Below are 55,749 nucleotides of genomic sequence, written 5' to 3' on the forward strand. Positions count from 1 at the left end.
TTGTTCCATTTCTCATTATGTTACGTGAAGGGCTTGAAGCTGCCCTTATCGTGAGCCTCATCGCCAGTTATCTGAAGCGAACCCAGCGCGGACGCTGGATTGGCGTCATGTGGGTCGGGGTATTCCTTGCTGCAGCACTCTGTCTGGGCCTCGGTATCCTCATCAACGAAACCACCGGGGAGTTCCCGCAGAAAGAGCAGGAGCTGTTTGAGGGGATAGTCGCCGTAATTGCGGTGGTGATCCTCACCTGGATGGTGTTCTGGATGCGTAAAGTCTCCCGTAACGTGAAGGTGCAGCTGGAGCAGGCGGTGGATAACGCCCTGCAAAAGGGGAACAACCACGGCTGGGCGCTCATTATGATGGTCTTTTTCGCCGTCGCGCGTGAAGGCCTTGAGTCTGTTTTCTTCCTGCTGGCGGCGTTTCAGCAGGATGTGGGGATCTGGCCGCCGCTGGGAGCCGTGCTGGGTCTCGCCACGGCCGTGGTGCTCGGTTTCCTGATCTACTGGGGCGGTATCCGCCTGAACCTGGGCGCGTTCTTCAAGTGGACCAGCCTGTTTATTCTGCTGGTGGCTGCGGGGCTGGCGGCGGGGGCGATACGCGCCTTCCACGAGGCGGGCCTGTGGAACCATTTCCAGGACGTGGCGTTTGACCTTAGCAACGTGCTCTCCACCCATTCTCTGACCGGCACCCTGCTCGAAGGTATCTTCGGCTATCAGGAAACGCCGAGCGTCAGCGAAGTGGCGATGTACTTTATCTATCTGGTTCCGGCGCTGGTGCTGTTCGCAATGCCGCCGCGTACCGGCAAGCAGGCGTCGCGCGTGACGCCGTAATCTTTGATTTAGTTACAACATACTTATAAAGGGAAGAGTCATGGCAATTCAGTTCCGTCGTAGTGCGTTATGCGCAGGCATTGCCGCGCTGTTCGCTTCTGCATTCTCCGCCTGGGGCGCGGATGTTCCTCAGGTTAAAGTCACCGTCAATGACAAGCAGTGTGAGCCGATGACCCTCACGGTCAACAGCGGCAAAACCCAGTTTATCATCCAGAACCATAGCCAGAAGGCGCTGGAGTGGGAGATCCTCAAAGGCGTAATGGTGGTGGAAGAGCGCGAAAACATCGCCCCTGGCTTCAGCCAGAAGATGACCGCCAACCTGCAGCCGGGGGAGTACGAGATGACCTGCGGCCTGCTGACTAATCCGAAAGGCAAGCTGATCGTCAAGGGCAACGCCACGAAGGATGCCGCGAAGGGCGAAGCGCTGCTGAGCCTGGGCGAGGCCATCACCGCCTATAAAGCCTACGTCACTAAAGAGACTGCAGATCTGGTCGCGGGCACCAAAGCCTTTACCGATGCGGTGAAAGCGGGCGATATCGAAAAGGCGAAATCCCTGTATGCGCCAACCCGTCAGCACTACGAGCGTATTGAGCCAATTGCGGAGCTGTTCTCCGATCTTGATGGCAGCATTGATGCCCGTGAAGACGATTACGAGCAAAAAGCGGCCGATCCGAAATTCACCGGTTTCCACCGTCTTGAGAAAGCCCTGTTTGGCGACAACTCTACCAAAGGGATGGAGAAATACGCCGAGCAGCTGAACGGCGACGTGCTGGAGCTGCAAAAGCGCATCAGCGAGCTGGCCTTCCCGCCGTCAAAAGTGGTGGGCGGCGCGGCCGGTCTGATTGAAGAAGTGGCCGCGAGCAAAATCAGCGGCGAAGAAGATCGCTACAGCCATACCGATCTGTGGGACTTCCAGGCCAACGTAGACGGCGCGCAGAAAATTGTTAACCTTCTGCGCCCTCAGCTGCAGAAAGAGAACAGCGAACTGCTGGCCAAAGTGGATGCCAACTTCAAAAAAGTCGATACCATTCTGGCGAAGTACCGTACCAAAGACGGGTTTGAAACCTACGACAAGCTGACCGATGCCGACCGTAACGCGCTGAAAGGCCCGATTACCGCCCTGGCGGAAGATCTCTCTCTGCTGCGCGGCGTACTGGGTCTGGACTAAGCACGATGAACAAGCATGACGAATACGACGTGGCAGAACCTTCACGTCGTCGATTGTTAAAAGGGGTGGGGGCGCTGGGGGGCGCTCTTGCTCTGGCCGGTGGCTGTCCGGTAGCGCATGCGGCGAAACCGCAAAGCGCGCCCGGCACGCTGTCACCCAATGCCCGCATGGAGACGCAGCCGTTTTATGGCGAACATCAGTCGGGCATCCTGACGCCGCAGCAGGCGTCCATGATGCTGGTGGCCTTTGATTCACTGGCGAGCGATAAAGCCGATCTTGAACGCCTGTTCCGCCTGCTGACAACGCGCATCGCGTTTCTCACTGCCGGCGGACCGGCGCCCGATACGCCGAACCCGCGTCTGCCGCCAATGGACTCCGGTATTCTGGGGCCGTTTATCGCCCCGGATAACCTGACCATTACCGTTTCGCTCGGTGAAACGCTGTTTGATGCGCGCTACGGGCTGGCAAAACAGAAGCCGAAATCGCTGCAGAAAATGACGCGTTTCCCGAATGACTCCCTGGACGCGGCGCTGTGTCATGGCGACCTGCTCCTGCAGATTTGTGCCAATACCCAGGACACGGTGATCCACGCCCTGCGCGATATTATCAAGCACACGCCGGATCTGCTGAGCGTGCGCTGGAAGCGGGAAGGGTTTATCTCTGACCACGCCGCCCGCAGCAAAGGCAAAGAGACGCCGGTTAACCTGCTGGGCTTTAAGGATGGCACGGCCAACCCGGACAGCAGCGATGCGGCGTTGATGAAAGACGTGGTATGGGTGACGGCAGATCAGGGCGAACCGGCGTGGGCGGTGGGCGGCAGCTATCAGGCGGTGCGCATTATCCAGTTCCACGTGGAGTTCTGGGACCGCACGCCGCTCAAGGAGCAGCAGACGATCTTTGGTCGCGATAAGCAAAGCGGCGCGCCGCTTGGCATGAAGAACGAGCATGATGTGCCTGACTACGCGAGCGATCCGAATGGCGACGTCATCGCGCTCGACAGCCATATCCGCCTTGCTAACCCGCGCACTAAAGAGACGCAATCCAGCCTGATGATGCGTCGTGGCTACAGCTATTCGCTCGGCGTGACCAACGCCGGCCAGCTCGATATGGGGCTGCTGTTCGTTTGCTATCAGCACGATCTGGAAAAAGGCTTCCTGACCGTGCAGAAGCGGCTCAACGGCGAAGCGCTGGAAGAGTACATTAAGCCCATCGGCGGCGGCTATTTCTTTGCCCTGCCGGGAGTGCGCGACAGCAACGCGTATCTCGCTCAGGGTCTTATTGAAGCCTGATAATTGTCCCCGCAACCGTTCGCGGGGACATTATTTTTTCATATGACTATCTTGTTGTTATATTTCTGTAATATTCATATATGAGACTGATTCCGCTGCAGGAGCAGTCTTAAAAGTTGCGCTCAGGTAAAATAAATGTTGCATTTATGATAACTCCTGATGTACTTAAGATAAGACAGCGGTAGTTCCCGGCAGTGATGCTGAATCACTATGGAGATCGCGAATGGTTGCGTCCTGTACTGGACAAGGTAAACATAAAAACCGCAGCACCCGGCGCGGAGGCTCTGACTCCGGCAGCGATTTTCTCACCACTAAATTTTCCCCCATCCCTCAAGAATCTGATTCGACCGACGTGCAGAACGGTGCGCGTAGCTGTTCCGTATCGTTATCCGATAAAGCAAGCAATGGCTTACAAGGAAGCCAACCCTCTGATGTTCGTGCGCATAATCGTGCCGAAGCTGGCGCGTGTGATGAATACCAACAACTCAAGGTGCTATCCATGGGAAGACAAAAAGCAGTGATCAAAGCTCGTCGCGAAGCAAAACGTGTGCTGAGACGGGATTCACGTAGCCATAAACAGCGTGAAGAAGAATCGGTCACCTCGCTTGTGCAGATGAGTGGCGTAGAAGCAATTGGCATGGCCCGAGACAGCCGTGATAATTCTCCAATTGTTGCGCGCAATGAGGCTCAGGCGCACTACCTGAATGCTATCGAGAGTAAACAGCTCATCTTTGCAACCGGTGAAGCCGGATGCGGGAAAACCTGGATCAGTGCAGCCAAAGCGGCGGAAGCGCTGATCCATAAGGACGTGGAGAGAATTATTGTTACCCGTCCTGTACTGCAGGCTGATGAAGATCTCGGCTTCCTGCCCGGGGATATTTCGGAGAAGTTTGCTCCGTACTTCAGGCCCGTCTATGACGTGCTGGTGAAGCGACTGGGTGCATCCTTTATGCAGTACTGCCTGCGACCAGAGATTGGCAAGGTGGAAATCGCGCCGTTCGCCTATATGCGCGGACGTACATTTGAAAATGCGGTCGTCATTCTTGACGAGGCTCAGAACGTGACCGCTGCGCAAATGAAGATGTTTTTAACGCGCCTCGGGGAGAACGTGACGGTTATCGTTAACGGCGATATTACCCAGTGTGACCTGCCATCCGGCGTGAAATCCGGGCTGAGCGACGCCATGTCACGTTTTGAGGAAGATGAGATGATTGGGGTGGTACGCTTCACTAAAGAGGACTGTGTGCGTTCAGCGCTCTGTCAGCGCACGCTGCAAGTCTATTCCGACTAAAGATAAAGCATTATCGTTTTGCCTCTTTCCTGTAATGTCTTCCCGGCGTAATGCCGGGAAGCGTCGTTTATACTCCGCAGAAATTCCCCTTATTTAAGCACTGTATTGCTGGAAGAATAATTTCGATTATTAAGTGGGTGGGCGTTTTTATTCTTTTTTGCAGAAGTGTGATATGAAGTGATAATACCCACAAAATACCTGTGAATATAATGAGTGCGCTAATTGTTAGTTAAAAATTAAACGTGAATGTTGTCACAGAACATGATTACGAAGTAAAAATTAAGTTGGTGTCTTCAGGTGAGTTATCTATGTTTCGTACTTGTTCGAACAAAATTCTAAGAAGAAACACAACAGGGGAGCCTTTTCCCTGAAACATCACGCTGAGGGTCATACATGAACGAACTGGTCGGTGCTATTAATGGTGTAATCTGGAGCCCTGCGTTAATATTCTTATGTCTGGGTGTCGGCCTCTATTTCTCGCTGCGTAGTCGCTTCCTGCAATTACGCCATATCAAACATATGATTACCCTGATGTTCCAGGGGCGTCCTACCGATGCAGGCGTATCGTCATTTCAGGCGCTGACGATGACGCTGGCAGGCCGCGTGGGGACAGGGAATATCGCCGGCGTGGCCACGGCAATTACCTTTGGCGGGCCGGGCGCGCTTTTCTGGATGTGGATAGTCGCTTTTTTAGGTGCCAGCTCCGCATTTGTCGAATCCACCCTGGGACAAGTTTATAAAGAAAAAATTAACGGCGAATATCGCGGTGGTCCTGCCTTTTATATTGAAAAAGGTTTAGGCGTGAAGTGGTACGCATGGTTATTTGCTATTGTGACAATTTTCGCCTGCGGATTATTACTTCCGGGCGTGCAGGCAAACTCGATTGGGGCGAGCCTGGATATTGCGTTTGGCCTGAGTCCGAACGTTACGGCGGCATTACTTGCGGTACTGTTAAGTTTTATTATATTCGGTGGTGTGAAAAGGATCGCCAGCTTTAGCAGTATGGTCGTTCCATTTATGGCGCTGGGGTATATTATTGTCGCCTGCGTGATTATCGCCATTAATATTAACCAGCTTCCTTCGGTTATTCTGCTGATCTGGAAAAGTGCGTTCGGCCTTGAAGCAGGTTTCGGTGCCATCCTGGGTCAGGCCATCATGTGGGGCGTTAAGCGCGGCGTCTATTCCAACGAGGCCGCGCAGGGGACAGGGCCGCATGCATCATCTGCGGCGGCAGTAAGCCATCCGGTGAAGCAGGGGCTGGTTCAGGCATTCTCGGTCTACATTGACACGCTGTTTGTCTGCTCCGCGACCGGGTTTATGCTGCTGATCACCGGGCTGTATAACGTCCAGGGCGTCGACGGCGCAGCGCTTTATACCGGGATTACAGGCGTTGCCGCGGGTCCTGGCTATGTGCAGACGGCGATGGAAAGTATGATGCCAGGCTTTGGTAATTACTTTGTTGCCATTGCGTTGTTCTTCTTTGCCTTCACAACGATTATTGCCTACTACTATATTGCCGAAACCAATATCGCCTTCATTAACCGTAAAATTCACCGTCCATGGCTGACATTTCTGCTCAAGTTATGCCTGATGGCCTCCACGGTATATGGCACGGTTCGCACCGCGGATCTGGCATGGGGGCTGGGGGATATTGGGGTAGGGCTGATGGCGTGGCTCAACATTATTGCCATTGTTCTGTTGCATAAAAAAGCATTTGCCAGCCTTAAGGATTATGAAATCCAGAATGCGCAGGGGCTGGATCCACAGTTTGACCCGGTTCGCCTGGGGATTAAAAATGCGGATTACTGGCTTGATGGGCGTAAGGATGAGGATGGTGCTCAGCCTGAGCAGGTTTCATCGCTTGAAAGAAAGCAGCCGGCAGGGAAGTTGAATAGCTGAGGAATCGAATAAAAAAGCCCGGGCATTAGTTCGGGCTTTTTTATATAGCTGAGGCGGCTCAGTCCGCACCGGGGGGGATTGACTCGCTTCGCTCGCCCTACGGGCAGCCTGTTCGCTGCGCTCTCAGTCTGTCCAACTGGCTGCCGCCAGTTGTCGAACCCCGTTCGGGGGTTCTCATCCCCCCTTTTCGGAGAATATAAAAGAAAAAAGCCCGTACTTTCGTACGAGCTCTCATCTTAAATATGGCGGTGAGGGGGGGATTCGAACCCCGTTCGGGGGTTCTCATCCCCCCTTTTCGGAGAATATAAAAGAAAAAAGCCCGTACTTTCGTACGAGCTCTCATCTTAAATATGGCGGTGAGGGGGGGATTCGAACCCCCGATACGTTGCCGTATACACACTTTCCAGGCGTGCTCCTTCAGCCACTCGGACACCTCACCATATTGTTTTGCTGCCTGACCGCTTGGGGAGGCAACGGGGCGCTACTATAGGGAGTTGCGCTAACACGGTCAAGCAGATTTTCAGCTTTAGTGCCTGTTCGGTTAAGCATTAATCAGCTCCACGATTTTTACGTCGTGGCACAGGGGACTAACGCTGTGAATCGAGCACTTCGCTGTTTATAACCACTTCCTGGGCTTTGCCGTAGCTTTCGATCAGCAGCCGGTAAGCCGGGAAGATGTGGGTGTACACCTCAGCCCACTGAGCCGCGTCCTCACGGTTCCAGGTTCTCTGGATCTCGGAGGCCACCGCCGCCGTATCCATGGGCTGGGGCCAACGCAGGCGTTGTTCAAAAACGCTCCCGGCGTTTTTGTGCGGGCAGCCTGTTCGCTGCGCTCTCAGTCTGTCCAACTGGCTGTCGCCAGTTGTCGAACCCCGGTCGGGGGTTTTCATCCCCCGCAGGCGTGCAACATGCGAAAAAAAAGCCCGCATTTTCATGCGAGCTCTTCTTTAAATATGGCGGTGAGGGGGGGATTCGAACCCCCGATACGTTGCCGTATACACACTTTCCAGGCGTGCTCCTTCAGCCACTCGGACACCTCACCATATTGTCATCCCGTTGTTGCCGGGACGGGCGCTAATGTAAGGAAAAGCCGAACTGCCGTCAACTCACTTTTTCAGTAATTTAGCGCGTTTAGACAAACTTCAGGCAACATGATTCTTAAATGTGCTGAAAGCGTCTTTTTTATCAGCAACACAGTTGCGCTATAAATTTGTTATGCTGACCGTCCAGTGGAAAAACAAACTAAATCAGCGCAATAAAAGGCAGGAATGACTATGGATATACTTTTCTATCACCCCACGTTTGATACGGCATACTGGATCAAGGCGCTTTCGGCGGCGTTACCCGGCGCACGCGTTCGCGAGTGGAAGCGTGGCGATAATGAACATGCTGACTATGCGCTGGTCTGGCATCCTCCGGTAGAAATGCTCCAGGGCCGCAAGCTGAAGGCCGTTTTTGCCCTGGGAGCCGGCGTGGATTCCATTCTGAGCAAACTGAAGGCACACCCTGAAATGCTGCCGGAAGAGATCCCACTCTTCCGCCTGGAAGATACCGGAATGGGGCAGCAGATGCAGGAGTATGCCGTGAGCCAGGTACTGCACTGGTTCCGCCGCTTCGATGACTATCAGGCCTTTAAACAGCGAGCCCACTGGGAGCCGCTGCCGGAGTACCATCGCGAAGACTTTACCATCGGCATCCTCGGTGCGGGCGTGCTGGGCTCAAAAGTGGCCGAAGCGCTTGCCCCGTGGGGATTCCCGCTGCGCTGCTGGAGCCGCAGCCGCAAGAATTATCCGGGCGTAGAGAGCTTTGCCGGAACGGATGAGCTTCCGGCCTTTCTGAAAGGCACGCGTGTGCTCATAAACCTGCTGCCAAACACGGCGGAAACGGTGGGGATCATCAATGCAGCCCTGCTCAATCAGCTCCTCGACCAGAGCTACCTGATGAACCTCGCGCGTGGGGTACATGTCGTGGAAGGCGATCTGCTGAAGGTGCTGGACAGCGGAAAGCTCAAAGGCGCCATGCTGGATGTCTATAGCCGTGAGCCGCTGCCCGCGGAAAGCCCGCTGTGGGCGCATCCGCGCGTCGCGATGACGCCGCACGTGGCTGCCGTGACGCGTCCGGCAGAAGCGGTGGCGTATATATCCCATACCATCAGCGAAATTGAAAAGGGTAACGCGGTCACCGGACAGGTCGACAGACAGCGCGGTTACTAAGAGAAACCCGGCGTTCGCCGGGTTTTTGCTAATATTCGCCGCTGATAACTGCTATCCTTTGGAAAAACCGCAGAGGAGAGAGAGATGTATCCTGTTGACCTGCATATGCACACCGTCGCCAGTACCCACGCGTATAGCAACCTCCATGATTATATCGCCCAGGCGAAGCTTAAGAACATCAAGCTGTTCGCGATCACCGATCATGGCCCGGACATGGCGGATGCGCCGCACTACTGGCATTTTGTGAATATGCGGATCTGGCCACGTCTGGTGGACGGCATTGGGATACTGCGCGGCATTGAAGCGAATATTAAAAATACCGACGGTGAGATCGACTGCACCGGCCCGATGCTGACGTCTCTGGACCTTATCCTCGCCGGTTTCCATGAGCCGGTTTTCCCTCCCCAGGATAAAGAGACCAACACCGCGGCGATGATTGCCACCATTGCCAGCGGCAATGTGCATATCATCAGCCATCCCGGTAACCCAAAGTATCCAATTGATATTCAGGCTGTCGCGCAGGCGGCAGCGAAGCACCGCGTGGCGCTGGAGATTAATAACTCCTCCTTTGTGCACTCGCGTAAGGGCAGTGAAGCCAACTGTCGCGAAGTGGCTGCCGCCGTGCGTGACGCAGGTGGCATGGTGGCGCTGGGCTCAGATTCTCATACCGCGTTTACGCTGGGTGATTTCAGCGAGTGCCTGAAAGTGCTGAATGATGTTAACTTCCCGGAAGCGCAAATCCTGAACGTGACCCCACGCCGCATGCTCGATTTCCTCGAGTCGCGCGGCATGGAGCCGATTGCCGAATTTGACGATCTTTAATTGTGTAATGGAATCATAAAAATGAACGAGTTTTCCATCCTCTGCCGCGTGCTGGGTACGCTCTATTATCGCCAGCCGCAAGACCCGCTGTTGGTTCCGCTCTTTACGTTAATTCGTGAAGGCAAACTGGCGCAGAACTGGCCGCTGGAACAGGATGATTTACTGGAACGTCTGCAAAAAAGCTGCGACATGCAGCAGATTGCGACGGACTACAATGCGCTGTTCGTCGGCGATGAGTGCCGCGTTTCGCCATACCGTTCAGCCTGGCAGGAAGGGGCAACGGAAGCGGAGGTCCGCGCGTTCCTCTCCACGCGCGGTATGCCGCTGAGCGATACGCCGGCCGATCATATCGGTACGCTGCTGCTGGCGGCATCCTGGATCGAAGATAACGCTGGTGATGATGAGAACGAAGCCATCGAAACCCTGTTCGAAACCTACCTGCTGCCGTGGGTTGGGACATTCCTGGGTAAAGTCGAAGCGCATGCCACCTCGCCGTTCTGGAGAACGCTGGCGCCGCTGACCCGCGACGCTATCGCGGCAATGTGGGACGAGCTGGAAGAAGAGAATGAAGAGTGATTTAGATCACATAAATTCTGCAACTCAACATTCTAACTTGCACGTAATGTGCTTCTGATCTCATTTCTATGGTGCGCATCTGCTAAGATGCGCGCCATGAACATATTACTTTGTATCGCACTAACGACAGGTATTCTCTCCGGGCTCTGGGGATGGGTGGCCGTGTCTCTTGGACTGCTCAGTTGGGCCGGGTTCCTCGGCTGCACCGCCTATTTCGCCTGTCCGCAGGGGGGCGTCAAAGGGCTCTTTATCTCTGGCTGCACGCTGATGAGCGGTGTTATCTGGGCGCTGGTGATCGTTAAAGGCAGCGCGCTGGCGCCGCATCTGGAGCTGCTGGGATACGTCATGACGGGTGTCGTTGCCTTTTTAATGTGCATCCAGGCTAAGCATCTGCTGCTTTCATTTGTGCCGGGGACCTTTATGGGGGCGTGCGCGACCTTTGCAGGGCAGGGTGACTGGAAGCTGGTGGTTCCCTCCCTGGCGCTGGGGTTGCTGTTTGGCTATGCCATGAAAAACAGCGGTCTGTGGCTGGCGTCGCGGCGGGAAAAAGCGCAAAACATCACGGCGGTGAGCGAATAAAAAAAGACGAGATATTCATCTCGCCTTTTTTATGCGCTTCCTGTCAGGATTCCGGAGGGACTGACATATCGCGGTATTTCACCAGGATCGGGTTCTGCACGTCTGCTTTGTTTTGCAGATCCCACAGCCCGCGGTCGATACCGTCGTTGATTAAGAAGATCACGCCGGTTTCAATGGCTGACATCAGGCACATCATGACCGGCTCGTTAGAGGTGTAGCCAATTTCACCCTCCAGCAAACGCTGGTAATCGATGAAGCGGAATACCCCAGCCTGGACTTCATAAGACAGAATGGTTTTGCTGGTGTTCACCGAAGAGAGCACTTCGCCTGTACTGACGTTAACCACACGCAGGTTAACGGCGATTTGGTCAAGCTGATACTGGGTATCGGCACCGATACCGAAGTAACGTGCTCCCGCACCACCCGATTTAACGTTACTTTCGTAGCCAATAATCGATCCTTCAATCATCACGTTCGCTGCCGCCAGAGATTGCAGAGGCATGCGGTTATTGTCCGCGACGGTGCCATTTTCCTGGGCGGCACGAATGATTTTGCGTTCATTCAACAGGTTCTGGAGCCCCTGGCGTTCCAGAGGAATAAACCAGTGCGAATCCTTGAGCGCGGTAACCAGCATGGCGGTGGCACTTTGCGGCACGGCCGTGGAGAAGTTACTTGCCGGGTAAGGTTTAAATTGCCCGGTTTCATCCTGAATGTTGTATACGGAGACAAATATTTTCCCCGTAGGTGAAGGTAAATGTGTTAAATCACGATAACTCTGGGCCCGAGGCATTAATGTAGGTTTTGCAGCTTCTTTAGGTGGAGCAGTTAAACAACCGCTCAATAAGCACACTGCAACAAATATCAGGAAGCGCTGCATGATCGTTGTCCTTATTTAGCTATTGTTTAAAAGTCAGTTGAATTACTTTGTAGACCAGAAACCTGAATGGTGGAGATTCTTCCGGTTTTACGATCGGTCACGTTCAACTGAAGCTGTCCGTCGGTATTGGCGATATCAACGATAAAGTCGTTGGTCACCATCCGGCCGGGTTTACCGGTATTAATGTTGGTCAGTAACCCACCTAAAATCTGCGACTGAATAGCCTGAGTGAAGTTGTCCAGTGCGGACGGGGTATCAACGCTAAAATCCTTTAAGCTGGGATCCTTATAGGAGTTTTGCGCCTGAGCTTCATTCAGCAGGAACGCGCCATTGTTAGGGTTACCGCCAAAGTTAGGGTTACGGAACTGAAACGTCATGTTTCCGGCCCAGCTTATGGGTGTTATCAGCATTATCGAAACAACTGCATATGCAATACGCATGACAGCCTCCGCATATCGGTTCGCTAGAACTCGTCTTTTGCTAAATCGCTGGTGCTTAATAGGGCTTTATCTATTTGCAGGCGATTAATAGCGTCTTCTGATTGTGCCAGTGCTAAGGCTACGTTTTTATCGAAGTCTATTTTTGTGGGGAATAAAAACGTTTGATAAATAACGTACTGATTAGCCGTTATTGTTATCCAACTTCCCCATCGTGCACTGGGCCGCTCGTTGATTGTTATATTTCCGGTATAAGTACTGTCCCATTTATCACTAAAGGCTCGGTAAAAACTGTGCCCGACCGATGAGACAGTGTGGTCTGTTAACAATCCGGGAACTTCGACCTCGACGGCCTTCAGATTCCCGGCAGCGAGCAGGAAACTCGCTGCGGCGATCCAACTCAACGTGCGCTTCATGTGATTAACGCCTGAGGTTATCGTTTGCCCACGAAACAGCCTGAGTTCGGTTTTTCACAGCTATCTTCTTGAAAAGATTATAAAGGTGCGTCTTTACCGTATTTTCGCTGATAAATAACGAACGGGCGATTTCAATATTTGAAGCACCAATGCGTAACTTGTTCAGGATCTCTTTCTCACGGTGCGTGAGCAGTGCGGACTCTGAACTGTTATAGCGATAATTTCCGGAGTGCGTGATGAGATAGCTGGCAAGCTTTTGCGAAAAATAACACTCTCCGCGCAATATACCTTGCAGGCCCTCTACTACCCGGTCTTCTTCTTCCGTGACGTAGAATACGCCATTGATATGCGGCCAGCTTTCAATATCTCTGAAAGGATATTCATCAGGCGTATTCAACAATAGCACGCGGATATTATTGTTTTTCCTGCTTAAAATATCTTGCCAGTAATGGATAAGCTTTTTATCAGCTTCCATCATATCGAAAAGAATGATGCTGCCAAGTGCAATATCATCAAAAGAACGTTGAATATTATGCAATTTCCCGTTCAGTGATAAAGATTGCTTTAAATGTTGTAATAAAGCTGTCGCTTGCAAAGAAGGTTTTGTGATCAACAGTAATGTATGACCATGTAAACTATGGACTTCATTATACATGATGAAACCCCACTTTTTTTAGGCACCTGGCAGCTGTCCTCCTGTTTATAAGAGGACACCAGAAGTACTGACAGATGTTGCACTGCTGTGTGTAGAATCAGACCATAACCCCCACAGGGAGGAAAATATAAAACCAATTTCTTACATCTAATTTCAATCTAGCTTTTACGAAGTTTAAAGCAAGTGTTAAACGTGTAACATAATGTAAAAATCAATATTAATTTGTGAAAAACGCTTATTGTTAATGGTAATAATTGATGAAAAAGTTGTACATATAAATAGACGTGCACAGATTTTAAAAATCATACAAATATTTTTATGTAATTGATTTTTAATCTTATTTGTTATTTTTACGTCGCACTAATTAAGTATGAGTTTCAGATTATTTCTAAGCCAGTGAATGGGCTGCTGCCTGGCTTAAGAAAACAGGCGTCGTGTCACGCACTGAGAAAAATGATCTCCAGCCGTTACGTTTAAACAACGCGGGATGACGCCTGGACAGCCTTCATCCCGTTGTACAACCCGATCGCAAGACCTGCTTAATAAAAAATATAAGCTGACCTAATTAAAGTGATTTTTGATGTAAATTACGACTTTGTGATGAGCCGATAAATAAAAATAAGTCGCGCGGGTGAGATATTTAAAATGTTTCAGCGGACATACTCTTCACCGTAACGACGCGTTAACACAATACGAGTCGTTTTAACAAGTAGCATTGGTAAAGGTTTATGGCGTGATTAAATAGCCAGGTCCAGGGTGACAACATGAAAAACACATCGTTAATTATGATGTTTACATTACTGGGTGCGCCTGGATTTGTGACCGCAGCGAATTCAGATTTGGCAAATGCTGAATATAACTTTGCGGTTAACGAATTAAGTCTTTCATCACTCAATCAGGCAGCCATTATTGGTCAGCGGGGCGTTTTCAATAACGCTGAGGTTAGCCAGGACGGTTCAAGACTCTTAGCCATTGTATCTCAGGATGGGGCGGGTAACAGAGCGAGAGTTGATCAATCAGGGAGTTACAATTTAGCCTGGGTCGATCAAAGCGGTAACGGGAATGATGCAGGTATTACGCAAGATGGATACGGTAATAGCGCGAAAATTATCCAGAAAGGGTCGGGTAATAGAGCAAATATTACGCAGTACGGTACGCAGAAAACCGCAGTTGTAGTGCAGAAACAGTCGCAAATGGCGATTAACGTTATTCAACATTAGCGCTTTCGCGACGACTTTAATCAATCCGATGGGGGTTTACCATGAAATTTATCAAAGTGGCAGCACTTGCAGCAATCGTAGTTTCTGGTAGTGCTATGGCGGGTTCTATCAATCAGGGTGGATGGGGTCATGGCCATGGTCACGGTGGATACAGTGGCCCAAATTCAACGCTGAATATTTATCAGAACGGTGGCGGTAACTCCGCGGTTGCACTGCAGACTGACGCCAGAAATTCCGTTCTGAATATTAGCCAGACCGGTGGCTTTAACGGTGCTGACGTAGGTCAGGGTTCCGATGACAGTAAAATCAACCTGACCCAGAAAGGTTTTGGCAACAGTGCAACACTTGATCAGTGGAACAGTAAAAAATCTGTTATGAACGTTAGTCAGTCCGGCGGCTTTAACGGTGCCCTCGTAGACCAGACTGCGTCTAACTCTACTGTCAACGTTACCCAAATCGGCTTTGGTAACCACGCGACAGCTCATCAGTACTGATACTGAAATCTGTGCTACAAAAAAACAGGGCTGATGCCCTGTTTTTTTTCGGGAGTTCATCATGAATACCTTAATTCTACTCGCCGCGCTTTCCAGCCAGATAACCTTCAAAACGTCGCAGCAGGAAAATATGACCACCATTATCCCGCAGGTCACTCTGGCGCAGCCGTGTGATTGTCAGGTTCAGATTGTTTCTCTGCGAGAAGGGCAAGGGGGACAAAGTTCGTCCAGGCAGCAAAACACACTTTTTATACCCGCTAATCAGACGATTGATTTGATGCGCCTGAGTTTAAATATAAGCGCGGGAGACACGGTAAAAATCGTTGTCACCGTTTCAGATGGAAAATCGCTTCATTTATCAAAACAATGGTCGCCAGCGGGAAGTTCGATCTAAATATTCATGAAATCAATGTATTGCGAATATGGCGGGTCTTCGCCGTTGAGCTATGCTGATATCACGGACCAGGTCGTTATGTTCCGTAACGTGAAACTTCGTTTGTCATTATAAATGAAGCGCGTTTACCCCTCATGGACGATTTTCATTGAGGAGTACCTATAATGAACAACTATTTTGCTCGACTCGTGGCAGGTCTGGGTCTGGTCGTTTCGGCTTTAAGTATCCCGGCTTATTCGGCCACGGTTGTTGACGGTGGCGTCATTCATTTTCGCGGTGCCATTGTTGCCGACCCCTGTGAAGTCGCCCCCCAGAAGCAACAGATTGCAATGTCATGTCCAGATAATAACCGTATGCAAACGCGTATGATCAGCTATAAAGAGGCGCTTAACGGGAAAGTGAGCGATTCAAACCTGGCAACGCTCAATATGAAATACCTTAATCCTGAAAAAACGCTCGCGGTTGTCGAAATCCAGTATCGCTAGTGCGCGTTCTCGCGCCCTGCGGTGAAAGAGGATTTTTTCTGATAGTTTTTTCTCCCGGTCTCCTCTGCGATACACTTAAGAAAATGGCGGGTTGCAGAGGGGCTTTATGAAACCGCAAATTGAAATTATTCATGGCGATATTACGACAGTGCACGTCGACGTCATCGTCAATGCGGCCAATCCATCCCTGATGGGGGGAGGCGGCGTGGATGGGGCTATCCATCGGGCTGCCGGACCGCAGCTGCTGGAAGCCTGTAAAACCGTGCGCCAACAGCAGGGCGAATGTCCTCCCGGTCACGCGGTGATTACGCTGGCGGGCAATCTGCCTGCGAGAGCGGTAATTCACGCCGTAGGGCCGGTCTGGCATGGCGGGGATCGGCACGAAGCGAGTATTCTGGAAGAAGCTTACCGGAACTGTCTGCGACTGGCCGCCGACAACGGTTATAAAACGATGGCGTTTCCGGCCATCAGCACCGGCGTGTATGGTTACCCTAAGGCCGCTGCCGCAACGATCGCCGTAGAAACGGTTTACCGCTATTTGTCGCTAAAACCGCTGCCAGAGAAGGTAATTTTTGTCTGTTTCGACGACGATACCACGCATCTTTATCAGCGGCTTCTGACTCAGCGCAGACAAGAGCTGGAGAGCTGAAGCAAACGCGGCGCATCGGGTGCGCCGCGTGATTTATGAGGCTTTTGCCTGCGGTTTTCCTGAAAAGAGGAAGCGCAGGAGCGGGATCCGCAGATGGATTTCGTAGAGTACGATTGCCACCCCTACAACAAACACCAGCCCGGTAAAGAAGCCCAGCGTGTTGGAAGCGATGTGCGGTGTGATGTAAGCCCCGAAGAAAAGCGTCAACGGGTGATGCACCAGATAGATAAACAGTGATGCATTAACGAAGTAGGTCACGCGACTGGATTTAAAGTTCAGCAAGCGGTGGCCCAGCGCGAATACCACGTTCACCATCCACAGGCCCAGCAGCATAGTGATCACGCTTTCCGTTTCATACATCCAGGCGTCGCCGCTGCCGTAGCGCTGATTCAGCAGATAGGCCGCGAACGCGAGGCTTGCCCCCAGCGCGCACCACGGTGACGGGGTGACAAACAGTGATTTAAGCTTCGGATAAATAAAGGCCAGCGCGCCGATTAAAAAGAACGGAATGTAGAACAGGGACTGCATCACTACAAAATTAAATAACCCGTCGCTCAAAATCGGCGGATAGACGATGAGCAGCGTCCGTCGCACGGCGGCATAGGCAATCCCCAACAGCAAGAAGAGCACTGACAGTTTGCCCATCGTAACGTTGGCGAAGAAGGTGTCGGCTTTTGTACTCAGATGATGGCGCAGTCGGCTGAAAATCAACAGGCTCACCGTTGTGAGCACCACCAGCACCAGCAGGAACCACAGGTGAGACACCAGCTCCCAGACCAGCGTATTGTACTTTTCATACAGCGTAAGGTTCGGCCAGTTCTCCGCCTTGCCCTTCACGTACTGCAACATAATGAACTGAGGCAGCGTCAGCAGAGGAATGGCGGTCAGCATGGGGATCCCCACGCGCTCTACGCGAACTTTCCACCAGCGCTTGAGCGGGTATCGCAGAAATAACATGTAAGAAAAATAGCCGGATATGACGAAGAACACCTGCATACGGAAGGCGTGAATAAAGTCATTAAACAGCGTCAGCCACCAGGAGGGCATCTGGCTATTCACATGCCAGGTGTGGCTGGAGTAAATCAATGAAATGTGAAAGGGGATCCCCAATAGCATCAGCCAGGCCCTGATCGAGTCGAGGAAATATTCACGTTCTGTTAGTGTTGTGCTCATATAACGTTGTGCATTCTCAGACTTTTCGTCTTATCCCTAAGACTCATAATGGTTACATTCGAAGCCAACCCTACACCAAGACCGACACCCTGTCTCCAGGATAAGCACGCAAAGTGAATAGCGGGTTCTTTCATTTGCTTATTCCATGAGCCAGCAGCTGAACAAAGCAGTGATAATGTTGTCGGATTGCCTGAGTTTCCATTAAAATGGATCGGATCGATATAAGCACACAAAGGGGGAAGTGCTTACTTATTATGAAACATAAACCACAGATGATGAAAATGCGTTGGTTGGGTGCTGCAGTGGTGTTATCACTGTATACCTCATCGGCACTGGCCTTTAACATCGACGATGTCGCAAAACAGGCAAAATCGATGGCAGGCAAGAGCTACGAAGCGCCGAAAAGTAACTTGCCCTCCGTTTTCCGCGACATGAAGTATGCGGACTATCAGCAGATCCAGTTCAATCACGACAAAGCGTACTGGAGCAATATTAAAACCCCGTTCAAGCTTGAATTTTATCATCAGGGTATGTACTTCGACACGCCTGTTGCCATCAATGAAGTGACGGCAACCGCGGTACGTAAGATCAAGTACAGCCCGGATTACTTCAATTTTGGCAATGTGCAACACGACAAAGATACGGTGAAAGACCTGGGCTTCGCAGGCTTTAAGGTGCTTTACCCGATCAACAGCAAAGATAAAAACGACGAAATCGTCAGCATGCTTGGAGCCAGCTATTTCCGCGTTATCGGCGCGGGGCAGGTGTACGGGCTTTCTGCGCGTGGTCTGGCAATTGATACCGCGCTGCCATCAGGTGAAGAGTTCCCACGTTTCCGTGAGTTCTGGATTGAACGTCCAAAACCAACGGATAAGCGTCTGACCATTTATGCGCTGCTGGATTCCCCGCGTGCAACCGGTGCCTATCGCTTTGTGATTATGCCGGGTCGTGACACGGTGGTTGACGTGCAGTCCAAGGTTTACCTGCGTGATAAAGTGGGCAAGCTGGGCGTTGCGCCGTTGACCAGTATGTTCCTGTTTGGGCCGAACCAGCCGTCACCGGCAACCAATTTCCGTCCGGAACTGCACGACTCCAACGGTCTGTCTATTCATGCCGGCAACGGTGAGTGGATCTGGCGTCCGCTGAATAACCCGAAACATCTGGCAGTAAGCAGCTTTGCAATGGAAAACCCGCAAGGTTTTGGCCTGCTGCAGCGTGGTCGTCAGTTCTCCCGCTTTGAAGATTTGGACGATCGCTATGACCAGCGTCCAAGCGCCTGGGTCACGCCAAACGGTGACTGGGGTAAAGGCAAGGTCGAGCTGGTAGAAATTCCAACCAACGACGAAACCAACGATAACATCGTCGCTTACTGGACGCCGGATCAGCTGCCGGAAGCCGGTAAAGAGATGAACTTCAAGTACACCATTACCTTCAGCCGCGACGAAGATAAGCTGCATGCGCCGGATAACGCGTATGTGATGCAGACTCGCCGCTCAACGGGTGATGTGAAGCAGTCTAATCTTATCCGTCAGCCTGACGGTACCGTGGCGTTTGTCGTGGACTTCACAGGCCAGGATATGAAGAAACTGTCGCCGGACACCGCCGTAGCCGCTCAGGCCAGCATCGGTGATAACGGTGAAATCGTTGAGAATACCGTGCGTTACAACCCGGTAACCAAAGGCTGGCGTCTGACCCTGCGCGTGAAAGTGAAAGATCCGAAACAGACCACTGAAATGCGTGCTGCGCTGGTCAGTAACGATCAGCCGCTGAGTGAAACCTGGAGCTATCAGCTACCTGCCAATGAATAATACATCTGAATATATTGATGCCATGCCGCTGACGGATATCGAAAAAGCGGCACTGCCAAAGAGCGACATCCGCGCGGTTCACACCGCGCTGGATGGTGAACATCATACGTTTTCCCGTGATGATGATACGCCGCTCGGGTCAGTCAAGGCACGTCTGGAGCAGGCCTGGCCGGACTCGCTGGCGGAAGGGCAGTTGATTAAAGACGATGAAGGACGCGCTCAGCTTCAGGCGATGCCGAAGGCTACGCGTTCCTCTATGTTCCCCGATCCATGGCGCACCAACCCGGTGGGTCGCTTCTGGGATCGCCTGCGCGGGCGTGATGTGACGCCGCGCTATCTGTCACGCCTGACAAAAGAAGAGCAGGCGTCCGAACAGAAATGGCGTACCGTGGGGACAATCCGTCGCTATATCCTGCTGCTTCTGACGCTGGCGCAGACGGTCGTCGCGACCTGGTACATGAAAACTATCCTGCCTTACCAGGGCTGGGCGTTTATCAATCCGACGGACATGATGGGCCAGGATCTCTGGGTCTCCTTCATGCAGCTGCTGCCGTATATCCTGCAGAGCGGCATTCTCCTGCTGTTCGCGGTCCTCTTCTGCTGGGTCTCGGCCGGTTTCTGGACCGCGCTGATGGGCTTCCTGCAATTGCTCATGGGGCGTGACAAATACAGCATTTCAGCGTCAACGGTTGGGGATGAACCCCTCAATCCTGAGCACCGTACCGCGCTGATTATGCCTATCTGTAACGAAGACGTTGACCGCGTATTCGCGGGCCTGCGTGCGACCTGGGAGTCCGTGAAGGCGACCGGCAACGCGGAGCATTTCGACGTTTACATCCTGAGCGACAGCTACAACCCGGATATCTGCGTGGCGGAACAAAAAGCGTGGATGGAGCTGATTGCAGAAGTGCAGGGCGAAGGCCAGATCTTCTACCGCCGCCGCCGTCGTCGCGTGAAGCGTAAAAGCGGTAACATCGATGACTTCTGCCGTCGCTGGGGTAACCAGTACAGCTACATGGTGGTGCTGGACGCTGACTCCGTGATGAGCGGTGACTGCCTGAGCGGTCTGGTGCGTCTGATGGAGGCCAACCCGAACGCGGGTATCATTCAGTCTTCGCCGAAAGCGTCCGGTATGGACACGCTGTATGCGCGCTGCCAGCAGTTCGCCACCCGTGTTTACGGGCCGCTGTTTACGGCGGGTCTGCACTTCTGGCAGCTGGGTGAGTCGCACTACTGGGGCCACAACGCCATTATTCGCGTGAAGCCGTTCATCGAACACTGTGCGCTGGCGCCGCTGCCGGGTGAGGGGTCGTTTGCCGGTTCTATCCTGTCGCATGACTTCGTGGAAGCGGCGCTGATGCGTCGTGCTGGCTGGGGCGTCTGGATTGCCTACGACCTGCCGGGATCGTACGAAGAGCTGCCGCCGAACCTGCTGGACGAGCTCAAGCGTGACCGCCGCTGGTGTCACGGTAACCTGATGAACTTCCGCCTGTTCCTTGTTAAAGGGATGCACCCGGTACACCGCGCGGTGTTCCTGACGGGCGTGATGTCTTATCTTTCCGCGCCGCTGTGGTTTATGTTCCTCGCGCTCTCCACTGCGCTGCAGGTCGTCCATGCCCTGACGGAGCCGCAATACTTCCTGCAACCGCGCCAGCTGTTCCCGGTGTGGCCGCAGTGGCGTCCGGAGCTGGCGATTGCGCTGTTTGCCTCCACCATGGTGCTGCTGTTCCTGCCTAAGCTGCTCAGCATCATCCTGATCTGGTGCAAAGGCTCGAAAGAGTACGGCGGTTTCTTCCGCGTGACCCTTTCACTGCTGCTGGAAGTGCTGTTCTCCGTCCTGCTGGCGCCGGTACGTATGCTGTTCCACACCGTGTTTGTGGTCAGTGCGTTCCTGGGCTGGGAAGTGGTCTGGAACTCACCGCAGCGTGATGACGACTCCACGCCGTGGGGTGAAGCCTTTATGCGCCACGGTTCTCAGCTGCTGCTGGGTCTGGTATGGGCGGCCGGGATGGCGTGGCTGGATCTGCGCTTCCTGTTCTGGCTGGCGCCGATTGTCTTCTCGCTGATCCTGTCGCCGTTTGTGTCCGTGATTTCCAGCCGTTCAACGGTGGGGCTGCGAACCAAACGCTGGAAACTGTTCCTGATCCCGGAAGAGTATTCCCCGCCGCAGGTGCTGGTGGATACCGATCGTTACCTGGAACAGAACCGCATTCGCTCGCTGGATGACGGCTTCATGCACGCCGTGTTTAACCCGTCATTCAACGCCCTGGCGACGGCAATGGCGACCGCGCGTCACCGCGCCAGCCAGGTGCTGGAGATTGCCCGCGATCGTCACGTTGAGCAGGCGCTTAACGAGACCCCAGAAAAACTCAACCGCGACCGTCGTCTGGTGCTGTTGAGCGACCCGGTGACAATGGCGCGTCTTCACTACCGCGTGTGGTCCGCTCCGGAGAAATACTCTTCGTGGGTGAACTACTATAAGGACGTGAAGCTGAATCCGCTTGCGCTGAAGTCGAAGTAAGCCTTCTCCGTAATAAACAAAATACCGGCTGTGAGGCCGGTATTTTTTTAGAGGTTAGAGATGAGAATCATCATCATCATCATGATGGCATGCCTGCTCAGCGGCTGCGGCAGTATCATCAGTCGCACCATTCCAGGGCAAGGCCACGGAAATCAGTATTACCCGGGCGTGAAATGGGATCTTCGTGATTCCGCGTGGCGCTACCTGACCGTGCTCGATCTGCCGTTTTCGCTGATTTTCGACACGCTGTTGCTGCCGATCGATGCCAGCCACGGCCCTTACGAATAGCGTAAATTAACGCTCGTCCCACTCGTCGGCTGCGGTTTGACCTTCTTCCGTATCCAGCGGCGGCTCGAGCTGAAACTCACCCTCATCCCACTCGTGCAGGGTGTTCTCTTCCAGCCATTCCTGCCGAAGTTCGATTTCGTCATAGTCGCCATCAAAGACGGCCTGCGCACCTTCACCACTTAATATCGGCAAACATTCCCCTTCTTCACCTTCATCGGCAAAGAATTCGGCCTGCCACATAATATCCCCATCCTGCAGAACGTATTTTTGGATATTAAGCTGTTGCACGTCAGCATCTTCTTCTTCAACGCCGGGATTGTCGGCGAGGAACTCTTCACGAGCGGCATCAATAGCTTCTTCCAGCGTGGCGTACATGGTCATTGGTGTCTCCCTGTTTTCCAGAAGGTTTCAGGGAAAGAATAGCTGAATATAAGATTCTGCAAGTATGAATGCGAAAATAAGCTGTCAGGCGTTCGTCTTATTCCGTCACGGGCCGCAGCGCGCGGGATAAACTGAACCATGAATAGATGGCATTGAACAACACGACGCCCGCCGTCACGATAAAGACGGCGCGAAAACCGAAGCTGGCGGAAATCCCGGCCCCGAGCAGCGGTCCGGTGACGTTACCGATATCGCGGAATGACTGGTTATAGCTAAAAATACGCCCGGCAATCTGGTTCGTGGAGTTGTAAACCAGCAGGGTCTGTACGGCGGGCAGCAACGCGCCGTCGGCGGCACCCAGCAAAAAGCGAAGTAAGCCCAGCTGCCACGGAGACTGCACCATCGACATCGGGATAAGCAGCAGGACGGAGATCGCCAGCGCGCAGATCAGGATTTTCTCGGGACCCACCCGGTCCCCCAGTTTTCCCAGTCTCGGGGCGCTCAACAGCGCCGCCACGCCGGGTACGGAGGCAATCAGCCCGCTGATGAACGCAATACTGCTGACGTTACCTGCCAGGTCGCGAACGTACAGCGTCAGAATAGGGGCAATCGACCCGGTAGCCACCTGGATAATCATTGTCGTCACGAACAGGCTCAGCACCAGTCTGGGATTTTTAAGCGAGGTTAGCACCTCCCTGGCGTGGAGCATCTCTTTTTTGGCGACAGGCGTGAAGTTTTCCCGGATACAGAGCAGGGTGACGATAAAGCACAGGAACAACACGCTGGCGGTGATAAAGAACACCGGGCGTAGGCCGTAGTTATCCGCCAGTAATCCCCCGGCCAGCGGTCCCAGCAGAGCACCGCTCACGCCGCCGGTAGAGAGCGTCCCGAGCGCCCAGCCGCTCTTATGGCGGGGAATTTGCGTGGCAATCAGCGCATTCGCGTTGGGAATAAATCCCCCCAACAAGCCCAGCAGCGCACGCAGGATCAGAAACTGCCAGACGTTCTGCGCCACGCCCATCAGCGCCATGATAATGGCCATCCCCAGCGCCGAACGCAGCAGCATGATTTTACGTCCCTTGCGGTCGGCAAGGCCGCCCCAGAAGGGCGAGGCCATCGCGGAAAAGAGAAACGTGATGCTGAATACCAGGCCGGACCACATATTGAGCGCGCTGTGGCCCGTCACGCCAAGCTGTTCGACGTAGAGCGGCAGGAAGGGCATGACCAGGCTAAACGCAGCGCCAGTGAGAAAACAGCCAAGCCACGCAACCGTGAGGTTACGCTTCCAGTTTATGGGGGCATCTGAGGGTGACATAACTATCCGCATAATGAGGTGCAGAGCACCTGAAGCATAAAGTAATAAGCCTGCTAATTATGCGCCTGGGTTATGATTGCCGCAATGACGAGGAGCTTTTAAAGCTAAAACGGCATGCGGCCTGAGGACCGCATGAGGATTAATAGCGGGACGGCGTGCCTTGTGGCCGCGTTTTAAAACGGCGGTGCAGCCACATATACTGCTCGGGCGCCAGCATGATGCACTTCTCCACAACGCTGTTCATCCAGCGCGCGGTGGTTTCCGCATCGTCAAGCGGTGGCGCAAGCTCCGGTTCCAGCATCATTAGCTCGTAGCCTGAACCATCCTGCTTACGGCGAGGGACGAAAGGCACGATGGCGGCTTTAGACATCCGCGCCAGCATCCAGGTACCGGTCGTTGTGGCGGCCTCTTCAACGGCGAAGAAGGGAACAAATACGCTGGCCTGCGGGCCATAGTCGTGGTCGGGGGCGTACCAGACCACTTCACCGGATTTCAGCGCGCGGATCATCCCCTTCAGATCCTTACGGTCGATCATGCTTTTGTTGGAACGCATGCGGCCGTTGGTCTGGATTAAATCAATGACCGGGTTATCGTTAGGACGATAAACGCCAATGCCAGGCGCCTGCATGCCGAACATGCGCGCCCCGATTTCCAGCGTCAGAAAATGGACGCCGATCAGCAGAACGCCCGTCTGATTGGCCTGAAGCGTATGCACCGGCTCCATGCCGGTCCCCGTCACCTCGCTCCAGCGGGCCATGCGTTTGTCCGGCCAGAACCACGCCATGCCGGTCTCCATGAGCCCCATCCCGACGGATTCGAAATTCTTCGAGACCATATCGTGACGCTCTGACTCGCTCATCTGCGGAAAACACAGCTCAAGATTACGGTACGCGATTCTGGCGCGACGCTTCATAAACAGCTGTGCGAAACGGCCCAGAAATTTACCCAACCGAAAAATAACAGGGTAGGGAAGCTGTACCAGAAGCCATAAAAAGCCGATGCCAAGCCAGGTCAACCAATAGCGGGGATGCAAAAGGGCGGCAGTAAATTTTGGTAACTGGGTCATGTCTTTCCTGTGTTCAAACGTCCTGTTTTGCTAGTGTCTCATTTTTTGAGACATAGCCAAAATATCTGCTTTCGAAGCGTACACGAATACAGCAATTGTTAAGCCTGATTAATCAGGGTGTGTGAAATGTAGCGTAAATTGTGGGGATGTAAATTGGTTTTGTTTGCTATATGATGCCGACCGATTTTTCATTCTCTCTAACGATTCCAGGACTGTACACCATGCCAGTGTTACACAACCGCGTGTCGAATGAGATGTTGAAAGCGCGTATGTTGGCTGAAACCGAACCGCGCACAACCATCTCTTTCTATAAATACTTCACGATCGACGATCCGCAGGCGACCCGCGATGCGCTTTATCAGGCGTTCACGGCGCTGAACGTCTTCGGACGCGTCTACCTTGCCCGTGAAGGCATCAACGCGCAGATTAGCGTACCGGAAAGTAAAGTCAGCTCTTTCCGTGACGTACTTTATCAATTTGACCCTGCCCTTAACGGCTTACGCCTGAACATTGCCCTGGATGACGACGGGAAATCCTTCTGGGTGCTGCGCATGAAGGTGCGTGAACGCATCGTGGCGGACGGTATCGACGATCCTGCGTTTAACGCGGCGGATGTCGGTGAATATCTCAAGGCTGCGGAAGTGAATGCGATGCTGGACGATCCGGATGCCGTGTTCATTGATATGCGTAACCACTATGAATACGAAGTGGGGCATTTTGAGAACGCGATGGAAATCCCGGCCGATACCTTCCGCGAGCAGCTGCCCAAAGCGGTTGAGATGATGCAGGAACATAAAGATAAAAAGATCGTTATGTACTGCACCGGCGGTATCCGCTGTGAGAAAGCCAGCGCGTGGATGAAGCACAACGGCTTTAATAAGGTCTGGCATATTGAAGGCGGCATTATCGAGTACGCCCGCCGCGCCCGTGAGCAGGGTTTACCGGTACGCTTTATCGGGAAAAACTTTGTCTTTGACGAGCGTATGGGTGAGCGTATCTCGGAAGACGTTATTGCCCAGTGCCACCAGTGCGGCGCACCGTGTGATACCCACACCAACTGCAAAAACGACGGGTGTCATCTGCTGTTCATTCAGTGCCCGGCCTGTGCCGAGAAGTTTAACGGCTGCTGTAGCGAACTGTGCAGCGAAGAGAGCATCCTGCCGGAAGAAGAGCAGCGTCGCCGTCGCGCAGGACGTGAAAACGGCAACAAGATTTTTAATAAATCACGCGGTCGTCTGAATACCAAACTGGGTATCCCTGACCCGGAATGATAATAACGCCCGGCACGGCGAAAGCCTGCCGGGCGAATCTATTATGATTTCTGCTGTATACCTTCAACGGATATAATCAGCTCAACGTCCTGAGACGCCGGGCCTAAATCCGTTGTGATATTAAAATCTTTCAGGTGAATTTTACCCGCCGCTTCAAAACCTGCGCGTTTACCGCCCCACGGATCGTCACCCTGACCCAGTAATTTAGCATCAAGCGTGACCGGTTTGATTACGCCATTAAGCGTCAGATTGCCGGTAATATTTAGCTTATCACCGTCTTTCTTCACCTCAGTTGAAGTGAAGGTCGCCTGCGGGAATTTCGCGACGTTGAGGAACTCCCCACTGCGCAGGTGTTTATCGCGCTCTGCGTGGTTCGTGTCGACGCTGTTCGTATTAATCGTCACATTGACTTTATCGGCCGCGGGATTTTTTTCGTCAAAGGTGAACGAGCCGTCAAAATCCTTAAAGGTGCCGTACAGCCAGCTGTATCCCAGGTGCTGAATACGGAAATTGACGAAAGCGTGCTGACCTTCTTTATCAATTTTATAATCAGCCGCCACGGCGGAACCGGCGGTGAATAACAGAGAACCCAGGGCGATACCCAGCAGGTGTTTTTTCATTTTATGCTCCAGAGTCAACTGACGAGCGGCCAAGCATGCGCTTTAGCGTATCGTCTTTATCAATAAAATGGTGTTTGAGGGCGGCAAGCCCGTGCAGCACGGACAGGATCACCACGCTCCAGGCAAGCCAGAGGTGAATGACCCCCGCCGTGTCGGCCTGGGCCCCGGCATCGCTAAATGTTGCCGGAACCTCGAACAGGCCAAAGACGTTAATCGGCTTACCGTCAGCCGTCGAAATGAGATAGCCGCTAATCAGGATGCCAAACAGCAGTGCATAGAGGGCAATATGCGCGGCGACTGCACTGACGCGGGTAAATTTGCTGTGGGTCTTTGGCGCGGCGGGCGGCGGGGAAATATGTCGCCAGATCACGCGGAAGACCAGCCCCAACATCAGGAGAACGCCAATGCTTTTATGTAACTCCGGTGCCTGGTGATACCAGCCGTCATAATAGCTGAGCGTGACCATCCAGAGGCCAAGGCCAAACATACCGTAGACGGCAAGAGCAAATATCCAGTGCAAACCTATGGATATTATTCCGTAGCGCCGGGAGGAGTTACGCAGTTGCATCAGAATGTCCATTTTCAAATTAACCGAAGGGTAAAAATGAACGGGAAGATGTGATATTGCAACTGAAAAAATTGTCTATTGATTTTTATTTTATTTATTTCAGCGCTTTTGAACAGGATTGATAAAGGTAATTCAATGTCTTCGTGCAAGATGGAATTGAGAGTTTCAGTAAAGCTAAATAAATGTCAATTATTGTCAATCGGGGCTTTCAGTAAAATACAATGTAAACAAAATCAATAATGGCCAGCAGCGCCCACAGTAAGATATAGAGCATAAAATGCTCGCGAATATTATTCATCAGAAAGCTAACGATCCTGCGCATAATGACCCGTAATGCAGTGTGAGTGAAATGGGCTCCGGTACCTCCGGAGCCCGTGGCGGATTATCCGTTAAAACGCGAGAGGGAGAAGGGCGTCAGATCAAACTGCGGCGTGATGCCCTGGGCAAACTGCGCGGCGATTTCACCTAGCACGGAAGCAAATTTAAAGCCGTGGCCGCTTAGCCCGGTGATCAGCAGAACGTTGTCATGCCCCGGCAGCGTATCAATGATAAAGTCTTCATCCGGCGTGTTGTCGTAGGTACAGGCCGCGCCATACAGCAAGCCGCCAACGCCTGGAAGAATATTGCGCAGAAACGAGAAGGCTTCTGAACCATCCTGTGGCCAGGCACCGAAGGGTTTACGCTCTTCAGGGGAGGAGATAACCTGGCCCCCGTTGTGTTTACCGATTTTCAGCGCGTCTTTCTCGGAAGGGAAACCGTAGAACTGATCGCCATTCGGCAATTCGCCGGTGAAGGCCGGGAATTTATTCTGCGCGCTGTAGCGCCCATCCGACTGGAACCAGGAGAAGACCTTACGTACCGGCTGGATTGGCAGTTCCGGCAGCAGGCGAGTAACCCAGGTTCCTGCGCTGACGAGCAGGCGGGACGCTGAATAGTCACCGTCAAGGGTCGTTACCGTGACGCCATTCATGTCATGGGTGATAGCCTCTACCGGACAGTTAAACAGCTGCGCACAGCCAGCTTTCGCGGCAAGATCGATCCAGGTTTTGATCGCCGTTTCACAATGCAGCACGCCAGAGTGGGCTTCAAAGAGGCCGATGTAATCATCCGGGACGGTAATTTCAGGCCAGCGCGCGGTAATGCCCGTCGCGTCCAGCTTCTCGACATCAAGATTATAGGCTTTTGCGCTGCGCTCGACGCTGGCGAGAAAATCAGAATGGGCAGGGCCAAGGTTGATGACGCCGGTACGCTCAAAAATACGCTCTTCGGTCTGCTTCGCCAGCTCGTCCCACAGCGTCTGGGCGCGAAGCACCAGCGGTACATAGCGCTCGCCTTCTCCATACGCATGACGCATGAGGCGGGTATCGCCATGATGGCTACCCTCCGCATGAGGAGGGAGATGGGCATCGATCATCAGGACCTTCAGACCTGCCTGCGTTGCGTAATAACCGGCAGCGGAACCCACGGAGCCGCTACCAATAATGATTAAGTCGTATCTCATATGCATCTCGTAAACTGATGTTTTGTTAGCAGAGTAATTAACAACGCGGGGTTAGACAAGGGAGAAATAAATAAGGCACCGCGAGGGTGCCTGTAGAGAGAAAAGTGGGCATAAGCTTAGTGCCGTTTATACTCATTTTCCTGATAGTCGCCAGATTCTATTTTTGCAATACCTGCCTCTAAAATAGAAATAAACTGACGGGCGACGTCTGTTGTTAGCCACAGCGTCTGTCCAACTTCCGCTTCTTCACGGTTGAGTTGATTCGGGGTCTGGTAGTGCAAACGCAGCATCAGCGCATCGTAGCTATCTACGGTACTGATATCCCAGCCAACCAGTGGATGGGTCTGGATCACTTCACTATTCTTTTCCATTATAACCCCCTTAATGCGTGTTAGAAGACAACGGCTTTGAGGTTCAATGCATGTTTTTCTGAAAGCAACTTCAGTATACCAAGTAATAAGGGTTCCAACGGGAAAAATAAACAGGTGGCAACACATTTTTCTGCTTTTTAGGATTGTTCGAACAATAAAACACCATCTCGTTCACGATTTTTAAAGAAGATGCCGAATTAATTTGAACTTGCAGGATTTTTAGACAAAAAAAAGCCGGGGCGACCCGGCAAAAAAACACAATGAGGGAGCAGTGTTAATCTGTGATAAACCAGTCGTCTGCGCTTTCCCACGTTTCCTGCAGGATTTCGCTGATGCGATCTTTATCTTCTTTCGCAGCACCAATGACGGAGAGGTTGTTCGCCGCGGCGTAACGCACCGTTACGGCACCCGCGTTGTCGGGAAAGGTGTTGTTAATACGGCGGGATAATTCGCCTGCCAGTGCATCAAGCGCGCCGGCAGGCAGAACGGTTGTTTTGGCTATGGTGACTTCAATACGCATAAATGCCCCCTGTGTAATATACTGTTTATTTATACAGGTATATTATCGGTTTGACAACAAGGGGCATTGATTTTTTAACGTTTTACCGTCCAGTTAACGGTTTCACCCGCCAGGAACGGGATCAGCGTGTCATCCGTCAGCGCAATGGACTCCTCAACGTGGCTCGCTTTACGCTCCAGTTCGATGAAAGTGTCGTTGACCGGCAGGCCGTAGAAGCGCGGGCCGTTAAGGGAGCAGAAGGCTTCAAAATGTTCGAGCGCGTTCATCTCTTCAAAGACGGTCGCGTAGCTGGCCAGTGCCGTTGGGGCGTTGAAGCAGCCTGCACAGCCGCAGCTTGCCTCTTTGCGGTGGCGGGCGTGAGGTGCGGAATCGGTGCCAAGGAACGCGCGGGTGAATCCGCTGGCGACCAGCTCGCGCAGCGCCTGCTGGTGGATGTTGCGCTTGAGAATCGGCAGACAGTACAGGTGAGGACGCACCCCACCCACCAGCATGTGGTTACGGTTAAACATCAGGTGCTGCGGCGTAATGGTAGCGGCGATGAGATCGTTGCCGTCGCGCACGTACTCTGCCGCGTCTTTGGTGGTGATATGCTCAAAGACCACTTTAAGCGCGGGCAGGCGCTGGCGCAGAGGCTCCATTACGGTCTCGATAAAGCGGGCTTCACGGTCGAAGATGTCAATCTCGGCATGCGTGACTTCACCATGGACCAGCAGCGGCATGCCCAGTTTCTGCATGCGTTCCAGAACCGGCATGATGGCATCAATGCTGGTAACGCCGTGGCTGGAGTTGGTGGTAGCATTCGCCGGGTAGAGTTTCGCCGCCGTAAATACGCCTTCGTTAAACCCGCGCTCCACTTCGTTCGGGTCCAGCGAGTCGGTAAGATAGCAGGTCATCAACGGGGTAAAATCGTGTCCCGCAGGAACGGCATCCAGGATGCGCTGGCGATAGGCCTTCGCGGCATCGACGGTGGTGACTGGTGGAACCAGGTTAGGCATGACAATCGCGCGGCCATAAATTTCGCTGGTATAAGGCACGACGGTTTTCAGCATATCGCCATCGCGCAGATGGATATGCCAGTCGTCAGGGCGGCGGATTTTAAGAACCTGGGGTTGTGCAGTCATGGAAGCTCCGGCTTGTCAGGAATCAGTCATAAGGATGGCTGTTTTTGCCGGACACAAATCATAAGCGGAAACGTTTTCGTTTGCACACTTTTCCGTAAAAAAAAGGGCGCCGCAGCGCCCTTCAGGTTAATCGGTGAAAGGAATGATAATTTCTCCCGGTTTCACCTCTATGCCTTTTGCGTATTTTTTCGCCAGAGCTTCACCCTTGCTTTTGTCTTCGCTTAAGACGTACGCGGGCTGCTGGTTAAAGTAATTACGCAGCGACTGGTTGAGATAGGGCATCAGGGTTTGCAGAACCGGCGCCATCTTGTCCGGCGACACCTGCGCATCGACGACTTCCATCTCCTGCAGGAAAATTGCCCCTTTCTCTTTGTTGAAAACAGGGAGCGCCTTCAGCTTGAGCTTGATGTTGGCCTTCTGATTGCCAAAGAGGGATGACATATCGAGATCCGCATCACCGGCCAGGGTGACTTTGTTTGGCTCTTCACGTCCAATCTGGCTGGTCAGGTTTGTGAGCACGATATGGGCGTCCGCCAGCCCCGGTACGCCAATGTCTTTCGAGAAATTGTTATGTTTTTCCAGCGCCTGATTAATTTCCTGTTCACTGACGGTATATTGCGTGAGCTGGTTACAGCCAACCAGCAGACCGCTGACAACTAATGCCGCGGCTAAGACAATTTTCTTCATAGTGTTCCTCAACGAAAAATCGGCGCTTCTGTCCTGTTGCGCCAGTATGTCAGCGTGAATGGGCAGAAACCAGCAGAAAAAACTGAGAAGTGGGGCGGGAGGAGCTCCCGCCCGAGGGAAAGGCTACGCGCCTGGCTCGAGCATGCCGCTCGCGCTGCGTTTCGGGCTGAACTGCCACCACAGGGCAAGGAGCGTCATAAAGCCCACCGCGCCGAGCATCATCCACGGAAGTTCGGGCTGGTTAAACGCTTTGCCGGCATCAAACAACCAGCCGCCACCGGCGTAACCTAATGCGCCGCCAAGCGCCAGCCCCAGCCGGCTGAAACCCATATAGCTGCCGCGCGCACGCGCATCCGCAAGCGAGGCGCTCAGCGTTTCACGGGCAGGCTCGGCGATGATCGACCCTATATAGAACGTGCAAATCAGCGTAAACAGCTGCTGGAGAGAGTTCACCAGGCCGATCGGCATCATGCTCAGCGTCATCAGGAACAGCCCGGCCATCAGGCGATGCTCCAGACGAAAACGCCGCTCGCTCCAGCGGGCAATCGGATAAAGCAGCGTTAACGACAGGCAGGCTTCGATGGCGTACATCCATTTAACGGCTGCAGGGGTCCCCGCGATGTCGTTAACCATGATCGGCAGCATCAGCATGACCTGTACAGCCAGCATGTAATATCCCGTCAGGGTCAACACATAGGTGACAAAACGTTTGTCGCGCAGGACGCGGCCAAGCCCTTCCCGGACCGGCGCTTTGACCGTCGACAGTTTCCAGGCGGGCAGGAACAGGCCATTAAACAGCGCGCACAGAATAAAGAGCACCGCACCGGCGGCGCAGACCAGACGGAAGTCATACTGCAGCAGCCAGCTTCCCAGCAGGGCGCCGACAACCGCCCCGGCACTGTCCTGCATCATCAGAATCGAGAAGAAACGGCCGCGGTGCTGAGGGCGAATAAGCTTCACCACCAGCGCGGTGCGTGGCGGATCGAACAGCGTGCCCCCGATACCGGAGAGGAAACAGGAGAACCAGAGCAGCCAGGGCTCCTGGGCGACCGCCATCGTGGCAAAGCCTGCCGCGCGCAGCAGCATGCCGGTAACGATCATCGGTTTAGCACCAAAGCGGTCGGCAATGGCCCCGCCAAAGACGCCCAGCCCCTGCTGGACAAACTGGCGTAACCCCAGCGCAATACCGACCACTAATGCCGCCCAGCCCATTTGATCGACGAAGCGAATCGAGATGAGAGGGAACACGACAAAAAAGCCCAGCACGACCAGCATGTTATCGACGAGCAGGAAATATTTACCCAGGCTCCTGGCCTGTGATACGCGGGACATTTTCCCTCCAGGGAAAATAAGAAGGTGAGCACGCTAACATTCTGAGGTGTCGCAGCGTTTTTTCCCACCCCCGGAGGTGACAATATTTTTTTATCAAAAGGGTGCTTTGATAGAGAGTTCTCATCGAAAAATGTGAAAAGAGGTGAAAATGGTATGTCACTGTTTTCACAGACGGCAAAGGCACAGGTATAGTAAAGCTAATGGGTAAGCAGAAGTGACGGGAAGGAGTGGTATCGATGTTTGGCTATCGCAGTAATGTGCCAAAAGTGCGTCTGACAACGGACCGGCTGGTCGTTCGTCTGGTGCATGAGCGTGATGCCTGGCGTCTGGCGGATTATTACGCCGAGAATCGCCAGTTTTTAAAACCCTGGGAACCCGTTCGGGATGAGAGCCATTGTTACCCTTCCGGCTGGCAGGCGCGCCTCAGCATGATTACGGAATTTCATAAGCAGGGCAGCGCGTTTTATTTCGCGCTGCTGGATCCTGAAGAAAAAGAGATTATCGGGATCGCCAATTTTTCAAACGTGGTGCGTGGGTCTTTTCACGCCTGCTACCTTGGCTACTCCATCGGCCAGAAATGGCAGGGGCAGGGGCTGATGTACGAGGCGTTAACGGTGGCGATCCGCTATATGCAACGCACGCAGCATATCCATCGCATCATGGCGAACTATATGCCGCACAATCAGCGCAGCGGCAATTTGCTGGCGCGCTTAGGGTTCGAGAAAGAGGGTTACGCCAAAGACTATCTGCTGATAGACGGAGAGTGGCGCGACCACGTTCTGACGGCGTTAACCACCCGGGACTGGACCGCAGGTCGTTAAGGAGAAAAGATGAAGTATCAGCTAAACGGTACCGAAGCGCGCGTAATTGGGTGCTTACTCGAAAAACAGGTCACCACGCCGGAGCAGTATCCGCTCTCCGTTAACGCCGTAACCATGGCCTGCAACCAGAAGACCAACCGCGAGCCGGTGATGAACCTCAGCGAGCATGAGGTTCAGGACGTGCTGGATGCGCTGGTAAAACGCCACTATCTGCGCACCGTCAGCGGCTTCGGCAACCGCGTGACCAAATACGAACAGCGCTTTTGTAACTCCGAATTTGGCGACCTGAAGCTGAGCAGTGCGGAAGTGGCGGTCATCACTACGCTGTTGCTGCGCGGAGCGCAGACGCCGGGAGAACTGCGCACGCGCGCTTCCCGTATGCATGAGTTCAACGATATGCAGGAAGTTGAGCAGACCCTGGAAGGGCTGGCCTCACGCGAAGACGGCCCATACGTGGTGCGTCTGGCGCGCGAGCCGGGCAAACGTGAAAGCCGCTATATGCACCTGTTCAGCGGCGACGTCGATGTCGCAACCGTGGAGAGCGACGCGGGATCCTCAGCAAGCAATGACACTCTTGCCGCGCGCGTAGAGGCGCTGGAAGAAGAGGTCGCCGGGCTGAAACAGCGTCTGGACGCATTGCTGGCACATCTGGGAGACTGACGGTGAAAAAATTACGCGTAGGCGTGGTGGGGCTCGGCGGCATCGCGCAAAAAGCCTGGCTGCCTGTATTAGGTGCGGCGACGGACTGGACCCTGCAAGGGGCATGGTCACCCACCCGAGAAAAGGCAGAACGTATCTGCGAAACCTGGCGCATTCCGTATGCCGCCTCACTGCAGGATCTGGCCCGCGAGTGTGATGCGGTTTTTGTGCATACCTCAACGGCAACCCACTATCAGGTGGTGAGCGAACTGCTCAATGCGGGGGTTCACGTCTGCGTGGATAAGCCGCTGGCGGAAAATGTTCAGGATGCCGAACGGCTGATTGAGCTGGCGGCGCGCAAAAAACTGACGCTGATGGTGGGCTTCAACCGCCGCTTCGCACCGCTTTACCAGCAGCTGAAGGCACAGTCGGGCACGCTTGCCTCGCTGCGGATGGATAAGCACCGCACCGACAGCATTGGGCCAAACGATCTGCGCTTCACCCTTCTGGATGATTATCTGCACGTTGTGGATACGGCGCTGTGGCTGAGCAACGGCGAAGCGCTGCTGAAAAGCGGTACCCTGTTAACGAATGACCAGGGGGAGATGGTCTACGCGGAGCACCACTTTGCCGTTGAGCATCTTCAGATTACCACCAGCATGCACCGTCGGGCGGGAAGTCAGCGTGAATCCGTGCAGGCGGTGACCGACGGCGCGCTGTACGACATTACGGACATGCGCGAGTGGCGGGAAGAGAAGGGCAACGGCGTGGTGACGCTGCCGGCGCCAGGCTGGCAGAGCACACTCGAGCAGCGCGGTTTCGCAGGATGCGCCCGTCACTTTATCACCTGCGTGCAAAATCAGACGGTTCCTGAAACGTCCGGCGAGCAGGCCATTATGGCGCAGCGCATTGTGGAAAGGCTCTGGCGCGAGGCCATGAGCGAATAACTCGCTGTAACATCTGCGGATAGTAATTCGTTGAAATCCGGGTAGACTAAGCGCCGCTTGTAGGCTTTGCCGGGTGGCGCTTACGCTTGCCCGTCCTGGAAATCCGTATGGTTCTGGAAATTCACGTTAATGAACTTATTAAAATCGCTGGCGGCCGTCAGCTCGATGACCATGTTTTCCCGCGTGCTGGGTTTTGCGCGCGACGCCATTGTGGCAAGGGTATTTGGTGCAGGGATGGCCACGGACGCCTTTTTCGTCGCGTTCAAATTGCCGAACCTGCTGCGTCGTATTTTTGCTGAAGGGGCGTTTTCCCAGGCATTCGTGCCCATTCTGGCGGAATATAAAAGCAAGCAGGGTGAAGACGCGACGCGCGTCTTTGTTTCTTATGTCTCCGGGCTGCTGACGCTGGCTTTGGCGGTGGTGACCGTCCTCGGGATGCTGGCCGCGCCCTGGGTGATTATGGTGACCGCGCCCGGTTTTGCCGATACGGCCGACAAGTTTGCCCTGACCTCGCAGCTGCTGCGCATTACTTTCCCCTATATTCTGCTGATCTCGCTGGCCTCGCTGGTGGGGGCGATCCTCAACACCTGGAACCGCTTCTCTGTACCGGCGTTTGCGCCGACGTTTCTTAACGTCAGCATGATCGGCTTTGCCCTGTTCGCCGCGCCGCACTTCAATCCGCCGGTGCTGGCGCTGGCCTGGGCGGTTACCGTCGGCGGCGTGCTGCAGCTGGCGTATCAGCTGCCGCATCTGAAAAAAATCGGCATGCTGGTGCTGCCGCGCATCAACCTCAAAGATGCCGGGGCGATGCGCGTGATCAGGCAGATGGGGCCCGCCATTCTCGGCGTCTCCGTCAGCCAGATCTCGCTTATCATCAACACCATTTTTGCCTCTTTCCTCGTCTCCGGCTCGGTTTCCTGGATGTACTACGCCGACCGCCTGATGGAGTTCCCGTCCGGGGTGCTGGGCGTGGCGCTGGGGACCATCCTGCTGCCGTCGCTGTCGAAAAGCTTTGCCAGCGGCAATCACGATGAGTATTGCCGCCTGATGGACTGGGGGTTACGTCTCTGCTTCCTGCTGGCCCTGCCAAGCGCGGTGGCGCTGGGTATTCTGGCCAAACCGCTGACGGTGTCGCTCTTCCAGTACGGGAAATTCACCGCCTTTGATGCCGCCATGACCCAGCGCGCGCTGATTGCCTACTCGGTCGGATTGATGGGGCTGATCGTCGTCAAGGTGCTGGCGCCCGGGTTCTATTCGCGTCAGGACATCAAAACGCCGGTGAAAATTGCCATTGTGACGCTGATTATGACCCAGCTGATGAACCTGGCGTTTATTGGTCCGCTGAAGCATGCTGGCCTGTCGCTGTCTATTGGTCTGGCGGCCTGTCTGAATGCCGGGCTGTTGTACTGGCAGCTGCGCAAGCAGGATATCTTTACGCCGCAGCCGGGGTGGGGAAGTTTCCTGGTACGTCTGATCGTTGCGGTACTGGTGATGTCTGCCGCGCTGCTCGGCATGATGTACGTGATGCCGGAGTGGTCCCTCGGCACCATGCCTTATCGTCTGATGCGGCTGATGGCCGTGGTAGGCGTCGGGGTGGTGGCTTATTTTGCCACGCTCGCGGTGCTGGGGTTCAAAGTGAAAGAGTTTGCCCGCCGTACGGCATAAACGCCAAAAGGGGAGTTCACCTTATGGTGCTCCCCGCTGCATGATTTGTCGCCCAGGCGTCAAATCGAAATCTTTTTAACTCCCGCAATACGCGCAGTCGCTGTTTGACCATCCGCACCGTACAGTCCGGTTTCTTTATGCGGTTTCAATACCTCAAGCGCCTGCTGGTTACGCTCAATCTGACCTTCCAGTAGCCAGCCGTTGTGCTGGTTAAGGTCGCGCAGGTGCTGGGTTTTTTCGGTAATGGTTTGCCAGCGCTCAATAATATCGTCATTGGCGCTACGCTTAGGATCCTGCTCAGCGCGGCGCTGCTGCTCCAGATAATCCAGCGTCGCCAGTAGCGAACTCTTATCTTCAGTAATACGCTGCAGCGCGCTGCCGTTGATGTGACCGGAAGAGAGATGCTGCTGTTCAGCGTCCATTACCGTTTTCAGGTCGTTAAGAACAACCGTCATTTGATCCAGTATTTCTGACAGTCGACTCATACGGTTAGTTACTCTGTAAGAAACTCTGTGCTTCCTGAATCAGGGCGTCAGCGATTTTGCTGGTGTCCATTTTCAGCTCACCGTTACGAATAGCCGTTTTCAGCGCTTCAACACGTTCCATATTGATATCGTTGCTGCCTGGCTGCATCAGTTTTGCCTGCGCGTCGCTCAGGGTCACGCTGGTGCTGTTGGACGTTGACGGTTTTTCCAGACGCGTTTTCTGCGCAGGAGCGTCATTCGTTTCGCGAGGTTGTACAGTGCTTACCGGCTTCAGGGCTGATGTACGATCAATGCTCATAGTGTTGTCCTCATCGAGGGTTCGCGGCGTTTGCGCCTGACATCATCATTAGTGAAATATTTATCGGCACGCGCCGCGAAATCTTTAAAAAGATTACAGGTTAATCAGAATATTCCCATCAGCATCGACGGTTCCGCTCACCACCTGGCCTGAGGACATTCTGACGCGGGCGTTTTGCGCCACCGCGGCATTGTTTAACGCTTTCCCTTCACTGTTGATGCTAAAGCCATCTCCGTTGGCCACCACCATCACCTGTTGGCCCGCTTTTACCCGCCACGACTGACGCAGCATTGAGAGCTGTATCGGCTGGCCGGGGGCGACATCACGCAGGCTGACGGCGTCCTGTGCCTGGTTTAATTCCAGCATGGTGCGTGGAGGCAGCTGATCCAGACGGCCGCGTTTTAACGTCACGCTGTTCGTCTGCAGCACGCTGCCGCGCGCAATGGGCACGGCGGCGACAACATAATTGCCCATCGCCTGAACTGCAACCTGTAAATAGCGTTTTTCGTTGGCGCAGCGGGCCAGCACGTTCACGTTCCCCCACAGCCGGGTGGTTCCCGTCACGCTGAATGACGGTTGGTCACAGGTCGGGTACAGATTCGGTGGGGTACGTAGGGTAACGGTAACGTCATCGCTAAAGCCCGCCAGCTTTTCAGCAAAAAAAGCCGTCAGCCGCTCCTGTAAGCCTTCAGCCTGCACCAGAGGGCTAAACAGCAAGAAAGTTGCCATCAGGGCACGTTTTAACGTTTGCATCGCAAGTTCCACCGTTTCCAGAGTTGAATGAATTCTACCTGCAGTGGTTTTGCATCAACGCAATAAATAGCGACGCATTTTGCGCTTATTCCGTCGATAGGGGAGACCGGGTGAGATTTAAGCTGTGAACTGAAATTTTGCCATCAGCGGAGGAGACATGCTCGATAAACTCGACGCCGCGTTACGTTTTCAGCAGGAAGCGCTCAATTTACGCGCCCAGCGGCAGGAGATTTTAGCCGCCAACATCGCTAACGCCGATACCCCAGGGTTTCAGGCGCGCGATATTGATTTTTCCAGTGAGCTCAAAAAGGTGATGGAGCGTGGACGTGCCGAAGGAACGGGTGTTGCACTTGCCATGACATCCTCTCGCCATATTCCTGCTCAGGCGATGACCGCGCCAGCGACCGATTTACTTTACCGTATTCCCGATCAGCCCTCACTCGACGGTAACACCGTGGATATGGACCGGGAGCGTACCCAGTTTGCCGATAACAGCCTGAAATACCAGACGGGCCTGACCGTACTCGGCGGACAAATCAAAGGCATGATGAACGTCCTGCAGGGGGGGAACTGATAGATGGCCTTGTTGAATATTTTTGATATTGCCGGTTCGGCGTTAACCGCGCAGTCCAAACGCCTGAACGTGGCTGCCAGTAACCTGGCGAACGCCGACAGCGTAACCGGACCCGACGGCCAGCCTTATCGTGCCAAACAGGTTGTCTTTCAGGTCGATGCTGCGCCGGGCGCGGCAACGGGCGGCGTGAAGGTGTCTGATGTGGTAGAGAGCCAGGCGCCGGACAGGCTGGTGTATGAGCCGGGTAACCCGCTTGCGGATGCCAGCGGATACGTGAAGATGCCAAACGTGGATGTGGTGGGTGAGATGGTGAACTCCATGTCGGCATCCCGTAGCTACCAGGCCAACGTTGAAGTGCTGAATACCGTGAAGAGCATGATGCTCAAAACGCTCACTCTCGGCCAGTAAAGGAGACATGCATGTCCATCGCCGTAAATGTGAATGATCCTACGAACTCGGGTGTTAATAACACGAAGAGTACAACGGGTTCTAACTCCCTCACCGGGAGCAATGCCGCCGATCTTCAGGGCAGCTTTCTGACGCTGCTGGTGGCGCAGCTTAAGAACCAGGATCCCACCAACCCAATGCAGAACAACGAACTGACCACGCAGCTTGCGCAGATCAGCACCGTGAGCGGCATTGAGAAACTTAACACCACCCTCGGCTCCGTCTCCGGGCAGATTAACAGCGCCCAGTCTCTGCAGGCGGCAAGCCTGATTGGCCACGGGGTGATGATCCCGGGAACCACGATTCTGGCAGGCTCCAGCACCACCGAAGGCAACACCACAACGACCACCACGCCGTTTGGCGTTGAACTCCAGCAGGCAGCGGAAAAAGTTACTGCCACGATCACGGATTCCACCGGCGCGGTAGTGCGCACCATTGATATCGGCGAGCTGAAGGCGGGCGTTCACACCTTTACGTGGGATGGCAGCCTGACCGACGGCACGAAAGCACCAAACGGTTCCTACAAAGTGGCGATCAGCGCCAGCAACGGGACGACCCAGCTGGTGGCGCAGCCGCTGCAGTTCGCGCTGGTCCAGGGCGTGATTAAAGGAAGCGACGGCAACAAACTGGATTTGGGAACCTCTGGTTCCACCACACTCGACGAAGTTCGGCAGATTATCTAAGCCTTAACACTTATCAGGAGTAAGTCATGGCCTTTTCTCAAGCGGTCAGCGGCCTGAATGCTGCGGCCACCAACCTGGACGTCATTGGCAACAACATCGCCAACTCCGCGACCTATGGTTTTAAATCCGGTTCTGCTTCATTTGCGGACATGTTTGCCGGTTCCAAAGTCGGCCTGGGCGTGAAAGTTGCGGGCATCACGCAGGACTTTAGCGACGGCACCACCACCAACACCGGTCGTGGTCTGGACGTTGCCATCAGCCAGAACGGTTTCTTCCGTATGGTCGACTCCAACGGCTCTGTGTTCTACAGCCGTAACGGCCAGTTCAAACTGGATGAAAACCGTACGCTGGTTAACATGCAGGGCATGCAGCTGACGGGCTACCCGGCAGCAGGAACGCCTCCAACCGTTCAGACCGGCGCGAACCCTCAGGCGATTACTATTCCGAATACACTGATGGCGGCGAAATCAACCACCACCGCGACGCAGCAGATCAACCTGAACTCAACCGATCCTGTTCAAACTGCCCCGTTCGATGCCACCAACCCGGATACCTATAACAAAAAAGGGACCGTGACCGTATTCGACAGTCAGGGGAACGCCCATAACATGTACGTCTACTACGTGAAGACGGCCAACAATAAATGGGATCTCTACACTCAGGACGGCAGCGCTGCGGGTTCTGTCGCCACGAAAGCGGCGCAGATGAACTTTGATGCGAACGGTAACCTGGCGGGTGTTTATAACTACGACGCTGCGGGTGTACTGAGCGGAACGGCAAACCCTACGCCGGCCATTAACATCACCACGGGGTCCGTCAGCGGTGCGACGGCGGCGACCTTCTCCCTGAGCTTCCTGAACTCCATGCAGCAGAACACAGGCGCGAACAGCGTTGTGGCAACCACTCAGAACGGCTACAAGCCTGGCGATCTGGTGAGCTACCAGATCAACGACGACGGCACCGTGGTGGGAAGCTACTCTAACGAACAGTCTCAGGTTCTGGGCCAGATTGTGCTGGCAAACTTCGCGAACAACGAAGGTCTGAAATCTGAAGGCGACAACGTCTGGTCTGCCACCCAGTCCTCCGGCGTGGCGCTGCTGGGTACCGCAGGCACCGGTAACTTCGGCAAGCTGACCAACGGCGCGCTGGAAGCCTCCAACGTGGATATGAGTAAAGAACTGGTGAACATGATCGTCGCGCAGCGTAACTATCAGTCGAACGCGCAGACCATCAAAACCCAGGACCAGATCCTCAACACGCTGGTTAACCTGCGTTAAGCGGCTAACAGGAAGGCGCAATGGATCACGCAATATATACCGCGATGGGCGCGGCAAGTCAGACGCTCAATCAGCAGGCCGTTACTGCCAGCAACCTGGCAAACGCCTCTACGCCGGGCTTTCGCGCTCAGCTTAATGCACTGCGCGCGGTACCGGTAGAAGGGCTGTCCCTGCCGACCCGTACGCTGGTGACGGCATCAACCCCTGGCGCCGATATGACGCCAGGGCAGATGGACTACACCTCACGCCCGCTGGACGTTGCCCTGCAGCAGGACGGCTGGCTGGCGGTGCAAACTGCCGACGGTAGCGAAGGCTATACCCGTAACGGCAATATCCAGGTGAGCGCGACGGGCCAGCTGACGATTCAGGGGCATCCGGTGATGGGGGAAGCGGGTCCGCTGACCGTGCCGGAAGGCTCTGAGCTGACTATCGCCGCGGACGGCACCATTTCGGCGCTGAATCCGGGCGACCCGGCCAACACCGTTGCGCCCGTCGGACGTCTGAAGCTGGTTAAGGCGGAAGGCAAAGAGGTGCAGCGTGGCGACGACGGCATGTTCCGTCTGACCCAGGCGGCGCAGGCGACGCGTGGCGCCACGTTACAGGCCGATCCGAGCATCCGCGTAATGTCCGGCGTTCTGGAAGGCAGCAACGTCAAGCCGGTCGAAGCCATGACCGACATGATCGCCAGCGCCCGTCGTTTTGAAATGCAGATGAAGATCATCAGCAGCGTGGATGAAAACGCGGGCAAGGCTAACCAACTTCTGGCTATGAGTTAACAGGACTCCTTATGATCAGTTCTTTATGGATCGCGAAAACTGGCCTGGACGCCCAGCAAACCAATATGGACGTGATTGCCAACAACCTGGCAAACGTGAGCACCAATGGTTTCAAGCGTCAGCGTGCCGTTTTCGAAGATTTGCTTTATCAAACCATCCGCCAGCCGGGCGCGCAGTCTTCTGAACAGACAACGCTGCCATCGGGCCTGCAGATTGGTACCGGTGTTCGTCCGGTGGCCACCGAGCGTCTGCACAGCCAGGGCAACCTGTCTCAGACCAACAACAGCAAAGACGTGGCGATCAAAGGCCAGGGCTTCTTCCAGGTGCAACTGCCTGACGGGACCTCGGCCTATACCCGTGACGGTTCGTTCCAGGTCGATCAGAACGGCCAGCTGGTGACGGCAGGCGGTTTCCAGGTTCAGCCTGCGATTACTATCCCGGCGAATGCCCTGAGCATTACCATCGGACGTGACGGTGTGGTCAGCGTGACCCAGCAGGGACAGGCCGCGCCGGTTCAGGTCGGGCAGCTCAACCTGACCACCTTCATGAACGATACCGGTCTGGAAAGCATTGGTGAGAACCTCTACACCGAAACGCAATCCTCCGGTACGCCGAATGAGAGCACCCCGGGCCTGAACGGTGCGGGTCTGCTGTACCAGGGCTATGTTGAAACGTCCAACGTGAACGTGGCGGAAGAGCTGGTGAATATGATCCAGGTCCAGCGCGCGTATGAAATTAACAGTAAAGCAGTGTCGACGACCGACCAGATGCTGCAGAAGCTGACGCAACTCTAAGGTGTAGCCCGGTGCGGTAAACGCCGCACCGGCTCCCTGTTTTCGAAGATGAAGGCAATGCAAAAAAACGCGGCGTTTCGTTATCCGATACTGACTGTTCTGGCTGTCACCCTCAGCGGGTGTGCTTTGATCCCGTCTAAACCATTGGTCCAGGGTGCGACGACTGCCCAACCCGTTCCTGGCCCCGCGCCAGTGGTAAACGGCTCCATTTTCCAGACCGCGCAGCCGATTAATTACGGCTATCAGCCGCTGTTTGAAGATCGCCGCCCGCGTAACGTCGGCGATACATTGACCATTGTGCTGCAGGAAAACGTCAGCGCGAGCAAGAGCTCGTCGGCGAACGCCAGCCGCGACGGCAAAACCAATTTTGGCTTCGATACCGTTCCGCGCTACCTGCAGGGACTGTTCGGCAATGCCCGTGCGGATGTTGAGGCGTCCGGCGGCAATACCTTTAACGGTAAAGGCGGCGCGAACGCCAGCAACACCTTCAGCGGTACGCTGACGGTCACGGTTGACCAGGTACTGGTTAACGGCAACTTGCACGTTGTGGGTGAAAAGCAGATCGCCATCAACCAGGGCACTGAATTCATTCGCTTCTCGGGCGTGGTTAACCCTCGCACCATCAGCGGCACCAACACCGTTCCGTCCACCCAGGTGGCGGATGCGCGCATTGAGTACGTCGGGAACGGCTATATCAATGAAGCGCAAAATATGGGTTGGCTGCAGCGCTTCTTCCTTAATTTATCGCCGATGTAAGCGAGGTGACCCATGTTTAAATCGATCTTCGCCGTGGCGCTCGCGCTGGTGGCAACGTTTGCCCAGGCTGACCGTATTCGCGACCTCACCAGCGTTCAGGGTGTGCGTGAAAACTCCCTGATTGGCTACGGCCTGGTGGTTGGTCTGGATGGTACCGGTGACCAGACGACCCAGACGCCGTTTACCACTCAAAGCCTGAACAACATGCTTTCCCAGCTCGGCATTACCGTGCCGGCGGGAACCAACATGCAGCTGAAAAACGTGGCCGCGGTAATGGTCACCGCGTCCTACCCGGCGTTTGCGCGTCAGGGGCAGACCATTGATGTGGTGGTCTCCTCAATGGGTAACGCCAAAAGCCTGCGCGGCGGTACGCTGCTGATGACCCCGCTGAAAGGCGTTGACAGTCAGGTCTATGCGCTGGCGCAGGGGAACATTCTGGTTGGCGGTGCGGGCGCATCCGCAGGCGGAAGCAGCGTGCAGGTGAACCAGCTTAACGGTGGACGTATCACCAACGGGGCGATCATTGAGCGTGAACTGCCGACCCAGTTTGGCGCGGGCAACACCATCAACCTGCAGCTTAATAATGAAGATTTCACCATGGCGCAGCAAATTGCCGATACCATCAACCGCAGCCGTGGTTACGGTAACGCAACGGCACTCGACGCGCGCACCGTGCAGATCCGCACCTCCACCGGCAGCAGCAACCAGGTGCGCATGCTGGCGGATATCCAGAATATGGAAGTGAACGTTCCGATCCAGGATGCGAAAGTGATCATCAACTCCCGCACCGGCTCGGTGGTGATGAACCGGGAAGTGTCGCTCGACAGCTGTGCCGTGGCGCAGGGGAATCTCTCCGTGACGGTAAACCGCTCCGCGAACGTGAGCCAGCCGAATACGCCATTTGGTGGCGGTCAGACGGTGGTGACGCCGCAAACGCAGATTGATATGCGTCAGAGCGGCGGGTCGCTGCAGAGCGTTCGCTCCAGCGCCAACCTGAACAGCGTGGTGCGTGCCCTGAACGCCCTGGGGGCAACGCCGATGGATCTGATGTCCATCCTGCAATCGATGCAAAGCGCGGGCTGCCTGCGCGCCAAACTGGAAATCATCTGATGCTGACCGATAGCAAACTATTGACCAGTGCAGCCTGGGACGCCCAGTCGCTCAACGAACTGAAAACCAAAGCAGGCAAAGACCCGGCGGCGAACATCCGCCCGGTCGCCCGCCAGGTGGAAGGGATGTTTGTACAGATGATGCTGAAAAGCATGCGCGAAACCCTGCCGAAAGACGGGATGTTCAGCAGTGATTCAACGCGTCTCTACACCAGCATGTATGACCAGCAGATTGCGCAGCAGATGACCGCCGGAAAAGGCCTCGGTCTGGCTGACATGATTGTGAAACAGACCGAAGCCGCGCAGGGCATTCAGCCTCAGGATCAGACGCAGCAGGTGCCGATGAAGTTCGACCTGGAAACGGTGACCAGTTATCAGAATCAGGCTCTGACGCAAATGGTGCGTAAAGCGATGCCAAAAGCCACGGGCAGCGGCGATGAGCCGCTCTCCGGTGACAGTAAAGACTTCCTGGCGCAGCTTTCTCTGCCCGCGCGCCTTGCCAGCGAACAGAGCGGCGTGCCGCATCACCTGATTCTGGCGCAGGCCGCGCTGGAGTCGGGCTGGGGTCAGCGTCAGATCCGCAAGGAAAACGGCGAGCCGAGCTTCAACATCTTCGGCGTGAAGGCCTCCTCCAGCTGGAAGGGGCCGACGACGGAGATCACGACCACCGAATACGAGAACGGTGCGGCGGTGAAGGTCAAAGCCAAATTCCGCGTCTACAGCTCGTATCTGGAAGCCTTGTCCGACTACGTTGGCCTGCTGAGCCGAAATCCGCGCTATACCGCCGTTACGCAGGCGGCGACGGCGGAGCAGGGCGCTCAGGCCTTGCAAAACGCGGGCTACGCGACTGACCCGAACTATGCGCGCAAGCTCACAAGCATGATCCAGCAGCTGAAATCCATGGGCGAGAAGGTCAGCAAAGCCTATAGCACAGATATTGAAAATCTGTTCTGAAAGTTCTCAAGTCCCGGTGGAGGTTGCCGATAACCTTCATCAGGACTCGTGTCTGAACGCATAAAAGGAACCCCCATGTCCAGTTTGATTAACAGCGCCATGAGTGGCCTCAGTGCCGCGCAGTCGGCACTCAATACCGTCAGTAATAATATTTCAAGCTATAACGTGGCAGGCTATACCCGCCAGACCACGGTGCTGGGCGCATCCAACAGCACGCTGACCGGCGGCGGCTGGGTGGGTAACGGGGTGTATGTCTCCGGTGTCCAGCGTGAGTATGATGCCTTCATCACCAACCAGCTGCGCGCCGCGCAGACGCAGAGCAGCGGTCTGACGACGCGCTATCAGCAGATGTCAAAAATTGACGATGTGTTCTCCGATACCACCAACTCGCTCTCCACCACCCTGCAGGACTTCTTTAAAAGCCTGCAAACCCTGGTGAGCAACGCGGAAGACCCGGCAGCACGTCAGACGGTGCTGGGTAAAGCCGGTGGCCTGGTGAATCAGTTTAAAACCAACGATCAGTATCTCCGCGATCAGGATACGCAGGTCAATACCGCAATTTCGACCAGCGTTGCGCAGATCAACAACTATGCCAAACAGATTGCCAATCTGAACGATCAGATTTCTCGTCTGACCGGCGTCGGTGCGGGTGCTTCGCCTAACGAACTGCTTGACCAGCGCGATCAGCTTGTCAGCGAGCTGAACAAAATCGTGGGTGTGGAAGTGTCTGTTCAGGATAGCGGTACGTTTAACATCTCTTTCGGCAACGGTTACAGCCTGGTCCAGGGTAGCAAAGCCAACCAGCTGGCTGCCGTTAAGTCCAGCGCCGATCCTACTCGTACTACCGTGGCCTATGTCGACGACGTGGCAGGTAATGTTGAGATCCCGGAAAAGATGATCACCACCGGTTCTTTGGGCGGTTTGCTGACCTTCCGCGCTGAAGATTTGGATAAAGCCCGTAACAGCCTGAATCAGATGGCGCTGGCCTTTGCCGATGCGATGAACACGCAGCATGAAGCCGGTTTTGACGCTAACGGTGACGCTGGCGGTAAGCTGTTTAACTTTGGTTCTCCGGCTGTCTTGTCCAACAGCAAGAACGGTGGTTCTGCCGTTGTCACGGCGTCTGTGGCGGACAGTAAACAGGTCCAGGCGACAGACTATAAGCTGCAGTTTAATGGTACCGACTGGACAATCACCCGTACGTCAGACAAAACCAGCTTCACGATGAGCCCGGACGCCAGCGGTAATCTGTCGTTTGATGGTCTTAACGTCAACGTGAGCGGCACGGCAAATACCAAAGACAGCTTTACCGTGAAGCCGGTTTCCAACGTCATCATGAACATGGATCTGGCGATCAGCGACGAGTCCAAACTGGCGATGGCGTCGGTGCAGACCGGCGGTGAGAGCGACAACCGCAATGGCCAGAAAATGCTCGAACTGCAAAACAGCAAAGTGGTAGGCGGGAACAAAAGCTTCAACGATGCGTATGCCTCGCTGGTAAGTACCGTGGGTAGCTCAACGGCTTCACTGAAGGTGAGCAGCCAGACGAAAGCCAACGTGGAAACCCAGTTAATCAAGCAGCAGCAGACCATCTCTGGGGTAAACCTCGACGAAGAGTATGGCAATTTGCAGCGTTATCAGCAGTATTACCTGGCGAACGCCCAGGTTCTCCAGACTGCCAGTACGCTCTTCGATGCAATTATCAACATTCGTTAAGGTTGAGGTGAACAATGCGTATTAGCACCCAGATGATGTACGAGCAGAACATGCGTGGGATCACCGACTCCCAGAGCAGATGGCTGAACTACGGTGAGCAGATGTCCACCGGCAAGCGCGTCAATCGTCCTTCGGACGATCCTATCGCCGCATCGCAGGCCATCGTTCTGTCACAGTCACAGTCGCAAAACAGCCAGTTTGCGCTCGCGCGTACCTTTGCAACGCAGAAGGTCTCGCTGGAAGATAACGTGTTAACCCAGGTGAACACCGCCATCTCAAGCGTGCGGGAGAAACTGGTCTACGCGTCAAACGGCACATTAAACGATGACGATCGTCTTGCTCTGGCGACCGATATTCAAGGGATCCGCGATCAGCTTATGAACCTGGCCAACACGACGGATGGTAATGGTCGCTTTATCTTTGCCGGGTACAAAACCGAGAGCGCACCGTTTGATTCCGTAACCGGCGACTACAGGGGTGGCGCTGAAGCCATCACCCAGCAGGTAGATACGGCGCGAAATATGGCGATTAGTCATACCGGCCAGCAGATTTTCGAGAGCATTACCAGTAATGCGGAGCAATTGCCGGGTGGTGGCTATGGCGAGACAAACATGTTCAAAATCCTTGATTCTGCCGTCGCTGCGCTGAAGACGCCGATTGAGAACGATCCGGCTGCAGCTGCAGTCCAAAACCAGGTGATTGCCAATGCGCAGATCGGTATTCAGAACACCGAGAACAATATTCTGACGGTCGTCGCGGATGTTGGAACCAAGATGAACGAGCTGGAAAAACTCGATACGCTGGGCGATGACCGCGCGCTGGGTCAGACCAAGCAGATGAGTGACCTGGTTGATGTTGACTGGAACGAAGCGATTTCCTCTTACACCATGCAGCAGGCGGCCTTGCAGGCGTCTTATAAAGCGTTTAGCGATATGCAGGGCATGTCTCTGTTCCAGCTGAACAAATAACATCTTGACCTCTTGGAACATGTCTTGAAACTGGGCATGTTTTACTGCCCAATCCGTCTGGATTGGGCATTTTTTTATGCAATTTCCGCCAGTGCGGAGGCGACTCGTGCGCTTTCTATCAGACGGATTGCCAGCGCAATGACGCCACAGACTGTCGCCAGCGCGACCACGCCCGTCCAGCCGGCCAGCGAGTAGATATTGCTGCCTAACGCGGAACCCAGCGCCATCCCGATAAAGACCACCGTAAAGAGCAGGGCGTTGAGACGACCCCGAGCCTGTGGTTCAAGGCTGTACACCAGGTTCTGGTGAGCGACCAGGCTGGACTGCAGTCCCAGGTCGAACCCGACGGCGGAGATGGCGATCAGAATCAGCTGTCCATGAACGCCCAACGCGGGCATCAGGAACATCAGGGCGAATGAGACGGTCACAAGAACGGCACCAAGCTGCGTCACTTTTCCTGCGCCCATTTTATCCGCCAGACCCCCTGCCAGCGGGGCAGCTAACGCACCGGCGGCACCTGCAATACCAAAACCACCCGCTACGGCACTCCCCAGGTGATATCGTTCCAGCAGCATGACCGCAAGCGTAGACCAGAAGGCGCTAAAGGCAACCGACAGGAAACCCTGAGCCAGCGCCGCACGGCGCAGCGCCGGGTAACGACGCCACAGATGTTCCATTGAGCGCATCAGCGCGGGGTAGCTCAGCGTGGAGTGAATGGCAAAACGCGGAAGCACAAACCACATCATCACGCCGATGAACGCAATGCTCGCCGCCGCCAGCTGGTACATGACGCGCCAGCCAAACGCTTCGCCCACCACGCCGCTGACGGTTCGGGATAATAAGATACCCATCAGCAGCCCGGTCATTACCGTGCCCACGGTTTTCCCCTGTTTACCTTCCGGCGCAAGGATGGCCGCGGCAGGGACGATATCCTGTGCTATGGTGGCGGCCATGCCGATGAGCAGGCTGGCCAGCAGCAGAGAATGGATCTGCCCGGTCAGGCTACAGCCGAGAAGAAACAGCGCCAGCGCCGCGCTTTTGATCAGGATTAACGTCCTGCGGTCGTGGCGATCGCCGAGCGGCAACAGGAACAGGATCCCCAGGGCATAACCCGCCTGGGTGAGCGTTGGGACCAACCCCATTCCTTCGATACTCAGGTGAAGGTCTGCGCCCATCAGCGGCAGCAGAGGCTGGGCATAATAGATAGATGCCACGCTGAAACCTGCACCGATCGCCAGCATTAAGATTACCCAGCGGCTCACGGCATGGGCGGCGGTTGTTGTGTTCATAAGATGTTCCTCATTCGTCGTGTGAGGCTATTTTTTATCAGTACGCCTTGCGACGGTAGCGGGCCCGGTGGTAAAACGCTTATACGTTGAACGTATAAGTGAAAATGCGATGAAGAGAGCTGAGCGTATAGACAGGGTGGAGTTAATGCGGACGTTTGTTCGCATCGTGGAGGCGGGCTCCCTCTCAGCGGCGGCACGGCAACTGGCCACCACACAGGCCACGGTGAGCAGACGGTTACAGTCGCTGGAGACCATGCTGGGCGTGCGCCTGATATTGCGCACCACCCACACGACGCGGCTGACGGATGACGGCGAGCGCTGCTATCAGCACGCCCGTCGGGTGATCGACAGCTGGCTGGCGCTGGAAGATGAGGTGGGGCAGACGGAAGATGAGCCCGTAGGCGTGCTGCGGGTGCGAGCTCCCCACGCGTTTGGTCAGGACCAGCTTCTGAAACCCGTAACCGAATTTTTGCAACGCTATCCCCAGCTTTCGATTGAGTGGATGCTCAACGATCGGTCGGCAGATTTTCTCGGCGACAATCTTGACTGCGCTATTCGGGTGGGTGTGGAGGTCGATCCGGCGACCGTATCCGTGCTGCTGGCGGAAGTGCCTCGCTCGGTGGTGGCCGCGCCAGCGCTGCTGGCCCGCTTCCCGGCGGTGAATACGCCGGAGGATTTGCAGCAGTTTCCCTGGATAGCCATCAGCTCTTTCTACCAGCGCCACGTGGAGCTTTTTCACGATGCCTCGCCTGCTACCGCGCGGATTGCTATTACGCCACGCCTAAGCACCGACAGCCTGTATGTCGCACGCAATACGGCGCTCACCGGCCTTGGCGTGGCGGTGGTCTCCAGCTGGACGGTACAGGATGATATTCGGGAAGGGCGGCTGGTGCATTTGCTGCCGGAGTGGCAGCCAGCGGCGTTACCGGTGCATCTTGTTTACCCCTGGTCCCGTTATTATCCGGCACGCTTGCGGCGTTTTCTGGAGCTGATGCGGCAGGTCATGCCGGAAGTCACCGGAATGAGAAAGCCCGTGCAGCAGCCATAAAAAAAGCCGACCCGAAGGTCGGCTTTTTACTTTCAGCGTCGTTATTCGACAGACTGCGGACGCGTTGCCGGTGCAGTCGCCTGATGCGTTGCACTATGGCCGCCTGCAGCGCCTTTACCTTCGAAGTTGAATTCCGGGCGTACCCAGTCGCTGTGACGCGGGGCTTCAGGCACGTAATCCGGCGCCGGGGCGCGCGTCATTGGTGCTGTCGCCACGTGGGCTGCGGCTGGTGCAGAAACAACCGGCTCAGGTTTCACCTCAGGCGCTTTCGGTTCTTCAACAACCGGTTCAACCTCAATCTCAACGTCCTGAACAACTTCTTCAGTGGTGGTTTCAACCAGGGGTTCAGCGGTGTCTTCCACTGCGGCTACAGGTTCAGCCTCTTCAGCGATTTCCTCAGCCACCACGGCATCTTCTTCAGCAATAAGCTGCGGTGCGGCATCAACCGGTGCGGCAATCACTTCCGGATGAGTGGTTTCGACTTCAACTGCCTGAGGTGCTTCCGTTTCAACAACCTGAGGTTCAACCACGGTTGCCGCTTCAGTCACAACGTCTTCTACCGCTGCCACAGGTGCAATCACCTCTTCGGTTACAGGCTGTTCTTCAACAACCTGCTCCGGGCGAGCAACCGGGTAACGGATCCAGACTTTGCCGGACGCCATTTCTGGCGAAGCACAGGCAATAGTCAGCGGCATTGGCGACTGAGTCGGGTAACGCTCGTCACGATAGCGACGACGGCGCTGGCCGCTGACGCGCAGATGACGTGGAGAACGACGTGAACGGCGCGGCATACCGGCGTTATCACGGTTTTCACCGTTATCATCCTGCTCAACGTTGTTTTCAACGACCGCTGGCAGGTCAACTTTCGCCAGCTGTGTGCCGGTTGTGCTCTCGCTGGTTTCAACCGCGATAGCGCCTGACTCTTCGGTTGCTTCAGAGGCGAAGCGAACTTTCTGAGAAAGCTGGCGCTGTTTACGACGCGGCATTACCTGAGTGCGTTCTTCCTGCTCGCCGTCCTGCTGTTCAACAGGCTCTTCGCGGTTCAGGTTTTTGACTTCCTGCTGTGCCTGACGCTTCTCGTCGTTACGGCGACGGCTGCGTTCACGGCGCGGCTGCTGGTCGTCACGCTGTTTGCTCTTCTCAGACTCATCGCCCGCCTGCTGGCGAATTTCACGATCTTCAACATTCGGCTGTTGTTTCTCGCGACGGTTGCGACGGTTGTCTTCGCGTTGCTCACGGCCTTCGCCATTCTCAGAGCGGTTGTCACGGTTGTCACGACGCTCGCTGCGGTCATTGCGATCGCTGCGGTCGTTACGATCGCGGCGGTTGTTCTGACGCTTGCGACGGTCCTGCTGACGCTCTGGCTTGGCCGCTTTTGGCTCTTCTTTCGGCTGCTCTGGCTGAACTTCTTCTTCAGCAAACATCTTCTTCAGCGCGCCAAAGAAGCGGCTCAGCAGACCCGGCTGTGCCGGCTGGGCCTTCGCTGCAGCTGCTTCTGGTTTCTGCGCTGCAGGTTTGGCAGCAGGTTTTTCCAGAGCTGCTTCCGGTGGTGCTTCAGGCATGATGAAGGTCGCTAACGCAGGCTGCTCTGGCAGTTTGCGCTCGGCTGGCTCTTCATCGGAAGGCAGGGACATCTCTTCTTCATGCAGCTTCGGCAGCAGGTAGCTGAGGGTGGTCGTCTCTTCGCCCTTACGCACGCGCAGCACGTGATAGTGTGGGGTCTGCATCTGGTCGTTTGGCACGATGATGCAGCGAACGCCACCCTGACGCGCTTCAATCGCACTTACCGCTGCACGTTTTTCGTTAAGCAGGTAAGAGGCAACGGGCACCGGCACAATGGCGTGAACCTCTTTGGTGTTCTCTTTCAGCGCTTCTTCTTCAATCAGACGCAGAATGGAGAGGGACAGCGATTCGTTATCACGCACGGTACCGGTGCCGGAGCAGCGCGGACAAACGTGATGGCTGGACTCGCCGAGAGACGGGCTCAGACGCTGACGGGACATCTCCAGCAGGCCAAAGCGTGAGATATGGCTAATCTGGATACGCGCCCTGTCCTGACGCACCGCTTCGCGCAGACGGTTTTCAACCGCACGCTGGTGGCGAACAGGGGTCATGTCGATGAAGTCGATAACAATCAGACCACCCAGGTCGCGCAGGCGGAGCTGGCGGGCGATTTCATCAGCGGCTTCGAGGTTAGTGTTGTAGGCGGTCTCTTCGATATCGCCACCGCGCGTTGCACGCGCGGAGTTGATGTCGATAGCGGTCAGCGCTTCAGTGGTATCGATAACAATAGAACCGCCGGATGGCAGACGCACTTCACGCTGGAAGGCGGACTCAATCTGGGATTCGATCTGATAGTGGCTGAACAGCGGGATTTCGCCGGTGTACAGTTTAATTTTGCTGGTGAAATCCGGACGACCCAGCGCGGCGATGTGCTGGCGCGCCAGCTCAAGCACTTTCGGATTATCGATCAGAATCTCACCGATGTCCTGACGCAGGTAATCACGGAAGGCACGCACGATAACGTTGCTTTCCTGGTGGATCAGGAACGGAGCAGGGCGGCTTTCGGCTGCTTTCTGAATGGCTTCCCAGTGCTTCAGACGGAAGCTCAGGTCCCACTGCAGCGCTTCGGCTGATTTGCCAACGCCTGCGGTACGCACGATAAGCCCCATGCCGTCAGGCAGTTCGAGGCTTGCCAGCGCTTCTTTCAGCTCGGTACGGTCATCACCTTCGATACGGCGAGAGATGCCACCCGCACGCGGGTTGTTAGGCATCAGAACCAGATAGCTCCCTGCCAGGCTGATAAAGGTGGTCAGTGCGGCACCTTTGTTGCCACGCTCTTCTTTATCAATCTGAACGATAACTTCCTGACCTTCACGCAGAACATCTTTGATGTTTGGGCGGCCATGGGCGTTGTAGTTTGCAGGGAAATATTCGCGGGCGATTTCTTTCAGAGGGAGGAAACCATGACGCTCAGCACCGTAATCGACAAATGCAGCTTCAAGGCTTGGTTCAATGCGGGTGATTTTGCCTTTGTAAATGTTCGCTTTTTTCTGTTCGTGTCCAGGACTTTCGATATCCAGATCGTACAGGCGCTGCCCATCCACAAGGGCGACACGCAACTCTTCTTGCTGAGTTGCGTTGATTAACATTCTTTTCATCGTAACTTACTCGTTATTCTTACATTGACGACAAAGCTGCGGGCAAGGTGACGCTTTCCGGGGTATGAACCGATGGCCTCGTGTCTGTTCACGTCGCCAACCTCACGGTTGTCGCTCGCTTAAGAGGCGCAGAGTGTCGGTTGCCTGTATTTCATACGGAAATACAGCGCAATTATCAGGGGAATTGCCTGGGTAGAACTCTCCAGAGAACAATCCTTATACCGGGAAGTACTGCAACCCGCAGCCCGCTAACTGCCTGAAAGATCAATACGTCTTACGCCATTGCTGCGTGGATGATCGGTCAGACAAAATTGGTCATTCCGTCAACATCCTTACTTAACCAGGATTTAACACGGAAAACAGCCTCATTATTCCACTGCTCGCCGGGTTATAGCAAGATGACTTTTACCAATTATCACCCGGTTACTCACAGTTTCTTCACTTCAGAATGGCGATTGGTTTAATAACCACCAAATCGGTTGCGCGAAACGGGGAGCTGGCCGGATAAAAGTAAATATAAGCATAGAAAAATGAGTGGCGCTAATGGCTGACGATATTTAGAATCGCCAACCATGAAAACAGAGACTCCAGCCGTAAAAATGGTTGCCATCGCCGAAGATGAAGCGGGGCAACGTATCGATAACTTTTTGCGCACCCAGTTGAAAGGTGTACCAAAGAGCATGATTTACCGCATCCTGCGCAAGGGCGAGGTGCGGGTGAACAAAAAACGCGTGAAGCCCGAGTACAAACTCGAGGCGGGCGATGAAGTTCGTATTCCGCCGGTGCGCGTTGCGGAACGTGAAGAAGAGACCGTTTCACCGAAACTACAGAAAGTGGCGGCCCTGAGCGATGTGATCCTGTACGAAGATGACCACATTCTGGTGCTCAATAAACCGTCAGGAACGGCTGTTCATGGCGGTAGCGGTCTGAGCTTCGGCGTGATTGAAGGGCTGCGAGCCCTGCGTCCGGAAGCGCGCTTCCTTGAACTGGTGCACCGTCTTGACCGTGATACCTCTGGCGTACTGCTGGTGGCGAAAAAGCGTTCTGCGCTGCGTTCGCTGCATGAACAGCTGCGTGAAAAAGGGATGCAGAAAGACTACCTGGCGCTGGTGCGCGGTCAGTGGCAGTCCCATGTAAAAGTGGTGCAGGCGCCGTTGCTGAAGAACATTCTGCAAAGCGGGGAACGTATTGTCCGCGTGAGCCAGGAAGGGAAACCGTCTGAAACGCGCTTTAAAGTTGAAGAGCGCTATGAGTTTGCCACGCTGGTGCGCTGCAGTCCGGTGACCGGTCGTACCCACCAGATCCGCGTGCATACGCAGTTTGCAGGGCACCCAATTGCCTTTGATGACCGCTATGGCGACCGCGAGTTTGATAAGCAGCTGGCGGGGACGGGGCTGTCGCGTCTGTTCCTGCATGCGGCAGCGCTGAAGTTTACCCATCCTAATACGGGGGAAGTCATCCGTATTGAAGCGCCGCTGGACGAGCAACTGAAACGCTGTCTTAAGGTTCTGCGCGGCTGATTTTGCTTTCCACCCTCTCCCTGTGGGAGAGGGCCGGGGTGAGGGCACCAGGCCGCAACGTTCCAGTTACATGGTCAGCGGATTACACTCTTCTCGTCTTAGCATCTGACACAAAGCAATCAGCGGTAACCCCACCAGCGTGTTGGGATCGCGTCCGTCCAGCTTGTCGAACAGCGCAATCCCCAGTCCTTCACTTTTAAAGCTTCCCGCACAGTTCAACGGACGTTCCCGG

At 54.7% G+C, this 55,749-nt stretch carries 58 protein-coding genes, 2 tRNA genes and 1 pseudogene (2 of these 61 running past the window's edge); 35 read left to right on the forward strand and 26 right to left on the reverse strand.

The window, feature by feature from the left end; genetic code table 11:
• From efeU to NUX24_RS02200, 5 genes are all read left to right on the forward strand, one after another.
• Positions 1-830 carry the 3' portion of an iron uptake transporter permease EfeU gene (efeU, locus tag NUX24_RS02180; protein ID WP_126328209.1) on the forward strand. The gene continues 4 nt to the left of window position 1, outside the view, so the window shows 830 of its 834 coding nt (coding positions 5-834); its start codon lies off the left edge, out of view; its stop codon occupies positions 828-830.
• Positions 831-870: 40 nt separating this feature from the next.
• Complete coding sequence (gene efeO, locus NUX24_RS02185) at positions 871-1,998, forward strand: iron uptake system protein EfeO (protein WP_047650833.1); 1,128 nt, start codon at positions 871-873, stop codon at positions 1,996-1,998.
• A 5-nt stretch (positions 1,999-2,003) separates the two neighbouring features.
• The gene (gene efeB, locus NUX24_RS02190) at positions 2,004-3,287 is read left to right on the forward strand and encodes an iron uptake transporter deferrochelatase/peroxidase subunit (protein ID WP_126328211.1); all 1,284 of its coding nucleotides are present in this window, start codon (positions 2,004-2,006) and stop codon (positions 3,285-3,287) included.
• 499 nt (positions 3,288-3,786) lie between these two features.
• Positions 3,787-4,578 (forward strand): phosphate starvation-inducible protein PhoH, encoded by a 792-nt coding sequence (gene phoH / locus NUX24_RS02195; RefSeq protein WP_029740192.1) that lies wholly within the window; start codon positions 3,787-3,789, stop codon positions 4,576-4,578.
• 393 nt (positions 4,579-4,971) lie between these two features.
• The gene (locus tag NUX24_RS02200; RefSeq protein ID WP_257829715.1) at positions 4,972-6,477 is read left to right on the forward strand and encodes a sodium:alanine symporter family protein; all 1,506 of its coding nucleotides are present in this window, start codon (positions 4,972-4,974) and stop codon (positions 6,475-6,477) included.
• A 351-nt stretch (positions 6,478-6,828) separates the two neighbouring features.
• Here NUX24_RS02200 and NUX24_RS02205 read toward each other — a convergent pair.
• The 3 genes and pseudogenes from NUX24_RS02205 to NUX24_RS02215 all read right to left on the reverse strand — a co-directional run bounded on the left by NUX24_RS02205 (position 6,829) and on the right by NUX24_RS02215 (position 7,519).
• Positions 6,829-6,916, reverse strand: a tRNA-Ser gene (locus NUX24_RS02205).
• 148 nt (positions 6,917-7,064) lie between these two features.
• Positions 7,065-7,241 (reverse strand): annotated as a pseudogene (locus NUX24_RS02210) (hydrolase); the annotation flags it as partial.
• 190 nt (positions 7,242-7,431) lie between these two features.
• Positions 7,432-7,519: transfer RNA gene (locus NUX24_RS02215), tRNA-Ser, on the reverse strand.
• 232 nt (positions 7,520-7,751) lie between these two features.
• Between NUX24_RS02215 and ghrA the strand changes: the two genes are divergently transcribed.
• The 4 genes from ghrA (at position 7,752) to NUX24_RS02235 (ending at position 10,667) form a co-directional block, all read left to right on the forward strand.
• On the forward strand, positions 7,752-8,690 hold the full coding sequence (gene ghrA / locus NUX24_RS02220) for a glyoxylate/hydroxypyruvate reductase GhrA (protein ID WP_257829716.1): 939 nt from the start codon (positions 7,752-7,754) through the stop codon (positions 8,688-8,690).
• Between the two features lie 84 nt (positions 8,691-8,774).
• Positions 8,775-9,512 carry a phosphatase gene (locus NUX24_RS02225; protein ID WP_257829717.1) on the forward strand — a complete coding sequence of 246 codons (738 nt, stop codon included), beginning with the start codon at positions 8,775-8,777 and terminating at the stop codon, positions 9,510-9,512.
• Between the two features lie 21 nt (positions 9,513-9,533).
• A complete protein-coding gene (locus NUX24_RS02230; protein WP_029740002.1) occupies positions 9,534-10,088 on the forward strand; it encodes a molecular chaperone in 555 nt (184 codons plus the stop codon).
• 96 nt (positions 10,089-10,184) lie between these two features.
• Positions 10,185-10,667, forward strand: coding sequence for a DUF1097 domain-containing protein (locus NUX24_RS02235; protein WP_193804625.1), 483 nt, complete (start codon positions 10,185-10,187; stop codon positions 10,665-10,667).
• A gap of 43 nt (positions 10,668-10,710) precedes the next feature.
• Here NUX24_RS02235 and csgG read toward each other — a convergent pair whose 3' ends face one another.
• From csgG to csgD, 4 genes are read right to left on the reverse strand one after another with little or no spacing between them, the layout of a single operon-like run.
• Positions 10,711-11,544: a curli production assembly/transport protein CsgG gene (gene csgG / locus NUX24_RS02240; protein WP_025755858.1), complete on the reverse strand. Its 834-nt coding sequence runs from the start codon at positions 11,542-11,544 to the stop codon at positions 10,711-10,713.
• A gap of 26 nt (positions 11,545-11,570) precedes the next feature.
• Entirely contained in the window at positions 11,571-11,984 is a 414-nt protein-coding gene (csgF, locus tag NUX24_RS02245; RefSeq protein WP_008500846.1) for a curli production assembly/transport protein CsgF, read from the reverse strand.
• Between the two features lie 23 nt (positions 11,985-12,007).
• Positions 12,008-12,397 (reverse strand): curli production assembly/transport protein CsgE, encoded by a 390-nt coding sequence (gene csgE / locus NUX24_RS02250; protein WP_033145182.1) that lies wholly within the window; start codon positions 12,395-12,397, stop codon positions 12,008-12,010.
• A 4-nt stretch (positions 12,398-12,401) separates the two neighbouring features.
• On the reverse strand, positions 12,402-13,052 hold the full coding sequence (gene csgD, locus NUX24_RS02255) for a biofilm master transcriptional regulator CsgD (protein WP_257829719.1): 651 nt from the start codon (positions 13,050-13,052) through the stop codon (positions 12,402-12,404).
• Positions 13,053-13,816: 764 nt separating this feature from the next.
• Between csgD and csgB the strand changes: the two genes are divergently transcribed.
• From csgB to ymdB, 5 genes are all read left to right on the forward strand, one after another.
• On the forward strand, positions 13,817-14,272 hold the full coding sequence (csgB, locus tag NUX24_RS02260) for a curli minor subunit CsgB (RefSeq protein ID WP_047650839.1): 456 nt from the start codon (positions 13,817-13,819) through the stop codon (positions 14,270-14,272).
• A gap of 41 nt (positions 14,273-14,313) precedes the next feature.
• On the forward strand, positions 14,314-14,766 hold the full coding sequence (gene csgA, locus NUX24_RS02265; RefSeq protein WP_047650840.1) for a curli major subunit CsgA: 453 nt from the start codon (positions 14,314-14,316) through the stop codon (positions 14,764-14,766).
• A 61-nt stretch (positions 14,767-14,827) separates the two neighbouring features.
• Entirely contained in the window at positions 14,828-15,160 is a 333-nt protein-coding gene (csgC, locus tag NUX24_RS02270) for a curli assembly chaperone CsgC (protein ID WP_047650841.1), read from the forward strand.
• A gap of 164 nt (positions 15,161-15,324) precedes the next feature.
• Entirely contained in the window at positions 15,325-15,645 is a 321-nt protein-coding gene (locus tag NUX24_RS02275) for a type 1 fimbrial protein (RefSeq protein ID WP_126328218.1), read from the forward strand.
• Between the two features lie 106 nt (positions 15,646-15,751).
• Positions 15,752-16,294, forward strand: coding sequence for an O-acetyl-ADP-ribose deacetylase (ymdB, locus tag NUX24_RS02280; RefSeq protein WP_059445977.1), 543 nt, complete (start codon positions 15,752-15,754; stop codon positions 16,292-16,294).
• A 33-nt stretch (positions 16,295-16,327) separates the two neighbouring features.
• Here the strand turns inward: ymdB and mdoC are convergent, their stop codons facing one another.
• The gene (mdoC, locus tag NUX24_RS02285; RefSeq protein WP_257829720.1) at positions 16,328-17,467 is read right to left on the reverse strand and encodes a glucans biosynthesis protein MdoC; all 1,140 of its coding nucleotides are present in this window, start codon (positions 17,465-17,467) and stop codon (positions 16,328-16,330) included.
• Positions 17,468-17,721: 254 nt separating this feature from the next.
• Here mdoC and mdoG point away from each other — a divergent pair, with 254 nt between their 5' ends.
• The 3 genes from mdoG to NUX24_RS02300 are packed head-to-tail and all read left to right on the forward strand — an operon-like array spanning position 17,722 to position 22,084.
• Complete coding sequence (gene mdoG, locus NUX24_RS02290) at positions 17,722-19,275, forward strand: glucans biosynthesis protein MdoG (RefSeq protein ID WP_021240787.1); 1,554 nt, start codon at positions 17,722-17,724, stop codon at positions 19,273-19,275.
• A complete protein-coding gene (gene mdoH / locus NUX24_RS02295) occupies positions 19,268-21,796 on the forward strand; it encodes a glucans biosynthesis glucosyltransferase MdoH (protein WP_257829721.1) in 2,529 nt (842 codons plus the stop codon). Before mdoG ends, mdoH begins: the two co-directional genes overlap by 8 nt.
• Before the next feature lie 60 nt (positions 21,797-21,856).
• Positions 21,857-22,084, forward strand: a complete 228-nt coding sequence (locus NUX24_RS02300) for a YceK/YidQ family lipoprotein (protein ID WP_047650845.1) — start codon at positions 21,857-21,859, stop codon at positions 22,082-22,084.
• A gap of 6 nt (positions 22,085-22,090) precedes the next feature.
• On the opposite strand, the gene NUX24_RS02305 is transcribed toward NUX24_RS02300, so the two are convergent.
• The 3 genes from NUX24_RS02305 to NUX24_RS02315 form a co-directional block, all read right to left on the reverse strand.
• Positions 22,091-22,465, reverse strand: a complete 375-nt coding sequence (locus NUX24_RS02305) for a MysB family protein (protein ID WP_023311118.1) — start codon at positions 22,463-22,465, stop codon at positions 22,091-22,093.
• Between the two features lie 97 nt (positions 22,466-22,562).
• Positions 22,563-23,780, reverse strand: a complete 1,218-nt coding sequence (gene mdtG, locus NUX24_RS02310) for a multidrug efflux MFS transporter MdtG (protein WP_214575488.1) — start codon at positions 23,778-23,780, stop codon at positions 22,563-22,565.
• A gap of 139 nt (positions 23,781-23,919) precedes the next feature.
• Positions 23,920-24,846, reverse strand: coding sequence for a Kdo(2)-lipid IV(A) acyltransferase (locus NUX24_RS02315; RefSeq protein WP_257829722.1), 927 nt, complete (start codon positions 24,844-24,846; stop codon positions 23,920-23,922).
• Between the two features lie 221 nt (positions 24,847-25,067).
• Here NUX24_RS02315 and NUX24_RS02320 point away from each other — a divergent pair, with 221 nt between their 5' ends.
• Positions 25,068-26,117, forward strand: coding sequence for a rhodanese-related sulfurtransferase (locus NUX24_RS02320; protein WP_257829723.1), 1,050 nt, complete (start codon positions 25,068-25,070; stop codon positions 26,115-26,117).
• Positions 26,118-26,158: 41 nt separating this feature from the next.
• On the opposite strand, the gene NUX24_RS02325 is transcribed toward NUX24_RS02320, so the two are convergent.
• The 9 genes from NUX24_RS02325 to mdtH form a co-directional block, all read right to left on the reverse strand.
• Entirely contained in the window at positions 26,159-26,737 is a 579-nt protein-coding gene (locus tag NUX24_RS02325) for a YceI family protein (RefSeq protein WP_257829724.1), read from the reverse strand.
• A 1-nt stretch (position 26,738) separates the two neighbouring features.
• On the reverse strand, positions 26,739-27,305 hold the full coding sequence (locus NUX24_RS02330) for a cytochrome b (RefSeq protein ID WP_126328221.1): 567 nt from the start codon (positions 27,303-27,305) through the stop codon (positions 26,739-26,741).
• A 208-nt stretch (positions 27,306-27,513) separates the two neighbouring features.
• Complete coding sequence (locus tag NUX24_RS02335) at positions 27,514-27,627, reverse strand: YceO family protein (protein ID WP_032638658.1); 114 nt, start codon at positions 27,625-27,627, stop codon at positions 27,514-27,516.
• A 60-nt stretch (positions 27,628-27,687) separates the two neighbouring features.
• The gene (gene solA / locus NUX24_RS02340) at positions 27,688-28,806 is read right to left on the reverse strand and encodes an N-methyl-L-tryptophan oxidase (protein ID WP_257829725.1); all 1,119 of its coding nucleotides are present in this window, start codon (positions 28,804-28,806) and stop codon (positions 27,688-27,690) included.
• Positions 28,807-28,922: 116 nt separating this feature from the next.
• Positions 28,923-29,177, reverse strand: a complete 255-nt coding sequence (gene bssS, locus NUX24_RS02345; RefSeq protein WP_008500827.1) for a biofilm formation regulator BssS — start codon at positions 29,175-29,177, stop codon at positions 28,923-28,925.
• Between the two features lie 274 nt (positions 29,178-29,451).
• Positions 29,452-29,697 (reverse strand): DNA damage-inducible protein I, encoded by a 246-nt coding sequence (gene dinI / locus NUX24_RS02350; RefSeq protein WP_008500826.1) that lies wholly within the window; start codon positions 29,695-29,697, stop codon positions 29,452-29,454.
• A 74-nt stretch (positions 29,698-29,771) separates the two neighbouring features.
• Positions 29,772-30,818, reverse strand: coding sequence for a dihydroorotase (gene pyrC / locus NUX24_RS02355; protein WP_126328224.1), 1,047 nt, complete (start codon positions 30,816-30,818; stop codon positions 29,772-29,774).
• A 126-nt stretch (positions 30,819-30,944) separates the two neighbouring features.
• Positions 30,945-31,505, reverse strand: a complete 561-nt coding sequence (locus NUX24_RS02360; protein ID WP_045910186.1) for a lipoprotein — start codon at positions 31,503-31,505, stop codon at positions 30,945-30,947.
• Between the two features lie 123 nt (positions 31,506-31,628).
• Positions 31,629-32,837 carry a multidrug efflux MFS transporter MdtH gene (gene mdtH, locus NUX24_RS02365; protein ID WP_047650852.1) on the reverse strand — a complete coding sequence of 403 codons (1,209 nt, stop codon included), beginning with the start codon at positions 32,835-32,837 and terminating at the stop codon, positions 31,629-31,631.
• Positions 32,838-33,073: 236 nt separating this feature from the next.
• On the opposite strand from mdtH, the gene rimJ reads away from it, so the two are divergent.
• The 4 genes from rimJ to murJ all read left to right on the forward strand — a co-directional run bounded on the left by rimJ (position 33,074) and on the right by murJ (position 36,909).
• Positions 33,074-33,658, forward strand: a complete 585-nt coding sequence (gene rimJ / locus NUX24_RS02370) for a ribosomal protein S5-alanine N-acetyltransferase (RefSeq protein ID WP_008500822.1) — start codon at positions 33,074-33,076, stop codon at positions 33,656-33,658.
• 9 nt (positions 33,659-33,667) lie between these two features.
• A complete protein-coding gene (locus NUX24_RS02375) occupies positions 33,668-34,318 on the forward strand; it encodes a YceH family protein (RefSeq protein ID WP_214575494.1) in 651 nt (216 codons plus the stop codon).
• Positions 34,319-34,320: 2 nt separating this feature from the next.
• Positions 34,321-35,244: a Gfo/Idh/MocA family protein gene (locus tag NUX24_RS02380; protein ID WP_126328227.1), complete on the forward strand. Its 924-nt coding sequence runs from the start codon at positions 34,321-34,323 to the stop codon at positions 35,242-35,244.
• A 129-nt stretch (positions 35,245-35,373) separates the two neighbouring features.
• Positions 35,374-36,909, forward strand: coding sequence for a murein biosynthesis integral membrane protein MurJ (murJ, locus tag NUX24_RS02385; RefSeq protein WP_045357088.1), 1,536 nt, complete (start codon positions 35,374-35,376; stop codon positions 36,907-36,909).
• 59 nt (positions 36,910-36,968) lie between these two features.
• Here murJ and flgN read toward each other — a convergent pair whose 3' ends face one another.
• From flgN to flgA, 3 genes are all read right to left on the reverse strand, one after another.
• Positions 36,969-37,394: a flagella biosynthesis chaperone FlgN gene (flgN, locus tag NUX24_RS02390; protein WP_008500818.1), complete on the reverse strand. Its 426-nt coding sequence runs from the start codon at positions 37,392-37,394 to the stop codon at positions 36,969-36,971.
• Positions 37,395-37,398: 4 nt separating this feature from the next.
• Entirely contained in the window at positions 37,399-37,692 is a 294-nt protein-coding gene (gene flgM, locus NUX24_RS02395; RefSeq protein WP_047650855.1) for a flagellar biosynthesis anti-sigma factor FlgM, read from the reverse strand.
• Between the two features lie 93 nt (positions 37,693-37,785).
• Positions 37,786-38,445 (reverse strand): flagellar basal body P-ring formation chaperone FlgA, encoded by a 660-nt coding sequence (gene flgA / locus NUX24_RS02400; protein WP_257829727.1) that lies wholly within the window; start codon positions 38,443-38,445, stop codon positions 37,786-37,788.
• Between the two features lie 157 nt (positions 38,446-38,602).
• Here flgA and flgB point away from each other — a divergent pair, with 157 nt between their 5' ends.
• The 11 genes from flgB to flgL all read left to right on the forward strand — a co-directional run bounded on the left by flgB (position 38,603) and on the right by flgL (position 48,499).
• The gene (gene flgB, locus NUX24_RS02405; RefSeq protein ID WP_023311135.1) at positions 38,603-39,019 is read left to right on the forward strand and encodes a flagellar basal body rod protein FlgB; all 417 of its coding nucleotides are present in this window, start codon (positions 38,603-38,605) and stop codon (positions 39,017-39,019) included.
• A 3-nt stretch (positions 39,020-39,022) separates the two neighbouring features.
• Complete coding sequence (flgC, locus tag NUX24_RS02410) at positions 39,023-39,427, forward strand: flagellar basal body rod protein FlgC (protein ID WP_008500814.1); 405 nt, start codon at positions 39,023-39,025, stop codon at positions 39,425-39,427.
• Between the two features lie 11 nt (positions 39,428-39,438).
• A complete protein-coding gene (gene flgD, locus NUX24_RS02415; RefSeq protein ID WP_047650857.1) occupies positions 39,439-40,149 on the forward strand; it encodes a flagellar hook assembly protein FlgD in 711 nt (236 codons plus the stop codon).
• Between the two features lie 26 nt (positions 40,150-40,175).
• Entirely contained in the window at positions 40,176-41,426 is a 1,251-nt protein-coding gene (gene flgE / locus NUX24_RS02420; RefSeq protein ID WP_047650858.1) for a flagellar hook protein FlgE, read from the forward strand.
• 20 nt (positions 41,427-41,446) lie between these two features.
• Complete coding sequence (locus NUX24_RS02425; protein WP_008500811.1) at positions 41,447-42,202, forward strand: flagellar basal body rod protein FlgF; 756 nt, start codon at positions 41,447-41,449, stop codon at positions 42,200-42,202.
• A gap of 11 nt (positions 42,203-42,213) precedes the next feature.
• Positions 42,214-42,996 carry a flagellar basal-body rod protein FlgG gene (gene flgG / locus NUX24_RS02430; protein WP_008500810.1) on the forward strand — a complete coding sequence of 261 codons (783 nt, stop codon included), beginning with the start codon at positions 42,214-42,216 and terminating at the stop codon, positions 42,994-42,996.
• Between the two features lie 57 nt (positions 42,997-43,053).
• Positions 43,054-43,752, forward strand: a complete 699-nt coding sequence (flgH, locus tag NUX24_RS02435; protein WP_023311139.1) for a flagellar basal body L-ring protein FlgH — start codon at positions 43,054-43,056, stop codon at positions 43,750-43,752.
• Positions 43,753-43,764: 12 nt separating this feature from the next.
• A complete protein-coding gene (locus NUX24_RS02440; protein ID WP_047650860.1) occupies positions 43,765-44,862 on the forward strand; it encodes a flagellar basal body P-ring protein FlgI in 1,098 nt (365 codons plus the stop codon).
• Positions 44,862-45,815, forward strand: coding sequence for a flagellar assembly peptidoglycan hydrolase FlgJ (flgJ, locus tag NUX24_RS02445; protein ID WP_149323877.1), 954 nt, complete (start codon positions 44,862-44,864; stop codon positions 45,813-45,815). Before NUX24_RS02440 ends, flgJ begins: the two co-directional genes overlap by 1 nt.
• 75 nt (positions 45,816-45,890) lie before the next feature.
• Positions 45,891-47,531, forward strand: a complete 1,641-nt coding sequence (gene flgK, locus NUX24_RS02450) for a flagellar hook-associated protein FlgK (protein ID WP_257829731.1) — start codon at positions 45,891-45,893, stop codon at positions 47,529-47,531.
• A gap of 14 nt (positions 47,532-47,545) precedes the next feature.
• The gene (gene flgL / locus NUX24_RS02455; protein WP_257829733.1) at positions 47,546-48,499 is read left to right on the forward strand and encodes a flagellar hook-associated protein FlgL; all 954 of its coding nucleotides are present in this window, start codon (positions 47,546-47,548) and stop codon (positions 48,497-48,499) included.
• 74 nt (positions 48,500-48,573) lie between these two features.
• On the opposite strand, the gene NUX24_RS02460 is transcribed toward flgL, so the two are convergent.
• On the reverse strand, positions 48,574-49,788 hold the full coding sequence (locus NUX24_RS02460; protein WP_257829734.1) for an MFS transporter: 1,215 nt from the start codon (positions 49,786-49,788) through the stop codon (positions 48,574-48,576).
• Positions 49,789-49,933: 145 nt separating this feature from the next.
• On the opposite strand from NUX24_RS02460, the gene NUX24_RS02465 reads away from it, so the two are divergent.
• Complete coding sequence (locus tag NUX24_RS02465; RefSeq protein ID WP_052119531.1) at positions 49,934-50,836, forward strand: LysR family transcriptional regulator; 903 nt, start codon at positions 49,934-49,936, stop codon at positions 50,834-50,836.
• Between the two features lie 41 nt (positions 50,837-50,877).
• On the opposite strand, the gene rne is transcribed toward NUX24_RS02465, so the two are convergent.
• Positions 50,878-53,997, reverse strand: coding sequence for a ribonuclease E (rne, locus tag NUX24_RS02470; RefSeq protein WP_257829737.1), 3,120 nt, complete (start codon positions 53,995-53,997; stop codon positions 50,878-50,880).
• 572 nt (positions 53,998-54,569) lie between these two features.
• Between rne and rluC the strand changes: the two genes are divergently transcribed.
• Positions 54,570-55,517, forward strand: a complete 948-nt coding sequence (gene rluC / locus NUX24_RS02475) for a 23S rRNA pseudouridine(955/2504/2580) synthase RluC (protein WP_021240761.1) — start codon at positions 54,570-54,572, stop codon at positions 55,515-55,517.
• Between the two features lie 66 nt (positions 55,518-55,583).
• On the opposite strand, the gene NUX24_RS02480 is transcribed toward rluC, so the two are convergent.
• Positions 55,584-55,749 carry the 3' end of a nucleoside triphosphate pyrophosphatase gene (locus tag NUX24_RS02480; RefSeq protein ID WP_126794643.1) on the reverse strand. The gene runs 419 nt beyond the window's last position, so only the last 166 of its 585 coding nucleotides appear in the window; the start codon falls outside the window, past its right edge — the gene reads right to left on this strand; its stop codon occupies positions 55,584-55,586.

Origin of the sequence: Enterobacter sp. HG048 (assembly GCF_024702055.1) — a bacterium.
Lineage (GTDB): Bacteria > Pseudomonadota > Gammaproteobacteria > Enterobacterales > Enterobacteriaceae > Enterobacter > Enterobacter dykesii.

Bases quoted from the DNA above. Each gene is read 5' to 3' on its own strand.
- efeO (WP_047650833.1), top strand. From the start codon at position 871: ATGGCAATTCAGTTCCGTCGTAGTGCGTTATGCGCAGGCATTGCCGCG.
- efeB (WP_126328211.1), top strand. From the start codon at position 2,004: ATGAACAAGCATGACGAATACGACGTGGCAGAACCTTCACGTCGTCGA.
- phoH (WP_029740192.1), top strand. From the start codon at position 3,787: ATGGGAAGACAAAAAGCAGTGATCAAAGCTCGTCGCGAAGCAAAACGT.
- NUX24_RS02200 (WP_257829715.1), top strand. From the start codon at position 4,972: ATGAACGAACTGGTCGGTGCTATTAATGGTGTAATCTGGAGCCCTGCG.
- ghrA (WP_257829716.1), top strand. From the start codon at position 7,752: ATGGATATACTTTTCTATCACCCCACGTTTGATACGGCATACTGGATC.
- NUX24_RS02225 (WP_257829717.1), top strand. From the start codon at position 8,775: ATGTATCCTGTTGACCTGCATATGCACACCGTCGCCAGTACCCACGCG.
- NUX24_RS02230 (WP_029740002.1), top strand. From the start codon at position 9,534: ATGAACGAGTTTTCCATCCTCTGCCGCGTGCTGGGTACGCTCTATTAT.
- NUX24_RS02235 (WP_193804625.1), top strand. From the start codon at position 10,185: ATGAACATATTACTTTGTATCGCACTAACGACAGGTATTCTCTCCGGG.
- csgG (WP_025755858.1), bottom strand. From the start codon at position 11,544: ATGCAGCGCTTCCTGATATTTGTTGCAGTGTGCTTATTGAGCGGTTGT.
- csgF (WP_008500846.1), bottom strand. From the start codon at position 11,984: ATGCGTATTGCATATGCAGTTGTTTCGATAATGCTGATAACACCCATA.
- csgE (WP_033145182.1), bottom strand. From the start codon at position 12,397: ATGAAGCGCACGTTGAGTTGGATCGCCGCAGCGAGTTTCCTGCTCGCT.
- csgD (WP_257829719.1), bottom strand. From the start codon at position 13,052: ATGTATAATGAAGTCCATAGTTTACATGGTCATACATTACTGTTGATC.
- csgB (WP_047650839.1), top strand. From the start codon at position 13,817: ATGAAAAACACATCGTTAATTATGATGTTTACATTACTGGGTGCGCCT.
- csgA (WP_047650840.1), top strand. From the start codon at position 14,314: ATGAAATTTATCAAAGTGGCAGCACTTGCAGCAATCGTAGTTTCTGGT.
- csgC (WP_047650841.1), top strand. From the start codon at position 14,828: ATGAATACCTTAATTCTACTCGCCGCGCTTTCCAGCCAGATAACCTTC.
- NUX24_RS02275 (WP_126328218.1), top strand. From the start codon at position 15,325: ATGAACAACTATTTTGCTCGACTCGTGGCAGGTCTGGGTCTGGTCGTT.
- ymdB (WP_059445977.1), top strand. From the start codon at position 15,752: ATGAAACCGCAAATTGAAATTATTCATGGCGATATTACGACAGTGCAC.
- mdoC (WP_257829720.1), bottom strand. From the start codon at position 17,467: ATGAGCACAACACTAACAGAACGTGAATATTTCCTCGACTCGATCAGG.
- mdoG (WP_021240787.1), top strand. From the start codon at position 17,722: ATGAAACATAAACCACAGATGATGAAAATGCGTTGGTTGGGTGCTGCA.
- mdoH (WP_257829721.1), top strand. From the start codon at position 19,268: ATGAATAATACATCTGAATATATTGATGCCATGCCGCTGACGGATATC.
- NUX24_RS02300 (WP_047650845.1), top strand. From the start codon at position 21,857: ATGAGAATCATCATCATCATCATGATGGCATGCCTGCTCAGCGGCTGC.
- NUX24_RS02305 (WP_023311118.1), bottom strand. From the start codon at position 22,465: ATGACCATGTACGCCACGCTGGAAGAAGCTATTGATGCCGCTCGTGAA.
- mdtG (WP_214575488.1), bottom strand. From the start codon at position 23,780: ATGTCACCCTCAGATGCCCCCATAAACTGGAAGCGTAACCTCACGGTT.
- NUX24_RS02315 (WP_257829722.1), bottom strand. From the start codon at position 24,846: ATGACCCAGTTACCAAAATTTACTGCCGCCCTTTTGCATCCCCGCTAT.
- NUX24_RS02320 (WP_257829723.1), top strand. From the start codon at position 25,068: ATGCCAGTGTTACACAACCGCGTGTCGAATGAGATGTTGAAAGCGCGT.
- NUX24_RS02325 (WP_257829724.1), bottom strand. From the start codon at position 26,737: ATGAAAAAACACCTGCTGGGTATCGCCCTGGGTTCTCTGTTATTCACC.
- NUX24_RS02330 (WP_126328221.1), bottom strand. From the start codon at position 27,305: ATGCAACTGCGTAACTCCTCCCGGCGCTACGGAATAATATCCATAGGT.
- NUX24_RS02335 (WP_032638658.1), bottom strand. From the start codon at position 27,627: ATGCGCAGGATCGTTAGCTTTCTGATGAATAATATTCGCGAGCATTTT.
- solA (WP_257829725.1), bottom strand. From the start codon at position 28,806: ATGAGATACGACTTAATCATTATTGGTAGCGGCTCCGTGGGTTCCGCT.
- bssS (WP_008500827.1), bottom strand. From the start codon at position 29,177: ATGGAAAAGAATAGTGAAGTGATCCAGACCCATCCACTGGTTGGCTGG.
- dinI (WP_008500826.1), bottom strand. From the start codon at position 29,697: ATGCGTATTGAAGTCACCATAGCCAAAACAACCGTTCTGCCTGCCGGC.
- pyrC (WP_126328224.1), bottom strand. From the start codon at position 30,818: ATGACTGCACAACCCCAGGTTCTTAAAATCCGCCGCCCTGACGACTGG.
- NUX24_RS02360 (WP_045910186.1), bottom strand. From the start codon at position 31,505: ATGAAGAAAATTGTCTTAGCCGCGGCATTAGTTGTCAGCGGTCTGCTG.
- mdtH (WP_047650852.1), bottom strand. From the start codon at position 32,837: ATGTCCCGCGTATCACAGGCCAGGAGCCTGGGTAAATATTTCCTGCTC.
- rimJ (WP_008500822.1), top strand. From the start codon at position 33,074: ATGTTTGGCTATCGCAGTAATGTGCCAAAAGTGCGTCTGACAACGGAC.
- NUX24_RS02375 (WP_214575494.1), top strand. From the start codon at position 33,668: ATGAAGTATCAGCTAAACGGTACCGAAGCGCGCGTAATTGGGTGCTTA.
- murJ (WP_045357088.1), top strand. From the start codon at position 35,374: ATGAACTTATTAAAATCGCTGGCGGCCGTCAGCTCGATGACCATGTTT.
- flgN (WP_008500818.1), bottom strand. From the start codon at position 37,394: ATGAGTCGACTGTCAGAAATACTGGATCAAATGACGGTTGTTCTTAAC.
- flgM (WP_047650855.1), bottom strand. From the start codon at position 37,692: ATGAGCATTGATCGTACATCAGCCCTGAAGCCGGTAAGCACTGTACAA.
- flgA (WP_257829727.1), bottom strand. From the start codon at position 38,445: ATGCAAACGTTAAAACGTGCCCTGATGGCAACTTTCTTGCTGTTTAGC.
- flgB (WP_023311135.1), top strand. From the start codon at position 38,603: ATGCTCGATAAACTCGACGCCGCGTTACGTTTTCAGCAGGAAGCGCTC.
- flgC (WP_008500814.1), top strand. From the start codon at position 39,023: ATGGCCTTGTTGAATATTTTTGATATTGCCGGTTCGGCGTTAACCGCG.
- flgD (WP_047650857.1), top strand. From the start codon at position 39,439: ATGTCCATCGCCGTAAATGTGAATGATCCTACGAACTCGGGTGTTAAT.
- flgE (WP_047650858.1), top strand. From the start codon at position 40,176: ATGGCCTTTTCTCAAGCGGTCAGCGGCCTGAATGCTGCGGCCACCAAC.
- NUX24_RS02425 (WP_008500811.1), top strand. From the start codon at position 41,447: ATGGATCACGCAATATATACCGCGATGGGCGCGGCAAGTCAGACGCTC.
- flgG (WP_008500810.1), top strand. From the start codon at position 42,214: ATGATCAGTTCTTTATGGATCGCGAAAACTGGCCTGGACGCCCAGCAA.
- flgH (WP_023311139.1), top strand. From the start codon at position 43,054: ATGCAAAAAAACGCGGCGTTTCGTTATCCGATACTGACTGTTCTGGCT.
- NUX24_RS02440 (WP_047650860.1), top strand. From the start codon at position 43,765: ATGTTTAAATCGATCTTCGCCGTGGCGCTCGCGCTGGTGGCAACGTTT.
- flgJ (WP_149323877.1), top strand. From the start codon at position 44,862: ATGCTGACCGATAGCAAACTATTGACCAGTGCAGCCTGGGACGCCCAG.
- flgK (WP_257829731.1), top strand. From the start codon at position 45,891: ATGTCCAGTTTGATTAACAGCGCCATGAGTGGCCTCAGTGCCGCGCAG.
- flgL (WP_257829733.1), top strand. From the start codon at position 47,546: ATGCGTATTAGCACCCAGATGATGTACGAGCAGAACATGCGTGGGATC.
- NUX24_RS02460 (WP_257829734.1), bottom strand. From the start codon at position 49,788: ATGAACACAACAACCGCCGCCCATGCCGTGAGCCGCTGGGTAATCTTA.
- NUX24_RS02465 (WP_052119531.1), top strand. From the start codon at position 49,934: ATGCGGACGTTTGTTCGCATCGTGGAGGCGGGCTCCCTCTCAGCGGCG.
- rne (WP_257829737.1), bottom strand. From the start codon at position 53,997: ATGAAAAGAATGTTAATCAACGCAACTCAGCAAGAAGAGTTGCGTGTC.
- rluC (WP_021240761.1), top strand. From the start codon at position 54,570: ATGAAAACAGAGACTCCAGCCGTAAAAATGGTTGCCATCGCCGAAGAT.